The following is a 57,671-nucleotide window of genomic DNA, read 5'->3' as shown; positions in this document are numbered from 1 at the left end:
TCCTACCAGAGTATATTTTCCCATGGTACCTTTGGGCAAAATCACTACTGAGTCAGATACGGTCTCCGCCTCAAGTTCAGGAAATTTCTTACCTACCACCTGAGCGCTTGCTACTGTTTTTATAAAAGCCAAAAATAAAACTGCTAGTAATACTCTTTTAAAATTCATGCAAATACATTTTATGTGATATATCTAAATTATGAAAAAACAGTGCCACTTTATAAGAACTTATTTTAAATCTTGAAGGACCTACTTCTATCGGTAATAAAAATAAACAATATTTATTAACTTAAATTTGTGTTTTAAGAGCTTCTAATCGATTATAATCAACTGATAATAAATTTTTTAAATAAACTTGCTTTTTAGTAAGTAGGCTACATATAAAACTTCTTAGGAGGCACTATAAATAGACCAAACCTAGCAAAAGGTGCATTTTGAGGATTCAGTTCTATAAGGGCATCTCTTCGTCTATCTCCCGGTTCTGCGAGATAATTCCTAAGGTTAAAAGTATATCCCATATCAAAGCCCACCCATAACCAATCATGAATTTCGTGCTCCAGACTAACACCAGTATACAAATCAGATTTTCGAAGGGTTAGCACGTCGGTAGATACTTCCGCATTTCTTATAGCATACCTCCAGCCCTTTACTTCTGCGGAAGCAGTAATATAGAATTTGCTATCGACTTTATATCTAAGTGCCACCGTTTTAGGTAGATATAGATCTAATGTCCAAGATCTGTTGATCTTATGTTCGTAGCTAAGAAAGGGATATATCTGTGGTGCTGATAGGGTATAGGCCAAGGCTAAACCACCACCAATTTTGGTTGTTTTATTTAAAGTGACCTCATATGAACCCATAAGATAGTACTTAGCACTTTTAGTCGTCCATTTTATACGATCACTCTTGAGCTCAGCTCCTGCAATAATGGTTACATTTTTATTTTCTTCTAAATCACGACGCAACAAAAATCTGCCTCCTAGACTCGTAAATTTTTGCCTTTCTATATGATTATACAAACCATAGTCTTGTCCTCCATTGTCATAATCGAGTAGAAAGTCATGCCTATCATATTTTAGCTGAACACCAAACATGGTTTTCTCTTTCATAATTATAGGCGCACCAAGTCTGATTTTCATTTGAGTATCACGCTCTATCTCCGTTTCAGCTTCGCCCATATTGTCGGAAGTAGAACTTATTTTATAATCATAAAGATTATTAAAAGTAATCTCAGCTATACGTGGCCTGTATGGAATGATATCAGACTCAAGCTCCACATTGTCTTCTCCTAAATCTTGCCCAAATAGTATAACAGTTTTTATAACCATCAGGCACATTAGCCAAAAATGTCGAATCATATTTGCATCTTAGAAAGTCATGATTAAACCATTCACAGATAATGAAAGTTCATAACGCTCATAATTTATTTTACCCTGAAACGAAGGGCTGTTTGCAGGCCTAACATATTAATATTTCTTTCCTCATTTCCCAAGGTAGAAATACCATGCTGATAAAACAACGATACTAACAAATGAGATTTGTTTTTCAATATTTTTTCTACGCCCAGAGCAGCATCTACTGTTCCTAAGAACATGGCTTGTTTTTCATAAAATTTAGATGCCTCTATTTCTACTCTAAAATCATCTTCTCCACCTTTATCATAACTATAAGCATAGATATATTTAAATTTCTGATTGAGGTAAAGCATCGGAGATATTCCTGATGACACAAACAAATATCGATTTTCTGATAGCGGTAAATTATATTTCAAATGGATAGGAAAAGCTAGAATATTAGACTGGGTCTTAATTCTAGTTAATTCACCTATATCTTGATCCACTGCAGGATAATTGAATAAATCATTTCCAAGACTTCCAATATCATTCACTACATAGCTATTATGCACATATCTGGCACCGGTTTCCAATCTTATAGCCGGACTAAAAATAAATTCGGCATCTATTCCGGCCATAGCCCCTACATTACCCGATCCTTTATCTACACCCAACTTATGTACACCAATCTGAGGACCATACTGAAATCCTACTCCCTTCATTCTATGCTTCTCCAGTTCGCGCATCTTAGCTATAGATGTTTTGTGCCTATTATTTCTATCCATATTCACCTCAGTGCTTCCAGGATCTACCATAGCTATACGTGAAGAGTGAAAACCCTGATAAACAGGCAAATAGGCTCCTTTTCTACTTACGCTGCTAGGATTTATTTCATTACTATAATTCAAATATATATTACCATGAGCGTCAGCACTAGCTAAAGAATATCTCGTTAAAAAAGATTTCAATTCGTCGGAAATCTCTGAGTCTGTTCCCAGTAATATCTTATTTTGATTTCTGCCCATAGAACCTTGGGACATAGCATAAACCGGCACGTGCTTTATTATCTCCTTTTCTATATAAACCGTATCGCTGGTAAGAACAGCTGTAGATTGGGCCTGATTTTGCCAATAACTAAGTTCGGTTTTCAATTTTTCATTTTCATCTATATTTTGCCTTAAGGATGCCAAAGCTTCTCTCAGCTCATCATTGTCCTGATTATGATAAAAAGAGTAGAGCCCAAAATTCAATAAAGAAATGAGTACCACAGATGCAGCTACTCTCATAAAGTCTTTATATCTCACGTACCACGGAACATAATGTACTCCATCCATCCTGGCACGAAATGCTGCCAATGCACCTTCGTCTTGATGAGTGTCTTTATAAGACTCTACCTTGTTACGTATATATTCGTCAAATTTGTTATCATCCATGATGCTTGCGAATGTTTCTGATTTTCTTAATAGCAGCCTGCAACTTAGTGCGAGCTACAGAAAGGTTAGATTTTGAGGTTCCTGCACTAATTCCAAGCTTTTGTGCTATTTCATCATGCTTAAAGCCCTCAATGGCGTACAGGTTAAATACTATTCTATATGATGGCGGCAATTCCTGAATAAGAGCTATTATCTCCTTCTCACTAATCTCGGCTAGTATATCATAATCTTCATATTCAAATCTGGCGTAAGAAATGTCGACACTGTGATAATGCTTTTCATTTCTCCTATAATAATCTATGGCACTGTTGATTACAATTTTTCTTAACCAGCCTTTAAAAGAAAGACCAACTGAGTATTTATTTAAATTTGTAAAAACCTTCACAAAGGAGTCGTTAACTATCTCAAGAGCTTCTTCCCGATCACGCGAATACCTCAAACCAATGCTCATCGCATAGTTATAAAAGGCCAGGTACAATCTGTCTTGAGATTGTCTATGACCTTTCCTGCATTGTTTAAGAAGCTGATGAAATTCCTTATTCTCTTCCACGGTTGTTACTCTACACGCACCAAATTAAAATTTGGTTGGTAACAAAAATTAAATAATATCAATTTCTTTAAAATAATTTTCTGCTCAACCAACCGTTTACAAGAAGGTTGCGTGTTGATAACAGATAAAGGAACAGTGCATGAGATCCATAATTAAAAAATCTGAAGATTATGTGTGTAAATTATTAGCTAATACACCTAATGATTTATGCTTCCATAATATTCATCATACTAAAATGGTAGTAAAAGCTACTAAAGAAGTATGTGACAAACTCGAGGTTGGTGATGACATTCAAGAAATAGTTACTATTGCGGCCTGGTTTCATGATACAGGATACCTCAAAGACTATTCTAATCATGAAGAGGAAAGTAAAATTATAGCACAAGATTTTTTAAGTAAGAAGCAGTATGACCCAGGGAAGCTGGAAGAAGTACTCAATTGCATCAATGCAACCAAATTTGGCCATAAACCTCTCAGCTTATCTGAAAAAATCATTTGTGACGCGGATGTGTATCATTTAACGTGTAAAAAATATTTTGAGTGGTTAGAAAAACTAAGAGTGGAATGGGAGAAAAGGCTTAATACCTATTTATCAGACAAACAGTGGTATAATGATAATCTGGAATTCCTTAAAAAACATTCATTCTGCACTGATTACGGCAAGAACGTACTTGAAAAAAGAAAGCAGAAAAACATTAACAAGAACGTTGAAAAGATGGAAGTTCAATTTATAAAATAGTCTTATCCAATAATTTCAAGATTAAGCCAACAGCAAATGGATTGCCCAGTCAGTTTTAATCCCACTAAGGGCCAATTCTTAGATTAATGACTTGATTTGCAAAAGCCAAAATATAGCAACAGCTTATTTCTAACCTACAAAGTAATTACAGCTATACTGCAGATGCTATAGCAGCCACCCCTACAGAAGTGGTTCCTGCTGCTGTGAGTGCTTCTATGCAAGCCTCAAGGGTAGCTCCAGTAGTAATCACATCATCAACAAGAAGCACTCTTAAACCATCTAATGATAGATCCTCATTATGAGTAAAAATAGTATCTACATTTTTTAACCTGTCTAGTCGTGATTTTTTGGTTTGAGTAGAAGTATATATATTTCTTATCAAAGCATCTTCGAACTGAGGTAACTCCATTGACTCTGATAAACCCTGACCGAACATAGCGCTTTGGTTATATCCACGACGGCGCAGTTTCCTCTTATGTAACGGAACAGGTACTATTACATCATAATGTCTGTCAAATTCTGCTTTCATTAATTCCTTACCATATTCAGCACCAATTAAAGTTCCTAACTCTGGTTTATTATCATATTTCAATCGGTGCAGCAATCTTTGAACTTTTCCACTTTTATTAAACTTATATCTGGCAACAGCATGTAACAGTTTCGCCCTTCCGTAAAATTTGGAAGCTATGAAATTATCATGATTTAAATGAGAATCCGTTTTTGGCAGACTATATTCACATTTCAAACAAAGCAATTTCTCTCCTTTTGCTAGCCCCCGATTGCAGGCCAGGCAGTAGTTAGGAAAGAACAATGATATGAAATCATTAAGCATTGTATGAGAATGGATATATTTGCAAGAATATTTTACTAAATAATTTAATGAATAAAGTCGAAGAATTTAACAGTTACCGCAGTAAGATGAATGAAAAAATTCTTGGTGCAGATAACAAAGTACTGAAAAGGATATTTAACCTCGATACCAATGCCTATACTGAAGGTGCTTTAGATGTAAAAACTAAAGAGCTGATGGGTATGGTAGCATCTATGGTACTTAGATGCGATGATTGTATTAAATATCATGTTCAAAAGTGTTTTGAACTAGGCATAACTAAAGAACAAATATTTGAAGCTTTTGCTATAGCCAATTTAGTAGGAGGAACCATAGTAATACCTCACCTCAGAAGAGCGGTAGAATTTTGGGAAGAATTGGAAGGTGAGACAGCATGATAAAAAAGGACCTTGAGTTAGAAAGATCCTGGCAAAAGCTACGCCTTCACTTAAGAGAGGTGGTTGGCAAAAAACCTAAAGATTTGAACAGTATACTTTTTCTTATAGGTGTGCAAGAGTTAGGTAAAGGGAAGAAGGTCTTTAGTAAAGAAGAAAAGCAAGACTTAATGCACATAGCCATTTGCAAGGTATTGAGCTTTTCCGGATTTTATGAGTTGGAAGGGCTCGATGAAGATGGATGGCCTCACTGGAAGAAGGTGAAAAATTTGCCGCACTTTGATCTTCTCGAACAAGAGAAAATGCTAAAGATGCATGTACTAGAATACTTTGAAAAAGAGTTAAATGTAGTTGTGTCCTAATTGCGGATTTTGGTGAGAATAGTATATCCATGTATATTTAAAAGATGTGACTTAAATGAGATCGAACTATGGCCTGTTCTTATACGTATAATATATTTCCAAAGTCCGATTTAAGTATACTGGATTATATATGACATTAAAAATTATCTGGTGAATATGAATAAAATTGAGCAAAATATTTACAGCAAAATACAACAGTATCGAAAAAAGTACTTTTTGAACCTCGCTGTAAAAGGTTTGCTCATTTCTTTGGGCTTAACTTTCTCTATATTTCTGATATTCAACAGTTTAGAGTATTCCTTTCGTTTCGGATCCCTAGCCAGAGCCTTTTTGCTATTTACTTTTATAGCCTCTGCTCTATGGGCTATGGGCAAATATGTGATAATTCCTTTAATCTCAATGCTCAAAAATGAAAAAGCGATGAGCAATGAAGAAGCGGCGAAAAAAATTGGACAGCATTTTCCAGAGATAAATGATAAACTACTGAATATCATACAGTTAGAGAAATTTAAAGGGGAACTAGTTCAAGCCAGTATATCACAAAAATCATATTTAATTGAATCTTATCAATTCGAAAAAGCCGTTGATTTTAAGACGAACCGCTCGTACGTTAAATATTTGCTAGTACCCTTGGTATTGCTACTCTCTGCGCTAATTATAAGCCCTTCATTTATCACTTCCAGCTCCTCTAGAATCATAAAATTTAACAAAGAGTTTGTTCCGGAGGCACCATTTTCTTTTCAACTAGAAAATGAAGAATTGATCGGATTCAAAAATGAAGATTTTTCTATTAAGTTAAATTTGAAAGGAGAAGCTATTCCAGAAAATGCTTACATTGTCATTAATGATCGCATCATCAAGATGTTATATGAAAAAGGAAGCTATACCTACACCTTCAACAAAATTCAGAACGAAAAAGCCTTCTCTTTTGAGGCGGCAGGTTATAACTCATCAACTTATCATCTAACCGTAGTAGACAGACCCAATATTAAAAATTTCAATGTATATCTAAACTACCCTTCATATTTAGGCAAGAAAAACGAAAGACTAAGCAATACAGGCAATTTGCAAATACCTGAAGGCACCAAAGTAAAATGGCAATTAAAAACTATTCAATCAGAAGAAGCTACCATAGGATTTGACAAATCTGACAGCTTATATCAACTCAAAAATGTTGATAATCAGGTTTTTGAATTTGAAAAGGCATTCTTCCAATCTTCAATTTACAGTCTGAATCTAAAGAATCAATACAGTAACAATAAAGAGAAAATTCTTTATAAAATAGATGTAGCAAAAGACCAGTATCCCGAAATTGACTTAAGCACATATCAGGATACTACTATGTACAACTACATTGCACTAGGTGGTAACATATCGGACGATTATGGTTTAACTCAACTTAAACTATTTTACACTATAAATAAGGAGGGTAATAATACTCAAGGTAAAACAGAATCTATTGACATTAGTATTTCCAAAAATCAGAATAATCAGCGTTACTACTATCAATGGTTTCTTGACTCGCTGGATATTTCTCAGGGCAGCAGTATAAGTTACTATCTTAAGGTTTGGGATAATGACGGAGTAAATGGCAGAAAAGCTTCTAAAACAGGAACCTATTCTTTTAAACTACCTACAAAATCTGAGATAAAAGATCAGGTTGATCAAACCAATGCCAAAACTAAAAAGGATATTGATAAGACTATAAAAGAGGCCCAAGAACTAAAAGAGCAAATCAAAGAGGCTGAAAATAGGCTTAAAGGCAAGCAAGAGCTCAACTGGCAGGAAGAGAATCTACTTAAAGATATTATAAAGAAGAAAGAAGAACTCAACAAATCTTTAGAAGAGCTTAAGAAGCAAAACAAAAACAATCAGGATAAACGCAACCGCTTTTCTGAGGAAAATAAGAATATAAGTGAAAAGTCTAAGCAATTACAAAAGCTTATGGACGAACTTCTTGATGATGAAACTAAAAAACTGTACGAAGAACTGAAAAAGCTTCTAGAAGAAAAAGATGTTGATGATATACAAAATACCTTAAATCAGATAGATAATAAAGAAGATAATCTTGAGAAGGAACTCGAAAGAACTTTGGAGTTATTCAAAAGAATGCAGTTTGACCAAAAACTTGATGACGCCATCAATCAACTGGATGATCAGATTAAAAAACAAGAAGAGCTCAATGAGAAAACAGAAGAAAAATCATCTGATAAAGAGGACTTAGCTAAGGAGCAAGAACAACTTCAGAAAGAGTTTGAGGAATTTCAGAAGGAGAAGGCAGAACTTGAAGAGATGAATCAAGAGCTAAAAAATCCTGAGTCATTACCTGATACTAAGGAAGAGGAAGAACAAGTGAAGCAAGAACAAGAAAATGCTAAAGAGTCTCTTGAAAAGAATAAGAAGAAAAAGGCTAGTGAATCTCAGCAGAATGCTAAGCAGCAAATGCAAAAGATGAAAGATAAAATGATGCAGATGCAGAGTGGTATGGAAATGAGCATGATGCAAGAGAATCTGGATGATCTAAGAGATATAGTACATAATCTTCTTAAGCTATCTTTTGATCAGGAGGATCTTATGAAAGAGTTTAAAAATGTCCAGCAAAGCGATCCCAGATTCGTAGATCTTGGACAAACTGAATTAAAGCTTAGAGATGATGCTAAAATTGTAGAAGACAGTTTACTCTCTCTCGCAAGCCGTGTGTTTCAGATAGCAACCTTTGTTACTCGTGAAGTAGGAGAGATGAATGACCATATGGATAATAGTGTAAAGGCTATTAAAGATCGTAAGAAACCTATAGCAGTATCAGAGCAGCAGTTTGCCATGACTTCTATGAATAACTTGGCACTACTATTAGACGATGTATTAGAACAGATGATGAATGCCATGCAAGACGCACAGGGACAAGGGCAGTCTAAACAAAAAGGCAAACCAAAGACACCATCACTAAGTGAGTTACAAAAAGAGCTGAATAACAAGATCAGTGAACTAAAGAAGAGTGGAAAGAGTGGGAGAGCACTCTCTGAGGAACTTGCTAAGCTCGCAGCAGAGCAACAACGCATCAGACAGCAAATGCAGGAGATGCAAGAGAAGTATGGAGAATCAGGATCCAAACCGGGTGATGGATTACCTGAAAAAATGGAAGAAACAGAAACTGATTTGGTAAACAAACAGATAACACAAGAAACCATTAATCGTCAAAAAGAGATTTTAACTCGCATGTTAGAGGCAGAAGATGCCATGAGAGAAAGAGAGCAGGACGAGGAAAGAAAAGCAGAGTCAGCTAAGGACTATGAAAAGGCTTTACCCAAAGCTTTCGAAGAGTACTTCAAGCTAAAAGAGAAAGAAGTAGAACTGCTCAAGACAGTTCCTCCAAAGCTCTATCCATATTATAAAGAAGAAGTAAACGAGTATTTTAAAAGACTAGGTAGTAAACCTAATAACTAATTCAAATGAACACCATTAAAATTCAGATCCCTTCCTTATCAGAGAATATCCGAATGATCGAGAGCTTCATTGACAATGCAAAGGAGAAGTTCAAACTGGATGATGACATCTATGGCAACATTATGATTGCCGTAACAGAAGCTGTCAACAATGCTATAAAACATGGCAACCAGCAAGACAAGTCGAAGAATGTAGCCCTAAGTCTGTCACTACAAGATAGTCTCATCAGATTCACTATAGAAGATGAAGGGCCTGGGTTTGATTATCATAATCTTCCAGACCCTACTTCACCAGAGAATCTGGAGAAGCCTGGTGGCAGAGGGATATTCCTCATGAAACATTTATCTGATGAAGTAACATTCAAAGATGACGGCAAAGTGGTAGAACTTAATTTCTATATAGATTAATGGAAATACATTTTTTTCAAGAAGATACAGAATTTGAGCTCATCAATCCAAAGCCAACTCAAACATGGATCAATAAGATCATAGAGCAAGAGGGGTATAAGCTTCAAGAATTAAACTTTATCTTTTGCTCTGATGACTATCTACACAACATGAACCTTGAGTACCTGGATCATGATACGTTCACAGATATCATCACCTTTGATAATTCGGAAGACGATAAGATGATTGAAGGAGATATATTCATAAGCATAGACAGGATTAAAGACAATGCTAATTCTATGAATATAGATTTTGAAAATGAATTACATCGTGTAATAATACATGGAGTACTTCATCTTCTAGGGTATGGAGATAAAACTGAAAGCGAGAAATCATTAATGCGCTTAAAGGAAAACGAAAGCTTAACATTATTATAAGTGTTCCACGTGGAACTTTAATACACAAAATCAATAGTAGAAACTACTGTTCCACGTGGAACACTTAATTCAAATCACAACCAATTAAAACGCTGTTCCACGTGGAACACTAAAATAGATATTATATATGTTTCCAGAATATGATGTAATAGTAGTAGGGGCAGGGCATGCTGGATGCGAAGCAGCACATGCTGCAGCTAAGATGGGTTCGCGAGTGCTTCTGGCGACCATGAATATGAACACTATAGCTCAAATGAGTTGTAACCCAGCCATGGGTGGCGTAGCAAAAGGACAAATAGTAAGGGAGATAGACGCACTAGGAGGAATGTCTGGGATAATATCAGACAAGAGCATGATCCAATTTAGGATGCTCAATAAATCTAAAGGACCTGCTATGTGGAGTCCCCGTACTCAGAACGACAGAATGCGCTTTGCTGAAGAATGGAGATTAGCCTTAGAAGCTACGCCAAACATAGACTTCTGGCAAGAAATGATTACAGGCGTAATGGTAAAAGGTAATAAGATAACAGGTGTAACTACTAGTTTAGGCCTTGAAATAAAAGCTAAGGCTGTTGTGCTTACCAATGGAACGTTCCTAAATGGTTTAATACATATCGGAGAAAAACAGTTTGGCGGGGGAAGAACAGGAGAAAGGGCAGCGAAAGGTATCACTGAACAACTAGTCAATCTAGGCTTTGAAGCAGGACGTATGAAGACAGGTACTCCGCCTAGAATAGATGGTCGCAGTCTAGATTATACAAAAATGGAAGAGCAAAAAGGGGATGAGCTTCCAGAAAAATTCTCCTATTCAAGTCATACATCACCCTTGCAAAATCAAAGAAGTTGTTTCATAACATATACTAATAATAATGTTCATGAAGAACTTCAATCTGGATTTGATAAATCACCCATGTTCAATGGAAGAATACAAGGAGTAGGGCCAAGGTACTGTCCTTCTATCGAAGATAAGATCAACAGATTTGCAGAGAGAGAAAGACATCAAATATTCGTAGAGCCAGAAGGATGGGATACAGTAGAAATATACGTGAATGGTTTCTCCACCTCCCTTCCAGAAGATGTTCAATACAAGGCTTTAAGATTAATACCTGGTTTCGAAAATGCTAAAATGTTTAGACCAGGTTATGCTATTGAATACGATTTCTTTCCGCCAACACAGCTACAGCTTACTCTAGAAACAAAACTCATAGAGAATCTATATTTTGCTGGACAGATAAACGGAACTACAGGATATGAAGAAGCTGCTTGTCAAGGACTAATTGCAGGTATAAATGCACATAATAAAATACATGAAAAGGATTCCTTTATTCTTAAAAGATCTGAAGCATATATAGGTGTTCTCATTGATGACCTTATAAATAAAGGTACCAAGGAACCGTACAGAATGTTTACTTCCAGAGCGGAATTCAGAATACTCCTAAGACAAGACAATGCAGACTTACGCCTCACAGAGAAAGGACACAGCATTGGTCTCGCTGATAACGAACGTCTAGAATCAATGCTAGATAAAAAGAATGACGTATCTAGAATAATAAATGATCTACAGCAAAAAAGAATTGAACCAGAATACGCCAATGAAGGATTAACCCAATTCAATTCAGCTGCATTGAAACAAAGAGTTCCCGTGATAGGTCTATTAAAACGTCCCGAATTAAATATATTTCAGCTACAAGAATTAGATGCCGACCTCAAAGAATATTTATCTAAATACGATAAGAACATTCTAGAACAAGCTGAAATACAAATTAAATACGATAGCTACATCGATAAAGAAAGACAGTTAGCAGAAAAGATGGAGCAGTTAGAAAATAAAAAAATAAGATCCAATTTTGACTATGATGAAGTAAAAGCACTTTCATCCGAAGCAAGAGAAAAACTAAAACAGATTCAACCTTCAACCATAGGACAGGCCTCAAGAATAAGCGGCGTATCTCCTGCAGATATATCTATCCTCATGGTATATTTAAGTAAATAAAACCATGCTAGAAACACTTAATCACTGTCCAATATGCAGTGAGAGTAACTATAAATTATTCCTAACATGCCAGGATTATACAGTCAGTCAGGATTTGTTTAACATAGTAGAATGTACGAACTGTAATTTTCTGTATACTAACCCCAGACCTTTCCCAAAGGATCTGGGGAAATACTATAAGTCTGATGATTATATATCTCATAGTAATAAGTCTAATAATCTAACCAACTTCACATATAGAATAGCTCGTAATTATACCTTAAAAGGTAAGCTATCATTAGTCAATAGATTACAAGATCGCAAAACAAAACTATTAGACTTAGGATGCGGCACAGGCCACTTTCTCAAAATCTGTAGTGACGATGGATGGAAATGCACAGGTGTAGAACCGGACCCAGACGCAAGAAAACAAGCTACCGAACAAGGCTTAAAAGTATTCTCTAACATCGAAGGTGTTTCCCTTGAACAATACAATGTCATTTCCATGTGGCATGTACTTGAACATGTACCCAATTTGAATGACTATTTATCTTTCATAAAAACAAGACTAGCCTCTAATGGCCATCTTATAGTAGCAGTACCCAACCATCAATCTCATGATGCAAAAAACTATCAAGACAAGTGGGCTGCCTATGATGTACCCCGGCATCTGTATCATTTCGATCAGAATAGTATGGCAAAACTCATGCATAAGCATTCATTACAAATCAAGGAAGTTAAACCAATGAAACTTGATTCCTATTACGTGTCACTACTCAGTGAATCATATAAGGGTTCAGGCATTGCTAAATTTCCTAAAGCATTTCTAGAAGGAATAAAGTCTAACAGATATGCCAATAACAACCATAACAATTATTCAAGCTTAATATATATAATAGAACATCTTAATGAAGGCAATTAATCTTTTCATCTTAACCCTTATTACACTATGTGTTTGGTCTTGTGCTAACCAAACATCTCCTACAGGTGGGCCTAAAGATGAAGAACCACCACAACTTATATCATCCGATCCTGAACAAGGTGAACTCAACTTTAAAGGAGACAAAATTATCCTTGAATTCAATGAGTTCATTAAAACCGATAACCCCAAAGAGCAGATAATAATTACTCCAAGATTAGATCAAGAGTATACTTTCAAATACAGAAAAAATCGAGTAATTATAGAATTTGATGAACCGCTCAAAGACAGTACTACCTATTCATTGAACTTTAGAGAAGGAATAAAAGACATCACAGAAGGTAATCCTACAGACAATTTAGTACTAGCATTCAGTACTGGTAGCTATCTTGATTCATTAACTGTATCAGGAAACATAAGCGATCTCATGACTAACAAGCCTGCCAAAGACATTACGGTATCTTTATATGATTCTCAAGATACATTGGATGTATTCAATGGGCCTCCAATATATCTTACCAAAACGGATGAAGAAGGTAATTATCAATTCAATAACATCAAGAATGGATTGTATAAAATATATGCTATTAATGACAAGAACAAAAACTTGATGTTAGATAGTAAAACCGAAGCACATGGATTCAGATCTGCACTTATACCTTTAGACACCAGCCTAACGGAAATAAATATGCCCATACAATCAATGGATGTAAGACCATTCGAATTACAGAGTGCAAGGCAATCAGGCACTACCTTCAACATCAAATACAATAAATATATAGATGAGTATACAATAGTAAGAGCTGACAGTACAGGAAGCATTTTTAGTAACATAAGTGCTAGTGACCCGAATACAATAGAATTGTATAACAACTTCAGCCAAGATAGCCTAGAGGTTATTGTAACAGCTACAGATACTACAGACTCTACCATAATAAATAATGTATACGCCAAATTTGAAGAAACTAATAGAAGACCTTCTGAATTCAAAGCAGAGAATCAGTTAGAACCTATTCTATCCATTAATCCGAAATTTAAGAGCACCTTCAACTTTACTAAACCCATAGCTCAGGTAAACAATGATAGCATATTTATATTCTTAGATTCTGCACACATAGTTTTCTTACAAGAAGAAAACTTCACGTGGAACAAGCATAGAACAGAACTAGAAATCAATTACAGTATAGATCCTGAGCTATTCCAAGTTGAAGACACCAAGAATGTTACAGCTTCGGATTTATATTCTAAACAATCGGGCACGATGCAATCTGATTCTAGCAAGAAAGAGAAGCAACCAGATCCAAGGCCATTCTTTAGATCAGCGCAGGGCACCTTCATATCAATCGAGAACGACAGTAGTAGTAATGTGCAAGCCAACCTATCATTTAACAAACCAGATCAACTAGCTACAGTAATAGTCAAAATAGAAACTGAAGCCACTAGTTTTATTGTTCAGCTATTAGACACACAGAACAAAGTGCTACAAGAACGTGCAAATGAAAAAAACTTTGAGTTTAAATATGTAAAACCAGGTGACCACAAAATACGTGTGCTGGTAGATTCAAACAAAAATGGTATTTGGGAAGCTGGGAATATTACCAAGGATGACGAACCAGAACCAGTAATATTTTATAAATCGTCAGAAGATAAAGAGGAATTTCCATTGAGAGCCAACTGGGTATACGGCCCATGTGAGGTATCATTTTAATGTGGATAAGTGTAGATAACTTATGTGGACAGATGAGAACATATTGTGGGCAAATGACAATTCACACCAAATTTCAATTTTCGGTGTGGATGACGGAGAACAACTCACATTTATACCTTTAGAAATCCACAATCAACACAAAGATTTTATTTTATCCACAAATAGACATTTATCCTGTGGACATTTTATAAATAACTGTTTTTCAGTAAATTATCCTTAAACCTGCTGTGGATAAACTATGGACAAGTTAAGATTTCATAAACAAATCTTTTATGCAAATTAAATATTTAGAACTTATCCACGTATCCACATGCTAATAGATAATAATAATTTTAATTAAATATATATTATATAATATATAGGGTGTGTGTAATGTGAATAACATGAGTGAGCTAAAAATTTTGATCCTTCTTACATTTCTGTCTTTATCTGTTTTTGTGCAAGCACAAAAATTTGATGAAGTACAGCTAGCCAATGAATATTTCACTAAAGGTGAAAAAGAAAAAGCATTAACGATGTACGAAGATCTCTCGCGGCAGATGGTTAATATTCCACTTATCCACAATAATTATTTCCATCTCTTGCTGGAGATGGAAAAATATGATGACGCCCAAAAATATCTGCGCGGACTCACTAAGCGCTTTCCTAATAATATATATTATAAGCTAGATGAAGGGCTTGTTTATAAAAGCCAGGGAAATGAAGAAAAGGCCGATAAACATTTCCGCCAAATCATTAATGATATAAAAAATGATAATTATCTGGTGCAAAGTGTTTCTAACTATTTTGTGAATAAACAATTCACTTCTTTGGCCGCAGAAACTTTGCAGCAAGCTAGAAAATCTATGCACAATGAAAATCTCTATGCTTTAGAGTTAGCTAATGTTTATCGATTAGCTAATGAAAAGGATAAAATGGTAGAAGAGTATTTAAAATATGTAACTCAAAATCCTGCTAACTTAAGTTACGTAAAAAATACACTTCAGAATTTGCTATCAGATCCAGAAGAACTAGAGAGTCTCGAAAATATTCTTTACAAAAAAATACAAGATGAACCTGATAGTCAGATTTATGGTGAGCTGCTAATCTGGGTTAACCTTCAGCAGAAAAATTTCTATGGAGCCTTCATACAAGCTCGGGCTATAGACAAAAGAATGAAGGCTGAAGGAAGCAGAAGTATGAACATTGGAAATATTGCGCTTGATAATAATGATTATGAAACAGCTATTAAGATCTTTTCATACATCATCAAAACGTATCCCAATACTTATAACTACTTACTGGCTCGTATGTATTTGATTAAGGCCTATGAAAAGAAAGTTAAAAACACATACCCTGTAGATAAAGAAGAAATTAAAATCCTGATAAAAGATTATGACATCTTCGTAAGAGAGATGGGCATCAACAGGAATACCCTCGAAGCTCTTAGGAATAAGGCTCTGCTCCATGCTTTTTACTTAAATCAAAAAGATTCGGCCATCAGTATTTTAAAATCAGTTATTGAGAATCCGAAGGCTACTTCTGAATTAAGATCACAGTCTAAGTTAGATTTGGGAGATATATATATTCTAACTGGTGAATATTGGGAATCTACTTTGCTATACTCACAAGTGGAAAAGTCAAATAAGAACGAGCCATTGGGTTACGAAGCCAAATTAAAAAATGCTAAACTATCTTACTACAAAGGAAATTTTCAGTTAGCCCAGGAGCACCTAGATATTTTGAAGCAAGCTACTACTCGGGAGATAGCCAATGATGCCATGGCGCTTAGCATATTGATAAAAGATAACGTTGGTTTAGATACCACAGAAACTGCTATGAAAAAATATGCAGCCATAGAATTGATGCTTTATCAAAATCAGATAGATAGTGCTTTGCTAGCAATAAAGCAATTAAGAAAGGAATTTAACCGGCATAGTTTGTCTGATGAATTACTATGGTTAGAAGCTGATATTTACAAGAAAATGGGTGATTTCGAAGAATCAATTCGTTTGCTTAAAAAGATTTTTAATGAATATGATTATGATATCCTGAGTGATGATGCTTATTTTACTATTGGTGATATCTACGAAAGACAGTTGAATGATAAGGAAAAGGCAATGGAAGTATATCGCGATTTTCTCACACGCTATCCAGGTAGCGTATATGTAGCTGAAGCAAGAAAGCGATATAGACAGCTACGGGGAGATTTTAATATGTAAAAGTGCTGTAATACAGCATGATTAGTGCTAAGTAATAAAAAACCCGTTGGAAAAATGAATATACGCAGACTCTTTGATGTATTGCTCTTTCAAAATCAAGAAAGGTCGCAACAGGTATCTCTTGCCCATAAAATGGATAATCAGTGGAAAACTTATTCCACGGAGGAAGTGGTGAAAATTGCCAATCAGCTGAGCACTGGTTTGCTAAAAGCGGGCATCAGTCCTGGAGAAAAAATTGGACTTGTATCTCTCAACCGGCCTGAATGGGTAATAGTTGATTTTGCCATTTCACAGATAGGTGCTATTAACGTGCCCATGTATCCAAACTCCACCGCTGAGGATTATGCTTACATCATTAATGACGCCACTGTTAAAATGGTTTTTGCTGGTGACGATGATTTACTTACCAAATTAAAAAAGACAGAGACCTTAGTAAACCACAACATTTCGCTATTCAGTTTTGATCAAGGATCAGATAAATACTTATGGACAAATTTACTAAAAGACGAAATAGACCATGAGACAATAGAAACTTTAAGATCAAAAATTGAGTACGAAGATCTTGCTACTATTATTTATACTTCGGGTACCACGGGTAACCCGAAAGGGGTGATGCTCTCTCATAAAAACATTCTCTCTAATACAGCCGCTGTAACGAAGGCTTTTGCTACAGGTGGGCCGGAGCATACCGTGCTCAGTTTTCTTCCTCTAAGCCATATCTTTGAGCGCACAGCGCTGTATGTGTACCTTCATATGGGAGCGTCTATTTATTTTGCTGAGAGTATGGATACCATTGCTGAAAATATGAGAGAAGTAAAGCCTCATTTTTTTGCTACGGTACCAAGGCTTTTAGAAAAGGTTTATGAAAAAATTCTGGTAACAGGCTATGAGCTTCAGGGAGTGAAAAAAAATCTTTTTTTCTGGGCACTGAATCTGGCAAAGAAATATGACTTAGATAATAACCAAGGCTTTTTTTATAACTTACAGTTGACTCTGGCGAATAAAATTATTTTTAGTAAATGGAGAGCAGCTTTAGGCGGTAGAGTAGAATTTATTGTTTCAGGTGGAGCTGCCTTACAACCTAGACTGGCGAATATATTTTGGGCCGCTCAGATAAAAGTGCTCGAGGCCTACGGCCTTACGGAAACTTCGCCAGGTATTAGTTTTAGTTTGATTGATGATTTAAAGGTAGGTTGTGTAGGACCATTGCTAGATGGCATCCAAGTAAAAATTGCTACTGATGGTGAAGTATTAGTGAAAGGAGATAATGTGATGATGGGATATTACAAAAGGCAAGATCTCACAGATGAAGTAATTGATAATGATGGCTGGTTCCATACTGGTGATATTGGAGAAATGGTAGATAACCATTATTTAAAAATTACTGATCGCAAAAAGGAAATGTTTAAAACCAGTGGTGGTAAGTATATTGCACCTCAAGCATTGGAGAATAAATTTGGAGAATCATTACTGATAGATCAGATTATGATAGTAGGTGAGGGACAGAAATTTCCTGGCGCATTAATAGTTCCTAATTTTGAAAAATTGAGAACTTGGTGTCAACATCATAATGTCAATTATACTACAGACGATGAAATGATTAAAAACTCTGAAGTTGTGGATAAGTTTGAGCGGGAAATCGCTAGTCTGAACGAATCTTTTGCTCAGTATGAAAAAATAAAAAAATTCCGGCTGCTACCGCAGCATTGGACTATCGAAAATGGTGAGGTAACACCAAAGCTTAGTCTCAAAAGAAAAATCATCAAGAAAAATCATCAGTCAGTAATCGATAGCATTTATAGTTAAAACATGATTATTGGAATAGGAGGTATGAGCCGCGCAGGCAAAACTACATTCTCGAAAAGGCTGGCTCAATACTTAGGTTCTGAAAACACTATTATTTTTCATCAGGATGATTATGTGAAACCTGAAGATGAGGTGCCATACATCAATGAACGCTTAGACTGGGATCATCCAGAAGCCATGGATTATGAAGGCCTTATACAGGCCATAAAAAATGCTGACTCGGGTAATGTTATAGTAGAGGGCATTCTCGTGTTCTTTAATTCGGAGCTAAGAAACATGTTTGATAAGAAAATTCTTATGGAAGTGGAGAAATCCACATTTTTGGCTCGAAAACGTGTGGATAAACGTTGGGGACCGGAGCCAGAGTGGTTTATTGAGCATATTTGGCAAAGTTATCAACAATTTGGCAAGCCTGAAGACTTCAAAGATTACATTTTGATTAAGGAAAATGACGAATTGGATTTGAAGCCAATTTTTAATTGAGCTGAAACGGTTGTTTTGTAAGGTTCAGTCCATACCAATTGAACTATCAGGTCATTCCCTAATTCAAAATGAAGTAGATTTTATGATTGGGCTGATTTCGTAATTGGCATCTAATCTCTAACTATAAACATCATAGCTAATCTGGGATTTAAGTTAGTAAATTGTTTTGCCAAAAATCTACCAGCTCATTGCCCAATAACGGCATAGAATAACTTTATCAACACGTAGATGATGGTAAGGATTTATTTGAATCTCTGCTTGATTAACTCACCACATGAATAGGATTTCCTTTCATAAATTGTTTCAGGTTTTTAAGTACTATTTCCTGTAATCGATGTTGTGCTTCCGCAGTCATCCAACTAATATGAGGGGTGATAATACAGTTTTTCGCGGTAAGCAAAGGATCATTATCACTAGGAGGTTCTTGGGTAAGCACATCTAAACCAGCTCCTGCTATTTGATTTTGATTGAGCGCTTTTACCAGATCCTCTTCATTTATTACTGCTCCCCGGCTGGTGTTGATAAGATAGGCCGAAGGTTTCATTAGCTTTAGTAAACTTTCATTGACCAAGTTTGTAGTCTCTTGCTTTAGAGAGACATGAATGGAAATCACATCACTTTTGCTAAATAGTTTTTCAATATTTACCAGAGTACCTACGTTAGTTTCAACGGCATGTTTTGAATGAACGAGCACTTTCATCCCAAAACCATTGGCAATTTTTGCTACTTCTTTTCCCGTAGCTCCCCAGCCAAGTATACCTATTGTCTTGCCGTGTAACTCTATCATAGGATTAGTGTAATAACTAAAATTGTTATCGCGTACCCATTCCAAATTTTTGCTTTCGCTATTAATTCGGTTGGTGAGCTGCAGTAATAAGCCGAAAGTATGTTGAGCAATTGATACTACTCCATAACCTGGAGCATTAGTAACGGTAATGTGGTGTTTTTTTGCGGCCACTAAATCTACATGATCAAAGCCAGTGCCGGTAAGGCCGATATATTTTAGTTTAGGAAGTTGCTCTATTATCGACCTTGTCATTCTACATTTATTAAGAATTACAGCATCAGCATTTTTAGCACGTTCCACTATTTCATCCTGACTGGACTTTTCATAAAGCGCTATGCTTCCTAATTTTTTAAAAGGCTCCCAATACTCGGGAAAGGCATTTATAGTAAAGCTATCTAAAACTACAATCTTCATGGTGGAAAGATAAGCATTGAATATGTTTATAACCCAAAGCTTTTGTTTCCTGTTTATTAATTATGCTTGAGTTAGAACACTTCTTTGCCTGTCCTTACTGTGGAGAGACTATTTCAATGTTTCTTGATATATCCGTAAGAAAGCAACAGTACATCGAAGACTGCGAGGTGTGCTGTAACCCTATTCAAATAAACTACGAATTTGAAAATGAAACTTTACTTTCATTTTCTGCAAACTCCATAGAGCAATAGTAATTATGCTCTTTTGGCTTTACGGTAAGCATAGTAACTGAGCACAATTTTTAGGGCCTCTAACACGGCCTGGTTTATTGGCATTAATTTTTGACCGAGTTCAGAATCAATAGCTCTCAGCTGAAAATAATAATTTCTCATTATTGGAGTCTTTTTTCCGTCTGAAATATGTTGCTGAGCATTCATTACTTGCTGTGGTAACTCGGTTTTTATGGTTTTGCAAGTTACCAGTTGTGGAGTGCCTTGCTTATCGAGCATAGCAGAATACCCAAAAAGTCTGCAAATAAGTCCGCGATATTTGTAATGACTACAAAAGCCATTTTCACCATCGCTGAGTAGTGGCCTGAAAATTTTGCAGATAGGCTCGTTGGCAGAGGCCTGTAATTCTTCTAACCATTGATAGGCCTGATCTTCTTTAAAAAGAGCATAGGCCAATGGTAAAAATTCTAGCGGACTAGCTGAAATATCTGGCTTTTTGCAACATAGTCCGCAACCAGAAATGCAGTGCAGACCTGTGGCATTTTTAAAGGTAGCCAGTTCCTTTTCCAAGCTGGAGAAAACCCGTTCTACAGCCTGAACTTTGCGATAAATCGACATCCGTAAAAAACGGTTCGAAGTTAATCAAGGGCAGAAAAATTAATTCTTAAATGATGAGAAATATTTTATTAAAAATGAATGGCCTGATAGCCCTGTGATATTAAAGGATTTATACCATGTTCTTTTGCGGGTACCCAGCGAGGACCATTTTTTAAAATATTAATGGCAGTAACATGTAGATCGGCATCATCACTTTTATAAATTCTAACATTATAAATTTTGCCATGAGTATCTATGTCAAATATTAATTCTACTACACCTTTACCCTTGAGTTGCTGATATTGTGATAATGATTTTTCTAAATACTTTTGAAATTTTTCAGTTCCTCCTTCAGGGTATGGAATATAAGTGCTGAAGTCATAGTTATATAGTTGACCCTTTTCATCGTAAGCTATGCCCTTCATTAATCGGCCACTCTCAAAATATTCTTTAAAATAAGGTTTTCCATTTTCATAAAAGCCGTAACTAATACTGTCTTGCAGTCCATTTGAAAAATGCTTAAATGAGGCTATTTTCTCGTTTTCATAATGAGTAATAATATTTCCAAATCCATCTATTACTTGAGGATTTTGTTTTTCATCCCAGGCATTGATCAAATAGGCTCGGTCTGAATATCTTATTTCTTCAGCCATTTTTCCATTTTTATGAAATTCTTCCCATTTGCCTATACGTTCCTCATTATCATAGCGTCCCGCAGCAGAGTAAGTGCTGTCTTTAGTATAATACAGAAAAACCCCTTTTTTTAAATCATTTTTATAAGAGCCTTTCATCTGAATGCCACCATCTAAAAAATAATCTCGCACAGGGCCATTCCATTTTCCTAAACTATCTTGGTAGCCGAGTCGATAATAGCTGGCATTCATGGCCATGGTTTCATGCCAGTTACTATCATAATATTGTCTAGTCATGCTACCAGAAGATCTTGGCGCAGTGATGTTAGATTTTGCTGGTGCTTCATCCACCACAGACTCCATGGCTAGTGGGTATTCCAAGTCTAATGACATTTTTGATCTAACAATATCAAGGCTGTCAAAATAAACATAAGATTCTTTTTCAATCATTTTAATCATAAAGTCCATTTCACTGGCTTTATTATGACTATAATTTTTAATTTGTTCATAATCACCCATTAGTGACGATGGAAGATTTTGGAGACTATCTATTTTCCACAATAGGGTGTCCCAATGTGGATAATATTCTTTTAAGTCTTTCACGAAAACTGCATCTGATGCATATTCTCCATTCATGATATTATTGCTCTGTCTTTCAGTTTTTACAAATTGCTGGAACACATCAAAATATTCTTTTTTCTCGCGAGGAAGTAATATGAAATAAGCTGAGCCAAGTAAGGTTAAGATCACTCCTGTAATCCAGAAATAATTGATTTTTCTTCGATACATACTATAGGCATAAAACAAAGCCAGAATGATACCAGCAATCAGACCACCAAAATGGGCTGCATTATCAAAGTGGAAGGCATTGCCTAAAAGAGTAATGATCACTACGTAGATAACAAACTGTACAATTATGGCTCTCAGTTTTTGCCTGTTTCTCCAATGGATTAAAACCATAATAGCTATTTCAAAACCATATAGACCGAATATGGCTCCGCTGGCGCCGGCACTTACTACATACAAATTCCAAAAAAGGCTGGCTACGCCAGCAAATAAGGCGCTGATAAAATAGACTATGCAAAAAATGAGGCTACCTGTTTGTGCTTCTACAGCTCGCCCCAAACTATACAAAGCCATCATGTTCATAACCAGGTGTAAAATACCAAAATGTAGAAAAGCACTAGTAAATATTCTCCACCACTCGCTACCTAAAGTGTATGGTGAAAAATTGGCACCCCAGTGAATCATAGTAATAATGTTACTTTGGTCTTCTTCCAAAAACCATTGTGCTATAAACACTATAATATTAATGGCTAGGATAATGCTGGTAAATACAGGTATGGGTTTTCCGGAGCGAGAAGTTAACATCATGTTGTTGATAAACTAAAATTTAGTCAAATAATTGGTCATGTACTTATAAATGTTTTGCAAATTGATGTTCGCCGTGTTTCTTTTCATCTTAATTTACACCTAGTACGCACATTTTACGTAACAAAGTCCATGAGTAAAAGCAAAGTAACTATAAGTCATGTATTCAAAACCATAGTATGGCCCAGAAAATACCAATTGTTATTAGGATTACTATTAGTGTTTATAAGTAGAATAGCAGGATTGGTACTGCCAGGAGCTAGCAAATTTTTATTAGATAATGTTGTTCCTGATAATAACATGGAGAATTTGAAGTTGCTGATTGGGGTAGTGGTGCTGGCGATATTTGTGCAAGCAGCTACTTCTTTTTTACTGACACAGATTTTAAGCGTAGAAGCTCAAAACCTAATTGCTCAACTTCGGCTGAAAGTACAGAGTCATATTATTAAACTGCCCATTCGCTATTTTGACAATACAAAAACTGGAGAATTAGTTTCGCGAATTATGACTGATGTAGAAGGAGTGAGAAATATTGTGGGAACCGGATTAGCTCAGTTATTTGGAGGCATACTTACGTCTATTATTTGTATGGGAATACTAATAACCATCAGCCCCATGATGACTGTTTATGTGCTGGTACCAGTAATCATTTTCGGAATGATTTCTCTCAAAGCTTTTGGATATATCAGGCCAATTTTTCGTGAGCGTGGAAAAATTAATGCAGAAGTAACAGGAAGACTGACGGAAACCTTAGGTGGTATAAGAGTGATCAAAGGATTTAATGCTGAGCAACATGAGATAGAAACTTTTGAAAAAGGAGTGACTAGGCTATTTCTTAATGTGAAGAAAAGTCTTACTTCTACTAGTATTATGACCAGTTCATCTACCTTTTTGTTGGGACTGGCCACTGCGGGCATTATGGGCATAGGCGGATATATGATGATGAATGATGAGCTGACTACTGGAGATTTTCTAGCTTTCACTTTGTACTTGGGCTTTATGATTGCGCCTATCATGCAAATGAGTAATATTGGCAGTCAGTTGACCGAAGCTTTTGCCGGGCTGGACAGAACGGAGGATATCTTAAATGAACCTCTCGAAAATGATGATTTGCAACGGACGGAAATATTAGATAGAGTAGAAGGACATATTCATTTTGATAAGGTAGAGTTTGCTTATGAAGAAGGTCAAAAAGTAATAAAAGGAGTTTCTTTTGATGCTCCCGCTGGTAGCGTAACCGCGCTGGTGGGTACTTCTGGTTCTGGTAAATCTACCATAGCCGGTTTGGCAGCATCATTTTTAAATCCTAAATCTGGTACTATCACTGTAGACGGAACGGACCTTTCAAAAGTATCTTTGGAGAGCTATAGAAGTAAACTGGGAGTAGTATTACAAAATGATTTTCTTTTTGAAGGTACTATCAGAGAAAACATACTTTTTCCGCGACCCGATGCTACTGAGGCACAACTATTACATGCTGTAAAAGCAGCACATGTTAATGAATTTACTGATCGTTTTGAAGAGGGCCTCGAAACAGTGATCGGAGAGCGCGGGGTAAAACTTTCTGGTGGCCAACAGCAGCGTATAGCAATAGCCCGAGCCATTTTGGCTGATCCCAGAATTTTGATTTTAGATGAGGCCACTTCTAATTTGGATATGGAGAGCGAAGCCTACATTCAGAAAAGCTTAAAAGACCTGATGAAAGGAAGGACTACTTTTGTAATAGCCCATAGACTAAGTACTATCCGCCAGGCTGATCAGATTTTAGTGGTTGAAAATGGAAATATTGTGGAAAGGGGCAATCATGATGAGCTTATAAAAACCGAAGGGAGATATCATGAATTGTATACTTATCAGGCTAGGATATAAATGGAATGCTTAAGCATTATGCAAACACGAAGTTATTAAAAGTTCTGAGTGTTTTGATATTCTCTTTCTCAAGAAACAACCCGGAGTCATTTCGACATAAGGATAAATCTTTTAATTGCTGGCTAACTCCTGTCAAATCTTGACTTCATGGGATCTTTAGAATGCCTTTGAAAAAATGGCACCTGTTCTTTTTGGGAAAAGAAGATTACACAACTGCCTTTTTTTAGTTAATACATGGATCTTTCATATCGTCAAGATGACCTTATAGGTATAAACCATTTCGATAACCACCATATAGTCATGGAAACAATCTTAGCAATTAGTTCTTTTTAAGTTCGATACTACTCTATCTCAAACGCATAATTAAAAACGCATACCCAAATTAATGATCCGACAGGTCGCTAATCTTTTTAATGCCTAATTCATTAGCCTGCTGCTGTCGCATCATGAGTGCAAAAGTATTATTGAAACCTAAAGGCTGTAGCCATTCAATTTGATATTTATCTGAAAAAGACTTTTTCACAAAGTCATAAACGGCTTCTTTTTCATAAATAATGTCCTTTGTTTCTTCTGGTTTGAGTATAACCAAAAGGCCAGTACCAGTATATTCTGGATAAATATCTACTGCTCCTGTGTTAAGTGCATCAAAAAGTAATTTTGTGCCTCCAAAACCTAATTTTAATTCACAGGTATATGGTGTATAACTTTCTATGATCAGCTTAAAAATGTGAGAAAGAATAAAGCTTTCTGTAAAATTCTTTGATCCTATAATTATGTCGGCCTTTCCTTTTTTAGATGCAGAAATTTGAAATCCTTTTTTTGCTAAAAAATCCCGGCCTACTTTTTCTATATCCAGTTTTTTTTCATCTACCAGAAAGTTCATACTGGCCATTTCTTTATCGGTGATTTTGTTTTTCAGTTGGTTTAGAGCATCTTTTACTTCAGGATATTTTTCTAAAGTTGACTTTCTCACCAATGGTGCAGCATGGTAGGGAGGGAAATAGTTTTTATCATCCTCCAATACTGTCAGGTTGAAGCCTTCTATGCGGCCGTCGGTGGAGAATCCACTGATCACATCTACATTTTTGTTCTTCACCGCTTGGTACATCAGCCCTATTTCCATTTCTTTTACTTCGAGATCCAAATGATATGTTTCTTTTAGATCAACATAGCCATCACCCCGTTCAATAAATTCAGAAGGAAATCCTCCTATTAGTTGATGATGAGTATTAGTATTTAAAAGTTGATAAGTAGTTACCAGAGAAAATATGACGATTATACCTATCACTAATGGTTTTATTAGTTGATAAATGTGATGTTGGATATACCCCATCAAAGCATCAAATAGTAGTGCCATAATTGCTGCAGGAATGGCTCCTGCCAAAATCATATATTGATTGTTAGTGCTCAGGCCGCGAAAAATAAATTCGCCTAAACCACCAGCGGCAATCAGTGAGCAAAGCGTGGCTACACCTACGTTAATAACAAATGCGGTACGGATACCAGCAAATAAAATGGGCATAGCCAAAGGAATTTCTACTTTTATCAAGACCTGTCTGGGAGACATGCCCATGCCCACGGCTGCTTCTTTTATTGCCGGATCAATCTCCACTATCCCAGTATACGTGTTTCTGACGATGGGCAGCAGCGCATATAAAAATAGCGCAACAATGGCGGGGACTACGCCAATTCCAAGAAACGGTAAGAGAAACCCAAGCAATGCTACACTGGGTATGGTCTGTAGTGCATTTACAAAACCCAAAACAGGTGATGCCAAACGGCTATTTTTACTAATTAATATTCCTAATGAAATTCCAATACCGCTGGCTACGGCTAATGAGATTAATGTGAGCCCTAGGTGTTCTACAATCTGATCTAGCAATTCAGCTCGATGCGATGCCAGAAATGATAAGAATTGCTCAATGCTTTCCATAAGCAGATATTATTTTATCACGGTAATTGAAATAGGTTTTAAGTATTTCATCATCATCGTTTTTACTTAGATATTCTGCTAATGTGCACAAAGCATCTTCTTTTGTGGATAACCTTAGTGAAGTAAACTTTTGCAGATCGTTTAAGCGAATGACGTGTAATTCCAGCTGAATTCGGTTTTGAGCTAAAAATTTTTTCACAAAGTCATTTGCGGGCTCGAAGATCAAATCTGATGGCGTACCTATTTGCTGAATTTTACCCTGATCCATTAGCGCTATTTTATCACCAAGAATAACAGCTTCCAGTACATCATGTGTTACTAAAACCATGGCTTTTTGTAAATCACTATTTAGTGTTTTGAATTCGTGCTGTAACTCAGAGCGGGTAATGGGATCAAGCGCACCAAAAGGTTCGTCTAGCAAAATTACATCCGGGTCAGCGGCTAGCGCTCTGGCTATGCCTACCCGCTGCTGCTGGCCCCCACTAAGTTCATGAGGCTTTTTTGTTGCCATATTTTCTGGCAATCCGGTCAGCATCAATAATTCTTTTACACGGCTATTGATTTTATGCTTGGGCCAATTTAATAGTTCAGGTACGGTAGCAATGTTTTCATGAATGGTATAATGAGGAAAAAGTCCTATGCTCTGTATAACATAACCAATCTTTCGGCGTAATTCATGAGCTTTATAAGTTTCAGTGTTTTTGCCATGAATAAGTACGGATCCTGAAGATTTTTCTACTAGCTGATTGATCATTTTTAGAGTAGTAGTTTTTCCACTTCCGCTAGTACCAAGTAGTACCAACACTTCACCCTGAGCTACAGTAAAGCTAACATCATCGACCACTTTCTGGTCATTATAGAATTTTGAAAGATGTTGGACTTCTATCATTCAGTAAGCATATCTAATATTATTAAAGATCAATCCGATTATGGTTTTAGTAATTCAATATCTCTAATATACATTTCAGTAAATGAATTATACCATTCACTCCATATTGTATAGAAGGTGAAGCAGTATATCGGTTAAAACCCTAAATCTTAATCTATAAACGTAACACCTTAAAAATCAAAATCATGAAAATGTTTAATAACTACTTAAAATTTATGCTGGCAGCTATGCTGCTGGTATCAGGTTTTTTACTTACCAGCTGTGGAGATGATGATGACGGTGGTGGGGTTATACCCGATGGTCCAAATGTAGTAGACGTGGCGGTGGCCAATGGATACAATACACTAGCGGCGGCACTTACCGAAGCTGGTTTAGTGGATGATCTGGAAGCAGCAGGCCCTTTTACGGTATTTGCTCCTACTGATGAGGCATTTGCTGATGCTGGGATTACCGCTTCTAACGTTGGGGATGTTGAAAACCTTGAAGCCATCCTTATGTATCATGTTATATCTGGTAGCATAACGTCTTCAGAACTTTCCAATGGAAAAGTAAAAACTTTAAATGGTGCTTCTGTAACTATAGACGCTGATGAATTGATGGTAGATGAAGCCAAAATAGTAAGTCCTTACGACGTAGAAGCTAGTAATGGAATCATACATACCATTAATGCCGTGCTTATGCCACCACCACCTACCATAGTAGCCACTGCTAAGGCCAACAGTAATTTGAGCATTTTGGCTGATGCACTTTCTAATTATCCTGACTTAGTAAGTATGCTGGACGGAGAAGGTAAGTATACTGTTTTTGCTCCTACTAATGCCGCTTTTGAGTCTCTCCTAAATGTAATAGGGCAAGATGATATTGATGATGTACCTGAAAATGTAATTAAAAGAATTTTACAATACCATGTGATTGCCAATTCTGCCCTGATGTCTGGTGATTTAACTGATGGACAAATGGCTGCTACGGCACTGAGTGAAGAAGATATGATCACAGTTTCAATTGATGGTGATGTTATGATTAATGATGCTACTGTAACTTCTGCAGACATTGAAGCCAGTAATGGTGTGGTGCATGTAATTAATGGAGTTTTAGTACCGAAGATGGAAATGAGCATAGTTAACACTATTGTGGAGCCCGCTTACTTCAATGAAGATTTTTCTATACTTACGGCAGCTGTGGTAAAGGCCGATTTATTAGGAACTTTAACTAAATCTGGGGATAATTATACCTTGTTTGCCCCTGATAATGATGCTTTTGAAGCGGCAGGAATTACTTCTTTAGATGGACTTTCTGGTGAAGACTTAGCACCTATTCTTCAATATCATGTTTTAAACTCTGAGGTTTTTGCTGAAGATTTACCTTCTACCGCAAATATGTTTGCCACTCCAATATCTACATTAAATGGTGAATTTTATCTTACCAATAATGTGAATGGTGTATTTATTAATGGTAATTCTAAAGTAACTCTAGCAGCTTCTGCTGATGGCCCTATGGACTATGATAACGGAACTGTGCATATAATAAACAGAGCTTTAATGCCAGCTACCATGGATGTGATAGGTATAGCTAACGCCGCTGGTTTTACTGATCTTGCAGCTGCACTTACTGAAGCCGGACTGGTAGGTAAACTACAAACAGACGGACCTTTCACTGTTTTTGCTCCTACAAATGAAGCCATTCAAGCGCTTTATACCGCCTTGAACGTAAGTGGTCCTGAAGAGGTGGATGATGAAATTTTAAACACGGTACTGTTATATCATGTAATTGGTGCCAGAGTTTTTTCTTCTGATCTCACGGATGGATTTCAAGCTACTACTTTGGCAGAAGAAAGCAGCTTTTCAATTGATATCAATGGAGGTACAGTTACACTACAAGATAATGATCCCGATTTTGCTGATCCTGTTGTTACATCTACTGACCGCTTGGGAACTAATGGTGTGGTACATGTCATAGATGCTGTACTATTGCCTACAGATTTATAAAAAGTTTATGATTTTGAACAGGGTGTTGTTTATAATAAGTGACACCTTGTTCTTTTTCTTGTTATTGAAAAAGATCTGATTTACAACCATGTTCAAAATCAAATACCGGTATATTTTTATTTTCCTACTTTCCCTTTATTCTTATGTAAATATCTTGTTTACAGAAGGGCATAAGCTTTTTGGTTTTGAGCTCAATCCCTTTTTATTCTTTTCGGTATTATTAATTATCGTATTTCTGGTTTGGGAAGTAAACAGAATGCTCTATGCATTGGCTTTTCAAATTCCTTTAAAAAAAATTCATCCTCTTATTATTCTCTTTTTATTGAGTGTAGGGAATGTGTTTTTGATTTCTGCTTTAACTACACTTGCCTTTAACTTTTATTCTTCTAACTATTTTAATCCTATTATCAGCTTTAAGCTCTGTTTGGGTTTTAGCTTTAGAGTTAACTTGTTTTTACATTGTATAAATGCCATCTATTTTTTTATTAGCCAATATAAAACAGCCCAGCTGGAAGCAGAACGGTTAAAGAAACAAAACATTGAAGCCAGATTCCAGACACTAAGAAATCAAATCAATCCACATTTTTTGTTTAATAGCTTTAATGTTTTATCCACATTGGTTTATAAAGATGCTGATGTTTCTGCTAAATTTATTGAGCAGCTCAGTAATGTATATCGATACATTCTCTATAATCAGGATAATAAAATAGTTACTATCCAAGATGAATTAGCTTTTATAGAATCATATATTTATCTTCTCAAAATTCGTTTTAAGGATAATATAATTATTAAAAAAAGCATCGGTGCGCAGGTTAGGGATAAGTATATCGCTCCGGCGGCATTGCAGCTCCTTATAGAAAATGCTATTAAGCATAATGTGGTTTCTAGAGCGGAGCCACTTAACATAAGAATCTATAATTCGGAAAATCATCTGGTGGTAGAAAACAATATTCAGCTGAAGGAAGTTAAGGAAGAATCTACAGGGATAGGTTTAAGAAATATACAGGAGCGCTATGATTATCTCAGTGCGGATAACCCTATGGTAATAGAACAAACTGATATTTTTAAAGTAAAAATACCCATAATAGAAGTATCATGAATGTGCTTATAGTGGAAGATGAACCTTTGGCAGCAGAAAGACTCACTGGCCTGATTCATCAATATGATTCTGGTGTGCGCGTGATTCAGGAGTTAGACACAATTAAGAGTACAGTAGCCTTCCTAGATAAACATAGTAGTGATATAGATCTTATATTTTTGGATATACAGCTAGCTGATGGCAAGTGTTTTGAAATATTTCAAAAAACAGAATGTTACAAACCAGTGATATTTACCACAGCCTATGATGATTATATGCTACAGGCATTTAAAACTAATAGCCTGGATTATCTGCTGAAACCTGTAAATTATAATGAACTGCAAGCAGCTTTAGAGCGATACAAAAAGATAATGCATGAAGACCGTACACTGCGTATCGATCATGATATGCTCAAGAGCTTGTTAGGGACAAAAACAAAGAAATATAAAAGCCGGTTTTTAGTAAAATTCGGAAAGCGCATGCAGTTTAAGAATGTTGAAGACATCGCCTATATAAGGGCTAATGATAAAATTTGTCATATTATAGAAAATAAAACCAGGAATAAATATATAATAGATCATACACTGGAAGAGCTAATTGATACTCTTTTAGATCCAAAGGATTTCTTTAGAATTAATCGGCAATACATTATATGTATAGATAGTATACGAGAGATCAGTGCTTATGATCAGCAGCGATTACGAATTATTTTAAATGTACCGTGTGAAGAAAAGCTTGTTGTGAGTAGAGGAAAGGTGCCAGATTTCAAAAAATGGCTAAATGCTTAACTTATAAATATACTCATGAAAGGAATTCTATTATTACTATGCTTTGGTGCATTGTTTTTTAATAATGCTAAAGCACAAAATAATTATGACTCATTAAAAACACAGGTGCTCGCCTTACAAATGGATGTGGAAAACATTCATTTGAATCTGGAAAAATCAAAAAGTAAATTTCAAAAAGGCATTTTGGTGGCTACCTTGGGTTATACCGTGACTATAGCCGGAGGACTAATGCTGGGCCGTGAAAATGATGACCTCGGCCAAGGCTTACTAGTAGCCGGAGGAGTTACCGGAGTGATAGGTACTTATATGTTAGTAGATGCTTTTAAGTTTCTAGGAAGAACTCGCCGAGTAAGCACCAGGTAGCTTGTTTCAGCATTAGCCACCCAAAGTCAGCCAGCTTGAAGAAGAATAGTTAAATTATCCAAAGTCACACTGAGGCTCTCGAAGTGTAGACTTTCTGCTGACTTTAGTTTAACCAATAAACGTTACGAAGAGCAAAATTGAATTATGGAGGCACGTTTCCATAATACCGACGAAGCTTCGAATGCCTCAGCTTGATCTGGAGAGTTAACCGATTAAATTATTCAAAGTCGCACTGAGGCTCTCGAAGTGTAGACTTTCTGCTGACTTTAGTTTAACCAATAAACTTTACGAAGAGCAAAATTCAATTAAGAAGGCACGCTTCCATAATACCAGATTTTGGTGATGCTGTTTTATCGATAGTAGAAGTTAAGTTTACCAAAAAAGTAACTGCTGGCTGGAGTGGAATTATCAGGCTAGATGTAAATTATTAATGCCGTATTCTTCATTTTAGTCATCTTCTTGGGTGGTTAGTTTTCTTATTAATTCCAATTTATAATTTTCACCAATAGGTAATTCTATATCACCTATTTCAACATCTTGTTTAGTGAAGGCGGTTAATTTATTGAGATTAACGATAAATGATCTGTGTATTTGTTGAAAGCGGTTATCTAGCAACTTTTCGAAGGATTTCAAACTTTTCTTCGTCAGGTGTTGATCTTTCTCAGTTACTATTTTCACATAATCTTTGATGCTTTCAATATACAGTACTTCATCAAAGGTGACTTTAAATTGCTTTCTATCTACACGTATAAATATGCTGTCCTTAGTCGGTAGAGTTTCCTTAGGTGACACAGAGGGCTGCTGTGCGTTTAGAAATTTTTCAATGCCCTTAAAAAATCTGCTAAAGGTTATGGGCTTTAAAAGATAATCTATGACATTAAGCTCAAACCCATCCAGGGCAAAATCACGGTATGCTGTAGTAAAAATAACACATGGTCTTTTTATCAGATTCTTTAGAAAGTCCGTCCCTTTCATTACCGGCATTTCGATATCTAGAAACATCAAATCTACCTTTTCACTTTTCAATACATTGTTGGCCTCAATGGCATCAGCACATGATGCAATCACTTCAAAATTATCCAGCAGAGCGATATGGTTTTCAATTAACTGCCTGGCCAGTTCTTCATCATCCACAATTACGCATTTGTAGGTTACTTGCATTTCAAAATTAGTTTTACGGAGTAGCTATTGGTTTCATCTTTAATTTGCAGCTCGTATTCCTGATTATGATACAGCAAATCAAGTTGTTGTATTACATTGTTTAAACCCAGGCACTTTTTATTATGGCCATATACTTTAGATACGTCAGAAGGTTTGGTATTGGTTATATTAAAAAGGATTTTCTCATGCTCTACACTTAGATTAATCTCAATATTAGCCTGCTTTAGCTCTTGGGAGACACCATGTTTGAAGGCATTTTCTATAAAAGTAAGCAGTAAGAGCGGAGCTATGTTCACTTCACGCATCAGATGGGTATTGAAGGTGATGTTTACCCTTTTACCGTATCTTACCTCTTCAAGACTTAAGTAGTTTTTTATCAGCTCTACTTCTTTATAGATAGATACATAGTTAGCCTCAGCACCATAAAGAATATAGTCCAGAATTTCGGAAAGTTTTTCTATTACCTCTGGTGCCTTATCAGATTTGGATAGAGATAGTGAATAAAGGTTGTTCAAAGTGTTAAACAAAAAATGAGGATTAAGCTGATGTTTTAAAGCAGAGAGCTCAGCCATTTTTTTTTGCTCACTCAATTTAAGGTATTTCTGCTGATCTCTATAAAATTTTGAGGCCATCAATAGTAAGGCAGGGGAAAGAAACAATACGAATTTACTAAAGATTATAGGTACATCGGTAATTTTTTCGGTAAATGGCCTGTCAGCAAAATTACGGTACAGTTCACTGTACATTTCGTAATAAAGTTGGTCAAACCATATCACCTTCACAAGGTTGTAAAGCACAAATACAATGAACAACAGTAATAATAGGCTTAAGCCAAAAAGAGCATACCTCTTACGGTTTAAGAACCTGGGAAGTAGCACCTCCAACAAAGTGTAGGCTACAATTATTTGCCCAGCTACAATAAGTCCGTATAGCGCTAAAAGATGAGTCATATTGGCGAAGTTGCCAGTGTTGCTCACCGAAAAAATAAAATACAGATAGATGATGACCCAGAATACAATGTGTGCATACAAGGGCTTTTTAAAGTATTTTATAAACTTCTGCATTCTTGTAAATATACGTTTTCATTATGTTTGATGAACTTTTCGTAGACTGATAAGTGATTTTGGTAGACTAAATGGTGTTATAGCTCTCATTTAGCTTAACCCTACATTCTGTAGCCGCGCATTGCCCTTACATCTACTTTTTAATTTCCGAGCACGTTGCTTTGCTAGGTTTGAAGAAACATCCATCAAATGACTTCTACCAAAACCATCTTAATAGTATTATTTTGTATACAATTAGTGAATATCTGCTATGCTCAGCAAATCCATTCGATTAAGGCCAAAGTGGTCAATTCAGATAATGAGCCCATGATGGGCAATGCGATAATACTGAATGTAAAGGATTCATCAATGATAACCGGAACAAGCTACATGGATGGTGATTTTGAAATCTACCATCTTAATGAGCGCGCGCTACTTTTAAAGCTGCAGTCGCTGGAGTTCCAAGATAAATATATGTTTATAGAGTATGAGGCAGACACGGCCATTGATTTAGGGTATATTGTAGTATCACAAGAAGGCTCCATGTTGGATGAGGTAGTGGTGAGGTCCTCTATACCTCTTTTTGAAACCACCGTGGAAGGCGCTACAAAGGTTAATGTAGCCAATACAATATTAGCCACCAGTACCAGCGTAACAGAGATTTTGTCTAGGTCCCCAAATGTTTTGGTAGATGATGGTACAGTTTCAGTTTTTGGTAAAGGAGAAGCAATTATATACTTAAATGGCCAGCGCATTCAAATGGATCAGTTAAACAATATTCAAGCTGCAGAAATCAAAACCATAGAAATTATATCTAATCCTTCTGCTAAATACGATTCTGAAGGTCAGGCTGTTATTAATATCATTACAGCAGGGTCGGGTCTTGAAGGATTGAAAGGAATATTTAATCAAAATGTTACCGTTTCTGACTTTGCTGAGCCGGCATCAACTACCAACCTAAGTATTGATTATCGAAAGGGCAGGCTCTCTGGTAAAGGTAATTATGGGCTTGAAGTAGGTGCCCAGCGCTTTATTTTGAATACCACCAGGCGAAGAGATGAAGCAGACGATTTTTTTGAGTCGAACATTACTACAGATTGGCAGAGAGATATTAAAAATTATTCAAATTATGGTCTGGGTTTACAGTATGAGCTCTCAAGAGATGGCTATGTTTCAGCGGCTTATAATGGCATGACCTATCAATATGGTGGTACCGAATCCAGCGAAAATCATATGGTCTTTAATAATGCCTACGAGCAATACAAAAGTACGGTATATAAAGATGATCTCACCAGGCAAAATGGACTGACTATCAATTATCTGAATCCAACTGATACGCTGGGGTCATCTTTTTTTGTGGGAGGGCATTATTCAATGTATGGTTCTTATGTAAATGACTTTATTTCAGAGCAATCTATTACCTCTGACAGTGTCAATTATAGAGTTTTGAAAAACATTGTCAATAGAGAAATACCCATTTTGAGTCTGAAAATGGATTATACAAAAGTGATTTCAAATCAAGCACGAATGGTAGCAGGTCTCAAGTACGGAAAAGTAAGCAATACATCCGTTTCACAATTCCTGATTTCAGAAAATGATGGCCCTTATCTCCCAGATAAGCAATTTTCAAGAGATTTTAACTATGATGAAGAAATATATGCCGGATATATCAATTACAACCGGAAAGTAAATAAACAGCTATCTTATGCGGTAGGTATCAGAAGCGAATATACGCGATATGGTCTGGATACTGACGAGCTGGAGACCTCCATTGATGATGTGTATTTTAACATTTTTCCTCATCTCAATGCTACCTATTTGGTGAGCGAAAAACTCTCTTGGTTTAGCTCTATTTCGTCTAGAATAAACCGGCCAGGCTATCAGAGTTTAAATCCAACTATTATTTATCAAGATGCATTTACATCAATACAAGGAAATCCGAACATCGTGCCTACGAAGGTCTATGCCTTTGAAATGGGTGCAAACGTTAGCAATATAACTTTCAAAGCAGGTTATACTTATGAAAAAGATGATATCGCCGGTGGTGCTGTTCAGGGTGATACACCAAGGAGCTATATTTTACAGACTTTGAATGTGAAATCAAGAGAGTCGTATTTTGTAAATGGCATTATTCCCTTTAGTAATAACTGGCTGTGGAGCTCTAATTCTATCAATTTAAGTTATAACAAATATACTTCCAAAGATGAGCTCTATGGTTTTATGCCTACCAAACCTAGAATTTATCTTTATACCAATAATAAAATCACTTTGTTTTCAGGGATAAAATTACATTTACTGGCTTGGTATCGTGGTAATAGTCAGGATGCTATATACTTTAGGAAACATCAGGCAGATGTGACTGTCGGTTTGGAGAAAGATTTGTTAAATAAGGCTGTAAAGCTAAATTTGACAGCTAATGATATTTTTCATACTAACAAGCCTGACGGATATTATACACTGGGAGATACGTTTATTTTATTCGACAGAATATACAATACCCAAAATTTTCGGATATCCATAACTTACAATTTTGGTAAGCTGAAAAAAACAAACTTTAAAAATAAAGCCTCGGGAGAAGAAGAAACTGATAGGCTATAGGCAACCGTATTTGGAATATACAGAATTCGACTGATTTTACTAATTACAGGAGGAGTTGGCTGATTTCCATTAAATGCCTCTCTTTTGACTGTCTGGCGGCATCGTAAGAAATCTAAGGATGCACTTTAAAATCTTCTTGAAGCATCTTTCATATAGAAACTTAGTTCTTTGTAAGTGCCAATTTTATACCCAGAGCTATGAAAATAGTTCCGCTCACACGATCGAGCCAGGTTTTGATTTTTGGGTTCTGCCTAAATTTTTCTGATAAGCGACCAGCAAAGACTGCAACTATCACACACCAGATAGTGCCTGTGGTTAAAAAGGTTAACCCTAGTATAAGAAATGGAAGCGGACTTTCAGAGTGCTCATGGCCAATAAATTGAGGCAGGAAGGCCAGGAAAAATAAAGCTACTTTAGGGTTAAGTAAGTTAGTGAATACACCTGAAATATAAATTTTACGATGACGCTGTGGAGGTTTTGAGTTTAATGATAATCCAGATTTCGAGCTTGAAATAATAGATTTTACTCCCATAAAAATTAGATAAACTGCTCCTAAATATTTAACCGTTTGAAATGCCAGAGCAGATTGAGCCAAAATAATGGATAAGCCTAAAGAAGCTAAAATAATATGCCCAATTGCTCCAGAAATGATGCCTAGTACAGAAAAGATACCTGCTTTAGTACCTTGAGAAATACTTCTACTCATAATATACAGCGTATCTGCACCAGGTGTTATGTTTAGAATGATACCCGCTATTAAAAATGTTTCGTAGTTGATTATGCCCAAGGCTTTCATATTAATCTGATTAAAGAGCTCACAAGGTGGAAATTTATAGAATTATAATATAAATGTAAAGATGAGTACATTTTACTTAAGGCCTATTTCATGGGTTCAAATCCATAAGCTCCAGGCAGTCATTACCACATCAGGAGAAATCTATTAATTTCTGGCAACTTCTGTAAAGCCTTGAATTTTTGAGATTGATAAAATGCCTATTGAAAAAAGGCATCTTTTTTCTTAGGAAGAAGAAGGTTGAACAACAGCTTTTTTTGACTTAATACATAGATCTTTCCTGGGGTACCAATGACAGTATAAAAGCAAATAGTACGTAATATGAAAAGGTCAAAATAATTGAGATCTATTTGAATTATGCATCCGTACCGATCGTCTACACTTCGACACGGCTCAGTGTGACTCGGCAGTGGTTTAATCTTGCTGTACCGTCGTGAGGTGAAATAGGATTGAATCTAAAGAATGTAGCACTTTCTTTGCTACTAATTGCACCAACTGTGAGGTTTATTGGCTTTGGTGATACCTATTTCTTAATTCTTTATTAACATCTTCAAATATGACATCGCCGCTTTGTAAAAAATATTTTACAGAGTCACTATTTTCTGTTTTTATTACTGAATCCCCAAGGTTAAGTTTATGGTAAATTTCTTGATTAACGTGGGTTTCAAAAGCGGTATTTAAGCGAATATACTTAGGAACCCGATATCCATTTTCTGAATTGGTTCGTTTTTCAACTATTATACCAGAGTACGACAGCTTCCTTGCTTGTTGATATCGGCTATGTTTATATTTTTTAGAATTGAAGAACCAATTACCAATTAAGCAAACTATTACTATAGTTGTAACTATCGTCAGTAAAATATATTTTCTGGCAATGTCAAATTGATTTTCTAATTCTTCCTCAGAGTAAGCAGGCTTCATGTTCTATCTTTAAGAATCACAATAAAACTGAATAGTAATCCCTAATTAAAAAGTTAAGTCCAGTTCAAAATGTAGTAAGAGAGTCCGCTGATCGGTGTCGCTGTCACCATTATCATCTGAAATGAGCAGTAAATGTTCTTTACCTTGGGCGTAGAAGGAAGTGATGCCTTCAAAATTGTCCAACACTGCTGATTTTGCATCATAAATTAGTGTAGGCTTTATTTTAGAGTCCTTTAAATCGTCAGCAGAGATATACATAAGCTGCATATGGCTGGTATTGTCAGTCTTATTCCAGGTTTTTTCCATCACTATAATGTCGCTATTATGAAGTGTGGTAGCTCCCTTTACTTCGGTTTGTGTTTTATAATATTTGAGATGTCTAGTGGCATTATTTTTAGGATTTACCATCCAAGCTTCGCAAAATCGCTTTTTATGGTTAAACTCATAGATAGCGAAAAGCTGATTATTTTTAGTAAGTGTTATGCATTCAATTCCGGCATTATGTCTATTGGGAAATTTGCTTAGTGTCAAAGTCTTTTCTACGGTTTTAAAATCGCCTTCTCTATTGAAACCAAGCATTTCTGCTCTTTCGTCAAAAGAGAGGTATATCATATTATCACTCTCCGCTATTGATTCAATTCCACCGTCAACTACTTCTTGATCTAAATCGAATACTTGTCCTTGATCAGTAATTTTAGCACTATCTAAAAGGCCATTTTTATACTGTAGGTTCATCTTATACCACTTAGAGCGGTATTTCAACGGAATTTTATCAATAGGTTTACCGGAGTAATCTGATATGGCCAGCAAGGTATGCCCATCTTCAGAAGCAGATAATGATGATAAGCCACCAAACTTGCTTCGATCATAACTCAGTAAAAGCCCGCCTTTATATTTGATGCTATCATTAGAGAGGCGATTGAATATATCAGGATCCTGGTTGATGCGAGAATCATTTTCTAAAACCCAATGATAAGACTTAATAGATATTGATTCTTGCTGAGCAAAGCCAAAATAATACAGACTGCTACATAAAATGAGCGTGAATAAAGTTTTCTTCATAATATAAAAATGCCGATGGGCGTGTGGATAAGTTCTATCCTTGTTTCATTATCTTCTTTAATTTAGGTAGAACAGGAGCATTTTTGTCCTGAAACATTTCTATGGATACAATGATGCTGTTGAGTAGTTTAATAGCTTCTATTATATGAGGACCTTTATTAAGCATCACACATTCCGCCTTTGTTGAGTTCACCACATCGGTAATTTCAGATCTGGAAGGCAAACCTTTTTTTGCCAGGTTTTCAAGTACCTGGGTAGCCCATACCACTGGTATGTGGGCTGCATTGCAAATGGCCAGCATCTCCTTTTGTATACTGCCTATTTTTTCCCATCCGGTTTCAATGGCCAAATCACCACGGGCGATCATAACGCCTACTTTTTTGAGTTTCATAGCCTCTAAAAGTATTTTGGACAGGTTATCATAGCCTTTTTGAGTTTCAATTTTGAGTATTACTCCCAATGTTTCCTTTACGCCTAACTTGTCCATTTCCTGTACCATTTCTATCACATCTTGTGGTGACTGGACAAAAGAGAAATTCACCACATCAGCATTTTGTGCTATAAACCGGAGATCTTCTCTGTCTTTAGGAGTAAGGCCGCTAATCTGCACATTAGAATCGGGCAGGTTGATGCCCTTATCAGATTTTAGCTTGCTGCCACCAGATTTTACTTTGGTAATATTTACTAATACATAGTCTTCCTCAATGGCTTTAATTTTACCACTGATTTCACCATCATCAAAAAAGATCGGATCTCCTTTTTTGGCCGCCTCCAATGCTTCTGGCAGCGAGCAGGAAATTTGAGCTGGGGCCGTTACATTACCCGTTTCGTCATAGCTGGCCGGCGACCCTTTAATAGGTGTTTTGTATACTTTCAGTTGGTCACCTCTTTTTAGATAAATCACTTTTTCTACCGGAGTAAGATTACCGACGGCAGATTCACCAGTATCTGATTTTAGAATAGTGCCTGTTTCCACATAAGCAGAGTCATCACTGTGGATAACTACGCTTTCAGGATTCACCTCCATTACTACGGCCTCGCGAGCTTTGTCTCTTTTATCTTTAAACCTGATAGCATCTCCTTGCTTTAAGCTTTTAAGCCAATTATAGTTTACAGGCAAAGCATTAGAAGAGAGTTCTAAAGATTCGTCAGTTACCAGCTTTATTACGGTAGGTTCTACCACATGGCCAAATTCATTTCTATTGGGTTTGAAATGTTTTACACCATCGTGTGTCTCTATTTCTCCGGTTCTTATTTTTGGTCCACCCACATCCATAGTGATCATTACCTGCTTGTTTAGCTTTACAGAAGCCGTTTGTACATGGTTGATCATCTGTTTCCAGCCTTCGGCATCATCATGGGCACAGTTTATTCGGGCGCAGTTCATACCATTAGCCACTAGTTCTTCTACCATATCATAATTATTAATGGCGGCAGACGGGATGGTGACCATAATTCTGAGTCTGCGGTTATTGGGGCGCTTACCAAGTAGTGCTTTGGTGTTTTGCTTAAGTCTTTTTTCACTTTGCTTTATTGACAAATTGAAGTGTGAAGGCAGCTCTGCTGGCTCATCGAGTAATTTTTTGAGGAAAAAGAGAGTGGTTTTGAGGCTGGCTTCTACGTGCGCTTCAGATCGAGCCAGCCGAGACATACCCAGATTACCCAGGCGACGCTGTAGCTTGCGAATATCAAAAGAGCGAAGCCGCAGGTAATGTAATAAGTTAATAGCACTTTTATGATGTGTAGGATCTACCTCATTTATGATAGATTCTTTGGCTTCTTCACCTTGTTCTACAGCAGCTATAATATCCTTTATGGAATCTTTTATTTCATCTATTTTCTCCTTTTTCATGTCAGTTTTATTCTTACTAAACCAATATAGGAAGTAACGAATATCCTGTCAAAGTTTCATAGAAGTGGCTATAAGTTTTTATTAACTTTTTGAAATAGGCCATTTTTGAATTGATTAACGCTTTTGCATCATTCTGGAAATCTGAATATTTTTCCATTCTGTAAGTTTATTATTACTTTATATACCAACCGTAGAATTAGCCTTAATAAATCATTTAGGAGATTGGCCTGTATATTTTTTAGAGGTTCGGCTAAAGTTGATTGCGCTATTGCAAGCCACTTAATTTTTCATTTTAAAATTTAGCTTTCTGATTGAAAAATCAAAAAGATCTAATATATGGCACCGATGCTAGTCTGGATTTTATTCCTAATGACAATAAATTACATGGGGTGAACTTTTCCCTAAATGGGTTCATGAGCACCCTGAAATAACTGTCCGCCTTCAAAACGCTGCTATTCCACTTATGGAAGAGTCTGGTGAAAAACATGAAATCTATCCTAAATATGTAGTACTGGAATTCGGACAAATAGTATTTAAAAAGACGAAGGGCGGAACAATGAAAAGGTTGTTTATGAAGCTCCTTATGAAGGAATGATTGAGGAGATGATTAGCGGAAAACTCAGCTTTTCTTAAGCTGCTGACCAAATCAAAATTAAGGTAGCAGTTATTAATGCAGAGAATAGGCCAACACACATGAATAACGGCATATAGTTTTCATGTATGTTGGCTTTTTCTTTTATATGTGGATATTAATATAGATTTTGGTTTGAAGTTTTATCGGCTATATGCAAAAGGTCACAATAGTTTTAATATTCAGTTTACTGGCTATAGTTGTTAAACCAATATCAGCACAGTCTCAGGTAGATGAAAAAGAGATGGTTGGTTTTGCCTGCTATTTTGCTGGTAAGCAAACTAATACATTGGAAGAGGTAGGTCGTATACTAGAGAAAAATAATTATAAGGCACTTTTAAACATGTTAACCTCTAAGAATAATGCGAAGAAATATATGGCGGTTATTTGCTTAGAAAAATTTAGCAGCTTAGAGAAATTTGAATTGACAAATGAACATCTTACTCTGATTTCAGAGATAAAGAGCTCTACTAATTCAGTCTCTGTATGCTCGGGTTGTACCTATTTTAATCAAGTAACATTAAAAAGTTTGTTTGAAGGTGATATGAAGCTGGTCGCTCAAAGCTGGCTTCAACAACAGTTTAATGGAATTAGTACTGAGCCATGAGAGAGTTTAAGCATACATCACGTAAATCTAAAATTAGAGTTTTGTTAGAATTTTTATTTCCGTTTTTTTTTGGAAATGAAAACAGCCAATATTCAAATTGGATTGGGCATAATAATCGAATGGAATCACGGCGACGGAAAACCATGTTTGATAGGTGGAATAGATAAGTTAAAGATGAAACACCTGACAATCATTTCGTTTTTCACGTTTATTAATTTTCTCTATGCCAATGGGCAGAATACTTCATTTAAAAGCGATTGGGAGCAAATATTAATATCGGATGTTAGTTTAGGTGAGTTTACATTCAAGAAAGATTATATACTATTAAGGAATAACCTGTCATTAACTACACCAGAAAGGCCTGATTCAGTTATTAAAGAAATACGGCGGTCTTTAATTGATTCACTTATTCTTTCTCTTAAAAATCACAGTCATGTTATACAGAACCCGTTGCTTATGTTTAACCGTGATTCTCTGTGGTTGATTAATAATGCTGAAAAGCTCTGGTCTGAATATGACGTGGAGGAACGTTCTGAAGAAATAGATTCTATTGCTATTCAGGCTATAAAAAATTATTCTAATAACAAAAGATTCATTTGGGGTTTAACGTTGCCCAATCAGTATCACTATAATGATGTTTTTGTTAATATAAAGATTATAACTCGTACAGATACTTTATCAATATCATCAATTAAAAATAAACCATATATGCTTCCTTGGGAGGTTAATGGAAAAAGGATTTATAATTCGAATATTTCTAGATTCATAGCTGAGATCCTCCCAAAGAGCCAATACAGTAATAAATCTAAATTACTCGGGGTTGGCTTTAATGATTTTTTAATAAAAGCTCTATATCACACTGTTATAGAAAAGGAAATTAGATTTCATAATATTAAGAAAACCTATAAAAAGGAATTTCGGTATATAAATAATTTCTTTCAGGTAGAAAAAGCTCAATTTGGTGATATGGCTTCCATTGAATGGGGAGGATGGTTTGGGAGACCATGCATTGAGCTAACAATGACGGATTCTTCTCTTTCTGATCAATTGCAGTTTTCAATAATTTCGGGAAAACATAGCCTTATGAGTACATTCAGATCTCTGAAAAGAAATAAAGATAAGCTTATTAATCAACTAAGAAATAACCCTGTTTATCAATATTTAATAGAATGTGATGAATGCTTAGGAGAAATACATTGGGTGCAAGATCAATCTCTTAGCGGGGAAGCTAAAAGTGCTTTTTTTGATGATCTTAAGCAAAACGATAAAGGAAAATTTAAACGGCAATTTAGCAAGGCAATTTTTTTTGAACTAACTGAGCGAAGAAATAAGGAAAGAAGCTTTTCCAGATGGATTTTTCTTAAAGATGGAACTATTATTTTATGGGAAATAGAAGGTGGTTTTCTCATGGATTTGCCTGACTACATTATTAGGGACAAGGGATATATCACCGAAATAATTAAACGTAGTGACTTTGCTCATAAATAGGAGAAAGCAGAAAATTTAAATGGTAAACAATTGCGGTAATAGAATTTTACCTTATCCTAAAACAGCGCTAAAACCTCATCATGACTAAATCCTTCTTCATACTTATTATCACCTTAATTTCTTGCAGCTCAGCTGTGAAAACGGCTAGTGTTTCTAAACATGTTAGTGATGTAGATACACCATATATTAGCAAAGATTCTCTCTTGTTTAATATCACTTCCTATAATCTTAGTGAAGATTTAACGAAAAATGATGAATTACTCATCATGGCTTATTGGTTATGCGATTCATTACCATTAGAAACGGCATTTATTAAAAAGCAATTGATAATCGATCCGGATCACATGTCGCGGGATTTTACCTGGCCAATTCTACTAACTTCTGAAGGAAAAAACATGTTGTTATTCTTTATTGAGCAGGATTCTGAAACTCCTATTCCTCAGATTGATGCCATTTTAAGGATTCATCATACAGATTTGATTGATGCTTTTAACAGACATAGCTATTCTGATATTGAAACATACCTCGGTGATTAGGATTTACTGAGCTATAAGTTGATTAAGGAGGTGAATTTTTCTAAACCCATACAGTTTAGTTTTAGTGGAAGGTATAAAATGGATAAATATGAGTATGCTGTAGATATTCAAAAGCTAAAGTCTACTTATAATTTCAAATAACTTCTCTTCACTCTACTCATTTACTTTCTCAATAGTTATTCTACATATTTGTGATAATAGATTTGTATTAAAGTTGATTAACTCTGCATAAATGGAGAACGAATTAGAAAAGATAAAATCGGCCTTTTTGGGTCAGGCTATAGGTGATGCACTTGGGGTACCGGTAGAGTTTAGTAGTAGAGAACACTTGGCTAAAAATCCTGTGAAAGATTATATGGGGTATATGTGCTGGAATCAGCCTCCCGGCACTTTTTCTGATGATAGCTCTATGATGTTTTGTACCGCTGAGAGCTTGTGTCTTGGTTTCGATATAGAAGACATGGCCAAGCGATTTGTAAAATGGTATAAAGAAGGCTATTGGGGAGCCAGACATGAGCTTTTTGATATTGGCGGAACGACCAGATATAGTTTAGATAGAATAGTAAATGGTGAAAGTGCTTATTACAGCGGGGATTTCTTTCCTGAAAGTAATGGAAATGGTTCTTTGATGAGGATTTTGCCCTTGGTTTTTTATTTACAAAATGAGCCAGACAGGGCGAAAAGGTATGAAATCATTAAGCAGGTCTCTTCTATTACGCATGCTCATTTCAGATCGGTAATGTCGTGCTTCATATTTGTTGAATATGGCATTCAGTTAATGACTGACGATAAACACAAAGCCTTACAAAAGGCCGCTGATCATGTAAAGGCTTTTATAGCAACCAAGAATTTTAATCAGGAAGAGGTCAGGTTATTTGATCGGGTTTTGAATTTGGATATAACGCATTTGCCAGCAGAACAAATAGCTTCAGAAGGATATGTTTTGCATTCGTTAGAAAGTTCAATATGGTGTTTGCTCACTACTGACTCTTATGTAGAATCTGTGCTAAAAGCGGTGAACCTTGGTGGAGATACTGATACTACCGCTGCTATTAATGGAGGATTGGCTGGTTTGTATTATGGTCTAAATAATATCCCCGACAATTGGAAAGCGGGTTTAGCTAGGGTGACAGACATAGAAAAGCTTTGTGCCGATTTTTATCATAGCCTCAATATGAAAAATGGCTGACATTCATTCTCCCAAAACGCAGGCACAGCTGGCACTTTGGATGGAAGCCAATTGCTATAATTTCAATAGTTATAGCATTAATGGTAATATTATTTATGAGGGTTTCGGAATAAAGCAGGCAGCCGGAAAATATCAATGGTATTATACGGAGCGAGGGCAAAAGAGCATAATAAAGGAGTTTGATAATGAAGAAGAAGTGGTTGCCTACGCTTTTAAGCAAATTACTGCTGATCAATGGGCCAAAAGCCATTGTATTGGTTTCACTTGGATTGAAAGTGACTCAAAAACATTAGCTGAACAATTACGAAAGCGCGGCATTACATTTCACCAGGATGAAATTCCATATTATGGCCCTAATGAACCTGTTTATCGCACCTATGTTTATGGCTGTGACTGCCATAAGGTAGAAGACTTGAAAAAGAAGTATTATCACGAAAAGCCTTAAAGCGAATAACTATGACCGCACTTGAGAAATATATCACTACTTTTTTTGGAGAGATACCTGAGACAGATTTAAAAACTATTGTCTCACTTTTTAAACATACAACCATGAAGAAGGGAGATTATCTATTGCAAACGGGTAAGGTATGTGAAAGGCTAAGCTTTGTGCATGAGGGTTTATTAAGGCAGTTTGTAGCTACTCCGGAAAAAGATATAACTCAATGGATATCCACTTCAGGCTATTTTTCCGGTGATCTTTCAAGCTTCGTTACTGAAGCTAAGTCTGAGCTTACTATTCAAGCTTTAGTTGATACCGAAATCTCTTACATCTCTAAACATGACTATAAATTATTGGGTGAATGGGTACCCAAATGGCATGAGATAGAAAAAGGCTTTATCATTAAATGTTTCATTATGATGGAGCAGCGCATATATAGACATCTATCCATGACAGCCGAAGAACGATATGAATATTATTTTGAGCATAACAAAGAGCTTTTTAATCAGGTGCCATTACAGTATATCGCTTCAATGCTGGGCATGTCACCAGAAACCCTCAGTCGAATAAGAAAGAAGGCTAATTCTTGATATATGTCAAGTAGCTTTGGTTTTCTTGTAGAGATCTTTGTAGTAGATAATAGATATAATTATGAAAACTACATTGAAATTAGAAGAAGCGGCTGTTTTTGGCCTGTGCATGGTTTTATTTGCTCAATTGGATATAGCTTGGTGGTGGTTTCCCTTGCTCTTGTTTGTTCCTGATATTGGAATGTTAGGTTATGCAGTTAACACTAAGATAGGGGCAATAACCTATAATATTTGCCATCATAGATTAGTAGCAGTCTTGATGGCGATAGTAAGTTTCTCAATTGGCAGCCAAACGGGATTGTTAATTGCCATTATCATATTTGCTCATATTTCATTTGATAGAATGTTAGGTTATGGCCTTAAGTACACTGATAGTTTTAAGCACACCCATTTAGGAACCATGGGCAAGAAGTGAGTATTTGTGTAATACTTAATAATAAGTGTTATGATAAAGGAAAACAGTTGAGGCGTAATTAAACAATGAATCTGAACTGATCGTCTAAACTTCGATGCGTCTCAGTGTAACTAGACTGTGGTTTCATCTTGCTCTACCGTCGTTAGGAACAATCTATGAATTGGTTGAGCAGAGAAGTAAATAGAAAATACGCCTTTCATGACGAAATAAATCTAAAAATGGATCGTATATACTCGCGCTATTTTGGCTAAAGCAGCCTAAAGTCCACGTATCTAGTTAGTAAGAAATAAGAACAATAAATGACGAACTTGTCCAGAATCCCACTTTTCTGCATTATTGTAACGAACATTACAATAACATGAAAGGAAGACCAATTATTCATAATAATCAGGAGATAATTCTAAGTGCTTAGCAAGTATTTTGCCAGAGGGGTTATAGTGCTACTGCAATGGCAGATTTAAGCCAGAGTACTGGCGCGGGTGCTGGCAGCTTATATAATAATTTCAAAGGAGGCAAAAAGGAACTATTTAGAAGGTCTCTTCTTCAGAGGCGTGAGGACTTGAACCAGTTTAAAGAGCTACTGGAACGCAGTGAGCAACCGATAGAATTAATAAAGAATTTCTTTCTGGGAATAGCCGACGAAGGTGAAAAGTCTCACAAGAAGGGATGTATTGTTGCTAATACTATTGTAGAAATGACCTTTGTTGATGAAGATCTTGAAAAGGAAGCCGCACAAATACTTAAGGATACTGAGGCACTTTATACTAACACTATAATTTCAGAGCAGAGAAAAGGAAATCTTCAATCTGCCATTTCTGCGGATGTACTCGGTAAGCACTTGATTACCTTATGGTGCGGAATCAATTCTTCGAGGAGGATATATCCGGATAGGAATATTCTTCATCAGCAGATAGAATTACAACTGCAGATCTTACAATAAATTTTTTTGACTATTTATTTAATAATCATTATATAAATTAAAGTATGAATTTAGGACTACCAGGAAAGAAAGCCTTCACAAGCGGCTCTACCCAAGGACTCGGCTTTGCTATAGCCAAACAGTTGGTGGCCCTACATATTCTGATGGTGTAGCTTCAGTAGTAGAACAAATGGCAGAGGAACAGAATCTCAGTAGTGAGCAAATGCAAAATGCGATTATTCAACCAACAGAAATTGCTAATCTGGCCGTTTATCTCTCTAGTCCGCTATCAGTAGCTACTAACGGAGCTTCGTTAAGAGCTGATTCAGGAGTGTTAAAAACAGTATAAGTGTTAATAGATTCAAGAAAACAATGTTTCGCCCTCAGCGAAGCATTGTTGATTAATACTTCATAACGTCAGCCATTCAGCTTTTAGATTCTTTTTGGCCTGTTTCTCAAATGTCAATTGAAATTCACTGGTTTTAAAGATATTCTTCATATCCAGAAAGTGTTCAATTACCTTTTTCCTTCCGCTGTTATATACTGCATCAGGATAGATTATATACTCCTTTCTAATTTGCTGTGTATACTCTTTATATTTATGCGGTGTTTTTCCAAGAATGGCGAGATCAAAATCAATTAAGAAATTAGTATCGCTATCATCATCTAATTGATGCTTGTTGGTAGAGATAATCTGATGCTCGCATTTTTTAATAATAGCTTCTGGCACTTTCATTTCCTTAAGCCTGTTTTTTGCAAAAGATGCACTTTCTTCCTCGTTACAGGAGCTTTTAACGTCATAAACCATGTCATGATAAAAAATTGAGAATATGATGGGACCTGTATCATTGAGATGACCACAGTATTCAGTCATTTTATTTAGCATGTATTTCAAGTGATTCAGATTATGATAATGTCTGAAAGGACTCGAATACCCGACTTCTATTTCCTCCCAAAATTGATTAATTAACCTGAGATCTTCAGTGTACTTAAAAGCCAGTTTTGTAAACAGTGCTTTCAACATTTCCATTTTACAGTGCTATTTATCTATTATACTATAGTTATTAAAGTAAATCTATGCGTAATGCTTACCAATAAGATTGATAATTATTTTTAATCTCTACCCTTAAAATCAATAAAATATATTAAAAAATTATTATATTTTGATTAATGAATTAGATTGATCAATGAATTAGATTGATCAATGTTTTAAATAACAATGAACACTTCGTTGCAATTGATTATATCTCCTTATATACCAAACCTATGAAAAATCTACTCTTAATCTTCTGTCTACTTAGCATTATCATGGCCTGCGAATCTGAGCGCACTTTTTCAATAAATATATCTTCTGAAAATGATGATATTGACAGTATTTATATCCATGAACTGAGTAAAGAACTGCTGATGGTGAAGGCAGGAATAAACCAGGCTAATGCAAAACCTATAAATGCAAAAGTGAGCTATACCACCATAGGCAATATCAAGACTAAGGATGAGAAAAAAGCTATTTAACTATTCTTTATCCTGGTAAGGTTATGGATATAATGATTGCTGAAGATTCTACCATTCAAACCAATCATTTGGGAGATTCATTACTTAACTATTTATGGAAAAGTAACAATGAATACATCGGTAAAAATACTGCTTTCATTTTTGGTAACTATGAGCCAGATACTTTACTATCATTTTTTAGAAATATTGAAAACCTAAGAAGAAAACAGATAGAAAATTATGCCGATATGCTGACCAACAAGGAGAAAGATCTTCTAATATTTCAAAACACCGCAAGAATCAATTCCTTTTTATTTTATTTAGGTCGAATAGTAAAGCAATATCCAGTTGAACATGAATTTTACTCTTTCATAAAAGATATTGATAATAACAACGGACTGGCCAAGACACTCTACATAAACCTACTTTATAAGCATGAGATAACCTATCTTCTTAAAAATGACTCAATAAAGAGTAACCAGGACTTTTTAGATTATATAGCTACCGAGACAGACAATCCAGATCTTTCTGACTTTTTGAAAGTGAAATATATTGAAGGGATAATTAGTTCGCCAGATTATTGGCCAAAACATGAAAAACTCCTTAATACAAAGACGCTAAAGGAGATAGTACAAAGTGAAAAATCGAATAAGTATTTCGATTTGATTAAAGCACCTGCAGAGTCATTTTACGCTGCTCAAAGTGGGGTTGATGCTTATAACTTTACTGCCGAGCGGGTAGATAGTACTAAAATAAAGTTATCAGAATTAAAAGGAAAACTAGTGTTTATCGATTCATGGGCAACTTGGTGTGGACCATGCCTAATGCAAAGGCCACGAGTACTGGAAATGGCCGATAAGTATAAGTATCAACCTAATGTTGAAATATTAAGAATTTCACTTGATGACAATAGAGAAAGTTGGATAAAGCATTTAACTAAAAATGAAGATCTAGATAAAAGTGGAGAGTTGTATGTTCCCAATGCCTTTGATTCAGATTTTAGCAATAACTATAATGTTAAGTCACTTCCAAAATACATATTAATTGACCCTGAAGGTAAGATAATTAATGCCAATTTGGGTGAACCTTCAATGGCGATAGAAGAGATGGTTGACCATGAACTTACTAAACTGTAAGTGTATAGCCTTTTCTTATTCTAATAACTGACCTCGTCTCGCGTAATATTAACAGAATCAAAGTCAGCCTGAGATTCTCGAAGGGTAGACTTTCCACAGGCTTAGGAATAGCTAATGCAGAATAATAGGAAAGAGGAGATAGTGAATATGAATTTCCATGAAGCTGGTCTCTGCTTCGAGTTTCCTCAGCATGACCTAGTATGGAAACTGTTAACTAATCCAAAGTCAGCCTGAGGTTCTCGAAGGGTAGACGATTGTTACGAATTGATAATCTATTTATTCATTTAACAGAAGCTTTTAAGAATCAAGGCCTTATCTTTGGCGCTTTACTTTGGTAACAGTTAATAATGAATAAACTAATAACTACAGCGATTTTATTAATCACAGGATTTTGTGCTCAAGCACAGTCGGGTATTCCAGAATTAAAACCATTTGGCAAAGATGTAAATGACCTTACTTTTAAGAACTGGAAGGTGATTGCGGAGGCTAAAGGTGATCTCAATAAGGATGGTGTTGAAGACTTGGCTTTCGTTATTCAAAATACGGATAAGAAAAACCTAAAAATTAATGATGGCTTAGGAGTAGATACTGTGGATCATAATCCAAGAGTGCTGGGTATATATTTTGGTCAAAAGGGTGGAGGCTATCAGAAACAATTACAATCTAATGAGTTCATTCTTATTAGAGAATTTCCTACCATGGATGACCCTTTTGATGGCATAAGCATTTTAAGTAATGGCGTCTTGCAAATAGACTTTCATTTTTGGTACAGTGCCGGTAGCTGGTATATGTCTAATCATCAATATAAATTCCGGTATCAGCATCAGCGTTTTGAGCTGATAGGCTATGAGTGTAGTGAGATGCATCGGGCTAGTATGAATTCCACAGACTATAGCATAAATTTTTCTACTCGAAAAATGAGTATCATTAGAATCACCCATAATGAAAAAACAGACAAGGAGGAAGAAACAAAGGAGTTAAAGACTTTTGAACTGGAAACGCTTCCTTCAATAAAATCATTAAAAAAACCCTTCGAATGGGAATTTGAGGATATTCTTATATAATTACCTCTTCAAAGCTTTCGAAACTTAGTTCCTATATAATCTATGAAATCAGGAATAAGGCCCTGTTGTCTAATAATAGTCTGAATTTGTGCTCTATGATGTATAGAATGAAAATTGAGCTGCAGAATGATATCTTTTGGCTCTGCTGCCCAAGGGGTATCATCCTGCCCGTAAAAACTCACTTCTTTTCTTAAAGCAATTTCATCGTTTTGTTCTATATAGGTGAGCCAGGGTTGTAGGCTTTTGTTCCATTCTTCTTCTAGCTCGTGGAAGCTATATATTGGCTCCCACCAGCTCATAGATTGCACATCATGGTATTGATCTAGTCTGGCTTTCCATTTATACTGGCAATTAATAAGGTGGCTAAAAAGCTTTATACTTTCTTGCTTTTCATCTAATTCATTAATTTTTTTTAGGAGCTGTTTATTAGTACTATCATTGAATAGGAATAAGTCAATGAGGTGTTTTTTTAGGTTCATAGGTTGATGTGATTATTATGGAAGTTATGGCTTTTAAATGATATTCCTATTTTTTGGAATAATTTAATAGTGTAACTATGCTCAGGTGGGTATTATTATTTATGATTGTTGATAATAATATTAATAGAAGATGGATTCGAAAGAAGCAAAAAGAATATCGAAATTTTTGAGCCTGGTGCTCAGGCATAAGCCAGAGCAGATTGACTTAAAACTGGATAATGCAGGCTGGGCTATGGTAGAGGAGTTAATTGAAAAGTGTAATAGTCACTCTATTGCGTTGGATGTGGATAAACTCACCGAAATTGTGGATAATAATGATAAAAAACGATTTGTATTTTCCAGTGATAAACAAAAGATTAGAGCTAATCAAGGGCATTCACTTCAGGTAGATTTAGGCTTAGAACAGAAGGAACCACCGGTTTTATTATATCATGGTACTGCTATCCGCAATATAGATTCTATTAAAGAAAAAGGTCTTTTAAAAGGAGAGAGACACCATGTACACCTCTCTGCTCAAACGGATGTGGCCATGCAGGTGGGCAGCCGTTACGGAAAGGCTACGGTGCTTACTGTAAATACTGATCTAATGTATAAAGATGGATTGTTGTTTTACCAATCAGAAAATGGTGTGTGGCTAACAGACTATGTTCCACCAAAATATATTGATTTTAAAGATTTATGATTCAGGAAATATATCAAAGGGCAATGAAGTTTGCCGGAGAGAAGCATAGTGCTCAAAAGGTGCCTGGTACGGAAGCTAATTATCTATTGCATATTTCTAATGTGGCTATGGAGGTAATAATGGCCTATCATTACAATGGTAATTTTGATCTGACATTGGCTATTCAGGTAGCTATTTTGCATGATACACTGGAAGATACTGAAACGACTTATCAAGAGCTTGTACAAGAGTTTGGTGATAAGGTAGCCCAAGGAGTACAAGCATTGACAAAAAATGCAGATTTATCATCAAAAAAAGAAAGGATGGAGGATAGTCTACTGCGTGTTTCCCAATTAGGTAGAGAAGTAGGCCTGGTGAAGTTGGCAGATAGAATTACCAATCTACAAAAGCCACCGGGCCACTGGAGTAGCGACAAAATCAATGGCTACTTAGCAGAAGCTCAATTGATCAATGAAGTGTTGAGCGATAAAAACGAATACCTTAATAATAGACTTGCTGTTAAGATAAAGGAATATCAAAATTATCTTTAGCCTACTTCTACCAATCCTACTCGATTGTTTAGTTTAGCACTGCAGATAAACCTAGGATCTAGAGAAATTTCATGCCAGCATGAACTCATGTTTTCTGAGAAGTTAATGTCGTCGAGAATAATTATGGATCCTTTTTTTGCCCTGCTCAGTACTAACTCTAGCTGAGGAACTACAAATTGCTTGGTGTGGATGGCGTCAATAAAGGCGATATCTATACATTCATTTTTGCTAAGTTTTGCATCGATGTGATCTTCAAAAGTACCTACTGTTAGCTCAAACCGATCGCTAATCTTACTTAGGTTTTCACGAGCCAAGTCAGTCCATACCTTATTCGGATCGAAGGTTAATAACTTGCCGTGGTTGTTTTTATTGAGACCAGCTAAGAAATACATGCCTGAAACCCCGAAAGCCGTACCAATTTCTACTATAGTATTTGGTTTTTTTTCTTCTACCAAGTAAGTGAAGAATCTGCCAATAGTAGCTTCAGTACGTACGTCATTAGAGCACCTGGTTGGTAAACCTTTATTATTTTGCTTGTAGCCTTCCCATATAGGTTGAGGCCCTTTTTGATTAGTAAGCTGAGCATACCTTTCTATTTTAAGGCTGTAATCGCTAGGCTTTGGTTCTGTAAAACCATTTGGAAGAAGGTCCTCTAACCAGGAATTATCACTTTTCTTCGCCCACTGAACTTCCAATTTGCGCGGACGGTAATTGGCCACATAGGGCTTAATTATGTGTTTGAAGTTAATAATCATGTTAAATGCCATTTATCTATAGAACAAAGAAATTTTACTGCTTATATAATTTTTTAGAATTGTATTTTAAAAAATACAACCATCATAATAGCTACTGTCTTTATTAAAGTTAACCATGTCTGTTCTTGAGATCAATACCTAAGGTTGGTTATATGTTATTAACTTTTGCATCAATAATAAACTAGGATTTACTTACTTTCGAGAGCCTATTGAAGTGAAAATGATATTTTAAGCATCAATCGATTATCATTCATAATATCCTTGATTTTTATCTGCTATGGGTCTTTAGCAAGTGGACAAACTAAGGAAGAGCACATTCAAAACCTAAGATCGGAGTTTCAGAGAGTTAACAGTATTACAGATTTAAAGGAAATAGTGATAGATAGTGAAGATTTTTTGGATCATGTAACAGATGGAGGCGGTGAACTAAAAGGCTATTTTGAAAATGCAGACCTAGTGAAATTTACTGAAAGAATAGGCCTTTCTTATGGTGTAAGAGTGACGGATTATTATAGTAAAGCAGGTAGAATATTCTTTTCCTATAGAATAGAAAGCCGTTTTGATGATAAATATGATGATTCTGGTGAACTAACTGGACTTAACTATTCTAAACTCATATTAAAATATGAAGGCAGGTATTATTTCAATAATGGTAAGTTGATAGAGATAATAGAAAAAGTTGAGCCTATGTTTAGTAGTCCTTTTGAGGCAAATTCATTTCTTAAAGTTGGGCATGAATTAAAAGAGCTATTAGTTAAAGCAAAATAGCATGGCATAAAGTCATTGAAAATAATTCTTCAATCACACTCCGTTTTAAAATTCGACACCTTATAACCACTGCTACCAGTGTAGTTATAATGCCACCATTCAGTTCTTATGGCGTTGAAACCAAAGGCCTCCATGGTAGATTTTAATAGTTTTCTATTATTCAATACTGTATCAGGAAGTTGCTGATAAGCATGATGGGCTTCTTCACCAAAGAAGTCAAAGTCGGTACCCATATCTAATTCATTTCCCTGGTTATCAACCAAGGTGATATCAACAGCTCCACCCTTGTTGTGGATAGATCCGGTGGTGTAAGGGTTAGCCACATACTTAGCGTTAGGATATATTTCCCACATAGCCTTTTGAACATCAAGTGGGCGGTAGCAATCAAAAAACTTGATATGATAACCTATCTTGGCGAGAGAATCATTTACCTGTATCAGACCATCTGCCACCTCTTTTCTGATCATGCATTCAGGACAATCATAAACAGCCTTTTTAAGAAAATTATCTTCAGTAGCATATTTCATATCATAAAAAAAGCCGCTGGCATAATCATTAAGCACCACAAAGGCAGTGTCTGAAATCGGTTCTTTTGGCGTTTGAATTACTTCAGCCTCTTCGCCATTAGTCATAGAGTCTGTATTAGTGAGAAGTTCATATGTTTTTGCTGCTTCCTTTTTGGGAGTACCGCAGGAAATAAGAGAGAAGACAAGGATGATGAATATTAAGTTATTGTAAGTCATAGTATATTTATTGCCAGCAAATTATAGCAAGAACATTAGAAAAGAAAATGGATAGAGTAAAAGGGGGTAGATACTTTTAATTCTATTGATGCAGTAGCGCCAGTCAAATTGATGGTTGAGATCTACAGAGCACCTGTGAATGATTGTTGTGGATAACTGCAGTCAGGCTCAATTTTAAACCAGGCATTTCATAAAATTATAGAATCTTAAGAACAAGTAAAGGCTAAAATAACGACTTTAGGAAGTCGTAGGCTTGAGTATAACTGGACTTTAAATAAGAGTTTTGTTAATTGAAGTTCGAGAAAGAAACTCAAAACGGTATTAAATGTGCTAAGTCGTCAACGGTAAGGGAAGGTGCCGATTAATTAATAAAATAGGGACCTGTGCTTTATTTGAGAAGTCCCTATTTTATTTTGAATCATTGCTGGCTAAGGATAAGCCATTTATTCTTTTGTAAATACTAAATCTATTTCATTAGTGGTATCTGAACTTGGATCTAATCTTGCATATCCATGTAAGATTAATTTTTTATTACTTATATGCGTAATCATTCTATATTCATCAATATACCTTTCATTAACTTCTTCACTCCAGCCAAGTAGAATATCCGAAAAAGATGGGTTTCTTTTAACCTTCCAGTAAATATCCAATTCACTTAATTGGCAATTACTCACAGGGCTATTAAACTTGCCCATCTGGTTAGCTGAAAAGACAATAAAAATAGATTTATAACAATCAGGTAACTCATCATTTAGTAATTTACTGGAGTTGCTACCATCTTTATTTAGATCATATGGTCCACCCACAATATCAATCAGCTGCCACTTGCCTTGCAATTCATTAAATAGATTAATATTCTGATTATTATGCAAAAATCGGTTTTGATACTGGTCCATAAACTTGCTCAGTTCATTTTTATATGATTCTTCAATCATTGTAACTTTAGCCAGGTGATACCATGCCTTATCAAATTCATTGGCCCAGGTATAACAAAAAGCAAGGTTATAATTTAAGCCTGATGCGATTTCTTTGTTGATGCGCGCTTTGTCATCAAGGGTATCTGCTTGGCTCAGTTCTTTTTCAAAAACAGAAATTGAGGTTCTAATTTTTTCAATATTTTTTGAATCTAATGATTTGTTAATGGGTGATGAAAATACATCATCTACAATATCTAATGCATTTTTTATTTCATCATAGTTTAATTTTTTGCCTTTAGCGCTAAATAGGTACCAATATTCTTTATTTTGGATAGATTGAAACTTTTCTAAATAAATCGCAATCTCTTTTAAAATTTTATTGTATACGCCTCTTTTATGATCATCATCATCAGTAAGAAATTTCATATTTGCTTCATTCGTATAAGTTGAAGATAGATACACTACAGTATCTTCTTTATGTATAATTTCATCAGATCTTAAGAAAGACTTTTTTTCTTTGTTGTTGTATAAATAGGCTTTTAAAGGAAACTGAAATTTAATTTGCTTCCTAACTGAAGTTCCGTCACTTACTGTTTGCTCACTTAAAATTTTTAAATCACCACTAGTATACAACTCAATGATCAAATCAGCATCTTCGGTTTTATTTGCCTTTTCTAATCCATTGATGGGCATTTCACGGGCTTTTGATATTATATATTTTTTCTTGAAAATATTGCCTCTTGGCTCAATAATAAAGGATTTGTAAACCTCAGGAATAAAGACTTCTGGATATTTATTGTACTCAAAAGATATCTTATCCGTTTTTAGTTTTTGAGCTTTTGTTTGTGTGCATAATAGCATTACAATGATCATACCCCAAAAATTAGGTCAACAGTTTAAGTTCAAAAAAGAAACTTAAATTTAC

The 57,671-nt window shown here is 35.7% G+C and carries 56 protein-coding genes and 1 pseudogene (1 of these 57 running past the window's edge); 36 read left to right on the top strand and 21 right to left on the bottom strand.

Annotated features, from left to right (window positions below):
• From JL102_RS00280 to JL102_RS00265, 4 genes are all read right to left on the bottom strand, one after another.
• Positions 1 to 168: the start of a hypothetical protein gene (locus JL102_RS00280; RefSeq protein ID WP_202241426.1), read on the bottom strand. Its footprint begins 381 nt before the window's first position; 168 of the gene's 549 nt are visible here — the first part of the coding sequence; the start codon lies at positions 166 to 168; its stop codon lies off the left edge, out of view.
• A 206-nt stretch (positions 169 to 374) separates the two neighbouring features.
• Entirely contained in the window at positions 375 to 1,358 is a 984-nt protein-coding gene (locus JL102_RS00275; RefSeq protein WP_202241424.1) for a DUF6268 family outer membrane beta-barrel protein, read from the bottom strand.
• A gap of 65 nt (positions 1,359 to 1,423) precedes the next feature.
• Positions 1,424 to 2,767, bottom strand: a complete 1,344-nt coding sequence (locus JL102_RS00270) for an outer membrane beta-barrel protein (protein WP_202241422.1) — start codon at positions 2,765 to 2,767, stop codon at positions 1,424 to 1,426.
• Positions 2,760 to 3,317 (bottom strand): RNA polymerase sigma factor, encoded by a 558-nt coding sequence (locus tag JL102_RS00265; RefSeq protein WP_202241421.1) that lies wholly within the window; start codon positions 3,315 to 3,317, stop codon positions 2,760 to 2,762. Before JL102_RS00265 ends, JL102_RS00270 begins: the two co-directional genes overlap by 8 nt.
• A gap of 139 nt (positions 3,318 to 3,456) precedes the next feature.
• Here JL102_RS00265 and JL102_RS00260 point away from each other — a divergent pair, with 139 nt between their 5' ends.
• Positions 3,457 to 4,056 (top strand): HD domain-containing protein, encoded by a 600-nt coding sequence (locus JL102_RS00260; RefSeq protein WP_202241420.1) that lies wholly within the window; start codon positions 3,457 to 3,459, stop codon positions 4,054 to 4,056.
• Between the two features lie 151 nt (positions 4,057 to 4,207).
• Here the strand turns inward: JL102_RS00260 and JL102_RS00255 are convergent, their stop codons facing one another.
• Positions 4,208 to 4,888, bottom strand: coding sequence for a ComF family protein (locus JL102_RS00255; RefSeq protein WP_202241419.1), 681 nt, complete (start codon positions 4,886 to 4,888; stop codon positions 4,208 to 4,210).
• 47 nt (positions 4,889 to 4,935) lie between these two features.
• On the opposite strand from JL102_RS00255, the gene JL102_RS00250 reads away from it, so the two are divergent.
• The 11 genes from JL102_RS00250 (at position 4,936) to JL102_RS00200 (ending at position 18,998) form a co-directional block, all read left to right on the top strand.
• Complete coding sequence (locus tag JL102_RS00250) at positions 4,936 to 5,283, top strand: carboxymuconolactone decarboxylase family protein (protein ID WP_202241418.1); 348 nt, start codon at positions 4,936 to 4,938, stop codon at positions 5,281 to 5,283.
• On the top strand, positions 5,280 to 5,642 hold the full coding sequence (locus tag JL102_RS00245; RefSeq protein ID WP_202241417.1) for a hypothetical protein: 363 nt from the start codon (positions 5,280 to 5,282) through the stop codon (positions 5,640 to 5,642). The genes JL102_RS00250 and JL102_RS00245 overlap by 4 nt, the downstream gene beginning before the upstream one ends.
• A 156-nt stretch (positions 5,643 to 5,798) precedes the next feature.
• Positions 5,799 to 9,086 carry a DUF4175 family protein gene (locus tag JL102_RS00240; protein ID WP_237390266.1) on the top strand — a complete coding sequence of 1,096 codons (3,288 nt, stop codon included), beginning with the start codon at positions 5,799 to 5,801 and terminating at the stop codon, positions 9,084 to 9,086.
• Between the two features lie 5 nt (positions 9,087 to 9,091).
• Positions 9,092 to 9,493 carry an ATP-binding protein gene (locus JL102_RS00235; protein ID WP_202241416.1) on the top strand — a complete coding sequence of 134 codons (402 nt, stop codon included), beginning with the start codon at positions 9,092 to 9,094 and terminating at the stop codon, positions 9,491 to 9,493.
• The gene (gene ybeY / locus JL102_RS00230) at positions 9,493 to 9,909 is read left to right on the top strand and encodes an rRNA maturation RNase YbeY (RefSeq protein WP_202241415.1); all 417 of its coding nucleotides are present in this window, start codon (positions 9,493 to 9,495) and stop codon (positions 9,907 to 9,909) included. Before JL102_RS00235 ends, ybeY begins: the two co-directional genes overlap by 1 nt.
• Before the next feature lie 127 nt (positions 9,910 to 10,036).
• The gene (gene mnmG, locus JL102_RS00225) at positions 10,037 to 11,902 is read left to right on the top strand and encodes a tRNA uridine-5-carboxymethylaminomethyl(34) synthesis enzyme MnmG (protein WP_202241410.1); all 1,866 of its coding nucleotides are present in this window, start codon (positions 10,037 to 10,039) and stop codon (positions 11,900 to 11,902) included.
• A 4-nt stretch (positions 11,903 to 11,906) separates the two neighbouring features.
• Positions 11,907 to 12,803 (top strand): class I SAM-dependent methyltransferase, encoded by an 897-nt coding sequence (locus tag JL102_RS00220; RefSeq protein ID WP_202241409.1) that lies wholly within the window; start codon positions 11,907 to 11,909, stop codon positions 12,801 to 12,803.
• Positions 12,790 to 14,508, top strand: coding sequence for an Ig-like domain-containing domain (locus tag JL102_RS00215; RefSeq protein ID WP_202241408.1), 1,719 nt, complete (start codon positions 12,790 to 12,792; stop codon positions 14,506 to 14,508). The genes JL102_RS00220 and JL102_RS00215 overlap by 14 nt, the downstream gene beginning before the upstream one ends.
• Before the next feature lie 383 nt (positions 14,509 to 14,891).
• Positions 14,892 to 16,709, top strand: a complete 1,818-nt coding sequence (locus JL102_RS00210; RefSeq protein WP_202241407.1) for a tetratricopeptide repeat protein — start codon at positions 14,892 to 14,894, stop codon at positions 16,707 to 16,709.
• Between the two features lie 54 nt (positions 16,710 to 16,763).
• Positions 16,764 to 18,515: an AMP-dependent synthetase/ligase gene (locus JL102_RS00205; RefSeq protein ID WP_202241406.1), complete on the top strand. Its 1,752-nt coding sequence runs from the start codon at positions 16,764 to 16,766 to the stop codon at positions 18,513 to 18,515.
• 3 nt (positions 18,516 to 18,518) lie between these two features.
• Positions 18,519 to 18,998 carry a uridine kinase family protein gene (locus JL102_RS00200; protein ID WP_202241405.1) on the top strand — a complete coding sequence of 160 codons (480 nt, stop codon included), beginning with the start codon at positions 18,519 to 18,521 and terminating at the stop codon, positions 18,996 to 18,998.
• A 262-nt stretch (positions 18,999 to 19,260) separates the two neighbouring features.
• Here the strand turns inward: JL102_RS00200 and JL102_RS00195 are convergent, their stop codons facing one another.
• Positions 19,261 to 20,199, bottom strand: a complete 939-nt coding sequence (locus JL102_RS00195) for a D-2-hydroxyacid dehydrogenase (RefSeq protein ID WP_202241404.1) — start codon at positions 20,197 to 20,199, stop codon at positions 19,261 to 19,263.
• A 62-nt stretch (positions 20,200 to 20,261) separates the two neighbouring features.
• Here JL102_RS00195 and JL102_RS00190 point away from each other — a divergent pair, with 62 nt between their 5' ends.
• The gene (locus JL102_RS00190) at positions 20,262 to 20,450 is read left to right on the top strand and encodes a CPXCG motif-containing cysteine-rich protein (protein WP_202241402.1); all 189 of its coding nucleotides are present in this window, start codon (positions 20,262 to 20,264) and stop codon (positions 20,448 to 20,450) included.
• A gap of 3 nt (positions 20,451 to 20,453) precedes the next feature.
• Here the strand turns inward: JL102_RS00190 and JL102_RS00185 are convergent, their stop codons facing one another.
• Together JL102_RS00185 and JL102_RS00180 are read right to left on the bottom strand one after the other, a co-directional pair.
• Positions 20,454 to 21,047 carry a YkgJ family cysteine cluster protein gene (locus tag JL102_RS00185; RefSeq protein WP_202241400.1) on the bottom strand — a complete coding sequence of 198 codons (594 nt, stop codon included), beginning with the start codon at positions 21,045 to 21,047 and terminating at the stop codon, positions 20,454 to 20,456.
• A gap of 68 nt (positions 21,048 to 21,115) precedes the next feature.
• Complete coding sequence (locus tag JL102_RS00180; RefSeq protein ID WP_202241398.1) at positions 21,116 to 23,032, bottom strand: rhomboid family intramembrane serine protease; 1,917 nt, start codon at positions 23,030 to 23,032, stop codon at positions 21,116 to 21,118.
• 129 nt (positions 23,033 to 23,161) lie between these two features.
• Between JL102_RS00180 and JL102_RS00175 the strand changes: the two genes are divergently transcribed.
• Positions 23,162 to 24,898 carry an ABC transporter ATP-binding protein gene (locus tag JL102_RS00175; protein ID WP_202241392.1) on the top strand — a complete coding sequence of 579 codons (1,737 nt, stop codon included), beginning with the start codon at positions 23,162 to 23,164 and terminating at the stop codon, positions 24,896 to 24,898.
• Between the two features lie 382 nt (positions 24,899 to 25,280).
• Here the strand turns inward: JL102_RS00175 and JL102_RS00170 are convergent, their stop codons facing one another.
• Complete coding sequence (locus JL102_RS00170; protein ID WP_202241391.1) at positions 25,281 to 26,831, bottom strand: ABC transporter permease/substrate-binding protein; 1,551 nt, start codon at positions 26,829 to 26,831, stop codon at positions 25,281 to 25,283.
• Positions 26,818 to 27,720 carry an ABC transporter ATP-binding protein gene (locus JL102_RS00165; protein ID WP_202241390.1) on the bottom strand — a complete coding sequence of 301 codons (903 nt, stop codon included), beginning with the start codon at positions 27,718 to 27,720 and terminating at the stop codon, positions 26,818 to 26,820. Before JL102_RS00165 ends, JL102_RS00170 begins: the two co-directional genes overlap by 14 nt.
• Before the next feature lie 185 nt (positions 27,721 to 27,905).
• Between JL102_RS00165 and JL102_RS00160 the strand changes: the two genes are divergently transcribed.
• The 4 genes from JL102_RS00160 (at position 27,906) to JL102_RS00145 (ending at position 31,934) form a co-directional block, all read left to right on the top strand.
• A complete protein-coding gene (locus JL102_RS00160; RefSeq protein ID WP_202241383.1) occupies positions 27,906 to 29,705 on the top strand; it encodes a fasciclin domain-containing protein in 1,800 nt (599 codons plus the stop codon).
• Positions 29,706 to 29,793: 88 nt separating this feature from the next.
• A complete protein-coding gene (locus tag JL102_RS00155) occupies positions 29,794 to 30,804 on the top strand; it encodes a sensor histidine kinase (RefSeq protein WP_202241381.1) in 1,011 nt (336 codons plus the stop codon).
• Positions 30,801 to 31,571 (top strand): LytR/AlgR family response regulator transcription factor, encoded by a 771-nt coding sequence (locus JL102_RS00150; RefSeq protein ID WP_202241380.1) that lies wholly within the window; start codon positions 30,801 to 30,803, stop codon positions 31,569 to 31,571. Before JL102_RS00155 ends, JL102_RS00150 begins: the two co-directional genes overlap by 4 nt.
• Before the next feature lie 15 nt (positions 31,572 to 31,586).
• Positions 31,587 to 31,934 (top strand): hypothetical protein, encoded by a 348-nt coding sequence (locus JL102_RS00145; protein WP_202241378.1) that lies wholly within the window; start codon positions 31,587 to 31,589, stop codon positions 31,932 to 31,934.
• A gap of 447 nt (positions 31,935 to 32,381) precedes the next feature.
• On the opposite strand, the gene JL102_RS00140 is transcribed toward JL102_RS00145, so the two are convergent.
• Together JL102_RS00140 and JL102_RS00135 are read right to left on the bottom strand one after the other, a co-directional pair.
• Positions 32,382 to 33,095, bottom strand: coding sequence for a LytR/AlgR family response regulator transcription factor (locus tag JL102_RS00140; RefSeq protein WP_202241376.1), 714 nt, complete (start codon positions 33,093 to 33,095; stop codon positions 32,382 to 32,384).
• Positions 33,086 to 34,159 carry a sensor histidine kinase gene (locus JL102_RS00135; RefSeq protein WP_202241374.1) on the bottom strand — a complete coding sequence of 358 codons (1,074 nt, stop codon included), beginning with the start codon at positions 34,157 to 34,159 and terminating at the stop codon, positions 33,086 to 33,088. Before JL102_RS00135 ends, JL102_RS00140 begins: the two co-directional genes overlap by 10 nt.
• Before the next feature lie 189 nt (positions 34,160 to 34,348).
• On the opposite strand from JL102_RS00135, the gene JL102_RS00130 reads away from it, so the two are divergent.
• Positions 34,349 to 36,736 carry an outer membrane beta-barrel family protein gene (locus JL102_RS00130; RefSeq protein ID WP_202241364.1) on the top strand — a complete coding sequence of 796 codons (2,388 nt, stop codon included), beginning with the start codon at positions 34,349 to 34,351 and terminating at the stop codon, positions 36,734 to 36,736.
• Positions 36,737 to 36,896: 160 nt separating this feature from the next.
• On the opposite strand, the gene JL102_RS00125 is transcribed toward JL102_RS00130, so the two are convergent.
• The 4 genes from JL102_RS00125 to JL102_RS00110 form a co-directional block, all read right to left on the bottom strand.
• A complete protein-coding gene (locus tag JL102_RS00125) occupies positions 36,897 to 37,532 on the bottom strand; it encodes a LysE family translocator (protein ID WP_202241363.1) in 636 nt (211 codons plus the stop codon).
• A gap of 501 nt (positions 37,533 to 38,033) precedes the next feature.
• On the bottom strand, positions 38,034 to 38,450 hold the full coding sequence (locus JL102_RS00120; protein WP_202241361.1) for a hypothetical protein: 417 nt from the start codon (positions 38,448 to 38,450) through the stop codon (positions 38,034 to 38,036).
• A 45-nt stretch (positions 38,451 to 38,495) separates the two neighbouring features.
• Complete coding sequence (locus JL102_RS00115; protein ID WP_202241360.1) at positions 38,496 to 39,512, bottom strand: esterase-like activity of phytase family protein; 1,017 nt, start codon at positions 39,510 to 39,512, stop codon at positions 38,496 to 38,498.
• Positions 39,513 to 39,546: 34 nt separating this feature from the next.
• The gene (locus JL102_RS00110; RefSeq protein WP_202241358.1) at positions 39,547 to 41,364 is read right to left on the bottom strand and encodes a pyruvate kinase; all 1,818 of its coding nucleotides are present in this window, start codon (positions 41,362 to 41,364) and stop codon (positions 39,547 to 39,549) included.
• 379 nt (positions 41,365 to 41,743) lie between these two features.
• On the opposite strand from JL102_RS00110, the gene JL102_RS24080 reads away from it, so the two are divergent.
• From JL102_RS24080 to JL102_RS00060, 11 genes and pseudogenes are all read left to right on the top strand, one after another.
• Positions 41,744 to 41,959: a phenolic acid decarboxylase gene (locus tag JL102_RS24080; protein WP_394369225.1), complete on the top strand. Its 216-nt coding sequence runs from the start codon at positions 41,744 to 41,746 to the stop codon at positions 41,957 to 41,959.
• Positions 41,960 to 42,149: 190 nt separating this feature from the next.
• The gene (locus tag JL102_RS00100) at positions 42,150 to 42,602 is read left to right on the top strand and encodes a hypothetical protein (RefSeq protein ID WP_202241356.1); all 453 of its coding nucleotides are present in this window, start codon (positions 42,150 to 42,152) and stop codon (positions 42,600 to 42,602) included.
• Positions 42,603 to 42,677: 75 nt separating this feature from the next.
• Entirely contained in the window at positions 42,678 to 44,090 is a 1,413-nt protein-coding gene (locus tag JL102_RS00095; RefSeq protein WP_202241354.1) for a hypothetical protein, read from the top strand.
• Positions 44,091 to 44,170: 80 nt separating this feature from the next.
• Positions 44,171 to 44,626, top strand: coding sequence for a hypothetical protein (locus JL102_RS00090; RefSeq protein WP_202241352.1), 456 nt, complete (start codon positions 44,171 to 44,173; stop codon positions 44,624 to 44,626).
• Positions 44,627 to 44,858: 232 nt separating this feature from the next.
• The gene (locus JL102_RS00085) at positions 44,859 to 45,815 is read left to right on the top strand and encodes an ADP-ribosylglycohydrolase family protein (protein ID WP_202241350.1); all 957 of its coding nucleotides are present in this window, start codon (positions 44,859 to 44,861) and stop codon (positions 45,813 to 45,815) included.
• Entirely contained in the window at positions 45,808 to 46,260 is a 453-nt protein-coding gene (locus tag JL102_RS00080) for a hypothetical protein (protein WP_202241349.1), read from the top strand. The genes JL102_RS00085 and JL102_RS00080 overlap by 8 nt, the downstream gene beginning before the upstream one ends.
• 11 nt (positions 46,261 to 46,271) lie before the next feature.
• Positions 46,272 to 46,844, top strand: a complete 573-nt coding sequence (locus tag JL102_RS00075) for a Crp/Fnr family transcriptional regulator (RefSeq protein WP_202241347.1) — start codon at positions 46,272 to 46,274, stop codon at positions 46,842 to 46,844.
• 61 nt (positions 46,845 to 46,905) lie between these two features.
• Positions 46,906 to 47,259, top strand: coding sequence for a DUF4260 domain-containing protein (locus tag JL102_RS00070; RefSeq protein WP_202241345.1), 354 nt, complete (start codon positions 46,906 to 46,908; stop codon positions 47,257 to 47,259).
• A 427-nt stretch (positions 47,260 to 47,686) separates the two neighbouring features.
• A pseudogene (locus JL102_RS23730) lies at positions 47,687 to 47,779 on the top strand (TetR family transcriptional regulator); the annotation flags it as partial.
• A 39-nt stretch (positions 47,780 to 47,818) separates the two neighbouring features.
• On the top strand, positions 47,819 to 48,199 hold the full coding sequence (locus JL102_RS00065) for a TetR family transcriptional regulator C-terminal domain-containing protein (RefSeq protein WP_262896840.1): 381 nt from the start codon (positions 47,819 to 47,821) through the stop codon (positions 48,197 to 48,199).
• 169 nt (positions 48,200 to 48,368) lie between these two features.
• On the top strand, positions 48,369 to 48,527 hold the full coding sequence (locus JL102_RS00060; RefSeq protein ID WP_202241343.1) for a hypothetical protein: 159 nt from the start codon (positions 48,369 to 48,371) through the stop codon (positions 48,525 to 48,527).
• Positions 48,528 to 48,587: 60 nt separating this feature from the next.
• Here JL102_RS00060 and JL102_RS00055 read toward each other — a convergent pair whose 3' ends face one another.
• The gene (locus tag JL102_RS00055; RefSeq protein WP_202241341.1) at positions 48,588 to 49,208 is read right to left on the bottom strand and encodes an HD domain-containing protein; all 621 of its coding nucleotides are present in this window, start codon (positions 49,206 to 49,208) and stop codon (positions 48,588 to 48,590) included.
• 236 nt (positions 49,209 to 49,444) lie between these two features.
• On the opposite strand from JL102_RS00055, the gene JL102_RS00050 reads away from it, so the two are divergent.
• The 3 genes from JL102_RS00050 (at position 49,445) to JL102_RS00040 (ending at position 51,872) form a co-directional block, all read left to right on the top strand.
• Positions 49,445 to 49,693 (top strand): hypothetical protein, encoded by a 249-nt coding sequence (locus tag JL102_RS00050; protein WP_202241339.1) that lies wholly within the window; start codon positions 49,445 to 49,447, stop codon positions 49,691 to 49,693.
• A gap of 23 nt (positions 49,694 to 49,716) precedes the next feature.
• Positions 49,717 to 50,808 carry a TlpA family protein disulfide reductase gene (locus JL102_RS00045; RefSeq protein ID WP_202241337.1) on the top strand — a complete coding sequence of 364 codons (1,092 nt, stop codon included), beginning with the start codon at positions 49,717 to 49,719 and terminating at the stop codon, positions 50,806 to 50,808.
• A 347-nt stretch (positions 50,809 to 51,155) separates the two neighbouring features.
• Complete coding sequence (locus tag JL102_RS00040) at positions 51,156 to 51,872, top strand: hypothetical protein (protein ID WP_202241335.1); 717 nt, start codon at positions 51,156 to 51,158, stop codon at positions 51,870 to 51,872.
• An 8-nt stretch (positions 51,873 to 51,880) separates the two neighbouring features.
• Here the strand turns inward: JL102_RS00040 and JL102_RS00035 are convergent, their stop codons facing one another.
• Positions 51,881 to 52,351 (bottom strand): DinB family protein, encoded by a 471-nt coding sequence (locus tag JL102_RS00035; protein WP_202241333.1) that lies wholly within the window; start codon positions 52,349 to 52,351, stop codon positions 51,881 to 51,883.
• A 130-nt stretch (positions 52,352 to 52,481) separates the two neighbouring features.
• On the opposite strand from JL102_RS00035, the gene JL102_RS00030 reads away from it, so the two are divergent.
• Both JL102_RS00030 and JL102_RS00025 read left to right on the top strand, forming a co-directional pair.
• Complete coding sequence (locus JL102_RS00030) at positions 52,482 to 53,033, top strand: RNA 2'-phosphotransferase (protein ID WP_202241331.1); 552 nt, start codon at positions 52,482 to 52,484, stop codon at positions 53,031 to 53,033.
• Positions 53,030 to 53,563 carry an HD domain-containing protein gene (locus tag JL102_RS00025; RefSeq protein ID WP_202241329.1) on the top strand — a complete coding sequence of 178 codons (534 nt, stop codon included), beginning with the start codon at positions 53,030 to 53,032 and terminating at the stop codon, positions 53,561 to 53,563. The genes JL102_RS00030 and JL102_RS00025 overlap by 4 nt, the downstream gene beginning before the upstream one ends.
• Here JL102_RS00025 and JL102_RS00020 read toward each other — a convergent pair.
• Positions 53,560 to 54,318, bottom strand: a complete 759-nt coding sequence (locus tag JL102_RS00020; RefSeq protein WP_202241327.1) for an O-methyltransferase — start codon at positions 54,316 to 54,318, stop codon at positions 53,560 to 53,562. The two genes, JL102_RS00025 and JL102_RS00020, sit on opposite strands and share 4 nt — an antisense overlap.
• A 261-nt stretch (positions 54,319 to 54,579) precedes the next feature.
• Here JL102_RS00020 and JL102_RS00015 point away from each other — a divergent pair, with 261 nt between their 5' ends.
• Positions 54,580 to 55,086 carry a hypothetical protein gene (locus JL102_RS00015; protein ID WP_202241325.1) on the top strand — a complete coding sequence of 169 codons (507 nt, stop codon included), beginning with the start codon at positions 54,580 to 54,582 and terminating at the stop codon, positions 55,084 to 55,086.
• A 29-nt stretch (positions 55,087 to 55,115) separates the two neighbouring features.
• Here JL102_RS00015 and JL102_RS00010 read toward each other — a convergent pair whose 3' ends face one another.
• Both JL102_RS00010 and JL102_RS00005 read right to left on the bottom strand, forming a co-directional pair.
• Entirely contained in the window at positions 55,116 to 55,829 is a 714-nt protein-coding gene (locus JL102_RS00010; RefSeq protein WP_237390265.1) for a M15 family metallopeptidase, read from the bottom strand.
• Positions 55,830 to 56,272: 443 nt separating this feature from the next.
• Positions 56,273 to 57,619 carry a hypothetical protein gene (locus tag JL102_RS00005; RefSeq protein WP_202241323.1) on the bottom strand — a complete coding sequence of 449 codons (1,347 nt, stop codon included), beginning with the start codon at positions 57,617 to 57,619 and terminating at the stop codon, positions 56,273 to 56,275.
• Positions 57,620 to 57,671: the final 52 nt, after the last annotated feature.

The sequence above is a fragment of the Fulvivirga sediminis genome (assembly GCF_016757215.1).
In the GTDB taxonomy this organism is placed as follows: domain Bacteria; phylum Bacteroidota; class Bacteroidia; order Cytophagales; family Cyclobacteriaceae; genus Fulvivirga; species Fulvivirga sediminis.
Note: the sequence above shows the minus strand (reverse complement) of the source record. Positions and strands in the feature narration are given on the sequence as shown.

Excerpts from the sequence above, each read along its gene's own strand:
- JL102_RS00275 (WP_202241424.1), bottom strand. The coding sequence starts at position 1,358 with ATGATTCGACATTTTTGGCTAATGTGCCTGATGGTTATAAAAACTGTT.
- JL102_RS00270 (WP_202241422.1), bottom strand. The coding sequence starts at position 2,767 with ATGGATGATAACAAATTTGACGAATATATACGTAACAAGGTAGAGTCT.
- JL102_RS00260 (WP_202241420.1), top strand. The coding sequence starts at position 3,457 with ATGAGATCCATAATTAAAAAATCTGAAGATTATGTGTGTAAATTATTA.
- JL102_RS00255 (WP_202241419.1), bottom strand. The coding sequence starts at position 4,888 with ATGCTTAATGATTTCATATCATTGTTCTTTCCTAACTACTGCCTGGCC.
- JL102_RS00250 (WP_202241418.1), top strand. The coding sequence starts at position 4,936 with ATGAATAAAGTCGAAGAATTTAACAGTTACCGCAGTAAGATGAATGAA.
- JL102_RS00245 (WP_202241417.1), top strand. The coding sequence starts at position 5,280 with ATGATAAAAAAGGACCTTGAGTTAGAAAGATCCTGGCAAAAGCTACGC.
- JL102_RS00240 (WP_237390266.1), top strand. The coding sequence starts at position 5,799 with ATGAATAAAATTGAGCAAAATATTTACAGCAAAATACAACAGTATCGA.
- JL102_RS00235 (WP_202241416.1), top strand. The coding sequence starts at position 9,092 with ATGAACACCATTAAAATTCAGATCCCTTCCTTATCAGAGAATATCCGA.
- ybeY (WP_202241415.1), top strand. The coding sequence starts at position 9,493 with ATGGAAATACATTTTTTTCAAGAAGATACAGAATTTGAGCTCATCAAT.
- mnmG (WP_202241410.1), top strand. The coding sequence starts at position 10,037 with ATGTTTCCAGAATATGATGTAATAGTAGTAGGGGCAGGGCATGCTGGA.
- JL102_RS00220 (WP_202241409.1), top strand. The coding sequence starts at position 11,907 with ATGCTAGAAACACTTAATCACTGTCCAATATGCAGTGAGAGTAACTAT.
- JL102_RS00215 (WP_202241408.1), top strand. The coding sequence starts at position 12,790 with ATGAAGGCAATTAATCTTTTCATCTTAACCCTTATTACACTATGTGTT.
- JL102_RS00210 (WP_202241407.1), top strand. The coding sequence starts at position 14,892 with ATGAGTGAGCTAAAAATTTTGATCCTTCTTACATTTCTGTCTTTATCT.
- JL102_RS00205 (WP_202241406.1), top strand. The coding sequence starts at position 16,764 with ATGAATATACGCAGACTCTTTGATGTATTGCTCTTTCAAAATCAAGAA.
- JL102_RS00200 (WP_202241405.1), top strand. The coding sequence starts at position 18,519 with ATGATTATTGGAATAGGAGGTATGAGCCGCGCAGGCAAAACTACATTC.
- JL102_RS00195 (WP_202241404.1), bottom strand. The coding sequence starts at position 20,199 with ATGAAGATTGTAGTTTTAGATAGCTTTACTATAAATGCCTTTCCCGAG.
- JL102_RS00190 (WP_202241402.1), top strand. The coding sequence starts at position 20,262 with ATGCTTGAGTTAGAACACTTCTTTGCCTGTCCTTACTGTGGAGAGACT.
- JL102_RS00185 (WP_202241400.1), bottom strand. The coding sequence starts at position 21,047 with ATGTCGATTTATCGCAAAGTTCAGGCTGTAGAACGGGTTTTCTCCAGC.
- JL102_RS00180 (WP_202241398.1), bottom strand. The coding sequence starts at position 23,032 with ATGATGTTAACTTCTCGCTCCGGAAAACCCATACCTGTATTTACCAGC.
- JL102_RS00175 (WP_202241392.1), top strand. The coding sequence starts at position 23,162 with ATGAGTAAAAGCAAAGTAACTATAAGTCATGTATTCAAAACCATAGTA.
- JL102_RS00170 (WP_202241391.1), bottom strand. The coding sequence starts at position 26,831 with ATGGAAAGCATTGAGCAATTCTTATCATTTCTGGCATCGCATCGAGCT.
- JL102_RS00165 (WP_202241390.1), bottom strand. The coding sequence starts at position 27,720 with ATGATAGAAGTCCAACATCTTTCAAAATTCTATAATGACCAGAAAGTG.
- JL102_RS00160 (WP_202241383.1), top strand. The coding sequence starts at position 27,906 with ATGAAAATGTTTAATAACTACTTAAAATTTATGCTGGCAGCTATGCTG.
- JL102_RS00155 (WP_202241381.1), top strand. The coding sequence starts at position 29,794 with ATGTTCAAAATCAAATACCGGTATATTTTTATTTTCCTACTTTCCCTT.
- JL102_RS00150 (WP_202241380.1), top strand. The coding sequence starts at position 30,801 with ATGAATGTGCTTATAGTGGAAGATGAACCTTTGGCAGCAGAAAGACTC.
- JL102_RS00145 (WP_202241378.1), top strand. The coding sequence starts at position 31,587 with ATGAAAGGAATTCTATTATTACTATGCTTTGGTGCATTGTTTTTTAAT.
- JL102_RS00140 (WP_202241376.1), bottom strand. The coding sequence starts at position 33,095 with ATGCAAGTAACCTACAAATGCGTAATTGTGGATGATGAAGAACTGGCC.
- JL102_RS00135 (WP_202241374.1), bottom strand. The coding sequence starts at position 34,159 with ATGCAGAAGTTTATAAAATACTTTAAAAAGCCCTTGTATGCACACATT.
- JL102_RS00130 (WP_202241364.1), top strand. The coding sequence starts at position 34,349 with ATGACTTCTACCAAAACCATCTTAATAGTATTATTTTGTATACAATTA.
- JL102_RS00125 (WP_202241363.1), bottom strand. The coding sequence starts at position 37,532 with ATGAAAGCCTTGGGCATAATCAACTACGAAACATTTTTAATAGCGGGT.
- JL102_RS00120 (WP_202241361.1), bottom strand. The coding sequence starts at position 38,450 with ATGAAGCCTGCTTACTCTGAGGAAGAATTAGAAAATCAATTTGACATT.
- JL102_RS00115 (WP_202241360.1), bottom strand. The coding sequence starts at position 39,512 with ATGAAGAAAACTTTATTCACGCTCATTTTATGTAGCAGTCTGTATTAT.
- JL102_RS00110 (WP_202241358.1), bottom strand. The coding sequence starts at position 41,364 with ATGAAAAAGGAGAAAATAGATGAAATAAAAGATTCCATAAAGGATATT.
- JL102_RS00100 (WP_202241356.1), top strand. The coding sequence starts at position 42,150 with ATGCAAAAGGTCACAATAGTTTTAATATTCAGTTTACTGGCTATAGTT.
- JL102_RS00095 (WP_202241354.1), top strand. The coding sequence starts at position 42,678 with ATGAAAACAGCCAATATTCAAATTGGATTGGGCATAATAATCGAATGG.
- JL102_RS00090 (WP_202241352.1), top strand. The coding sequence starts at position 44,171 with ATGACTAAATCCTTCTTCATACTTATTATCACCTTAATTTCTTGCAGC.
- JL102_RS00085 (WP_202241350.1), top strand. The coding sequence starts at position 44,859 with ATGGAGAACGAATTAGAAAAGATAAAATCGGCCTTTTTGGGTCAGGCT.
- JL102_RS00080 (WP_202241349.1), top strand. The coding sequence starts at position 45,808 with ATGGCTGACATTCATTCTCCCAAAACGCAGGCACAGCTGGCACTTTGG.
- JL102_RS00075 (WP_202241347.1), top strand. The coding sequence starts at position 46,272 with ATGACCGCACTTGAGAAATATATCACTACTTTTTTTGGAGAGATACCT.
- JL102_RS00070 (WP_202241345.1), top strand. The coding sequence starts at position 46,906 with ATGAAAACTACATTGAAATTAGAAGAAGCGGCTGTTTTTGGCCTGTGC.
- JL102_RS00060 (WP_202241343.1), top strand. The coding sequence starts at position 48,369 with ATGGCAGAGGAACAGAATCTCAGTAGTGAGCAAATGCAAAATGCGATT.
- JL102_RS00055 (WP_202241341.1), bottom strand. The coding sequence starts at position 49,208 with ATGGAAATGTTGAAAGCACTGTTTACAAAACTGGCTTTTAAGTACACT.
- JL102_RS00050 (WP_202241339.1), top strand. The coding sequence starts at position 49,445 with ATGAAAAATCTACTCTTAATCTTCTGTCTACTTAGCATTATCATGGCC.
- JL102_RS00045 (WP_202241337.1), top strand. The coding sequence starts at position 49,717 with ATGGATATAATGATTGCTGAAGATTCTACCATTCAAACCAATCATTTG.
- JL102_RS00040 (WP_202241335.1), top strand. The coding sequence starts at position 51,156 with ATGAATAAACTAATAACTACAGCGATTTTATTAATCACAGGATTTTGT.
- JL102_RS00035 (WP_202241333.1), bottom strand. The coding sequence starts at position 52,351 with ATGAACCTAAAAAAACACCTCATTGACTTATTCCTATTCAATGATAGT.
- JL102_RS00030 (WP_202241331.1), top strand. The coding sequence starts at position 52,482 with ATGGATTCGAAAGAAGCAAAAAGAATATCGAAATTTTTGAGCCTGGTG.
- JL102_RS00025 (WP_202241329.1), top strand. The coding sequence starts at position 53,030 with ATGATTCAGGAAATATATCAAAGGGCAATGAAGTTTGCCGGAGAGAAG.
- JL102_RS00020 (WP_202241327.1), bottom strand. The coding sequence starts at position 54,318 with ATGATTATTAACTTCAAACACATAATTAAGCCCTATGTGGCCAATTAC.
- JL102_RS00010 (WP_237390265.1), bottom strand. The coding sequence starts at position 55,829 with ATGACTTACAATAACTTAATATTCATCATCCTTGTCTTCTCTCTTATT.
- JL102_RS00005 (WP_202241323.1), bottom strand. The coding sequence starts at position 57,619 with ATGATCATTGTAATGCTATTATGCACACAAACAAAAGCTCAAAAACTA.